This is a genomic window from Chromobacterium sp. Beijing, from assembly GCF_021496765.1.
Taxonomy (GTDB): Bacteria; Pseudomonadota; Gammaproteobacteria; order Burkholderiales; family Chromobacteriaceae; genus Chromobacterium.
Genome location: NZ_CP053750.1, coordinates 168121 through 225791, shown reverse-complemented (window position 1 = coordinate 225791; position 57671 = coordinate 168121). Strand labels below are relative to the sequence as shown.

48 protein-coding genes, 5 tRNA genes, 3 rRNA genes and 1 pseudogene (2 of these 57 only partly in view) are annotated in these 57671 nt (G+C 63.3%); 18 read left to right on the top strand and 39 right to left on the bottom strand.

Annotated elements, in window-relative coordinates:
- The 3 genes from HQN78_RS01060 to HQN78_RS01050 form a co-directional block, all read left to right on the top strand.
- Positions 1-119, top strand: the 3' end of a protein-coding gene (locus tag HQN78_RS01060; RefSeq protein ID WP_107798589.1) for an ABC transporter permease. Its footprint begins 613 nt before the window's first position; only the last 119 of its 732 coding nucleotides appear in the window; its start codon lies beyond the left edge, outside the window; its stop codon occupies positions 117-119.
- Positions 120-146: 27 nt separating this feature from the next.
- Positions 147-935, top strand: a complete 789-nt coding sequence (locus HQN78_RS01055) for an ABC transporter ATP-binding protein (RefSeq protein ID WP_107798588.1) — start codon at positions 147-149, stop codon at positions 933-935.
- 90 nt (positions 936-1025) lie between these two features.
- Positions 1026-2030, top strand: coding sequence for a GlxA family transcriptional regulator (locus HQN78_RS01050; RefSeq protein WP_107798587.1), 1005 nt, complete (start codon positions 1026-1028; stop codon positions 2028-2030).
- A gap of 5 nt (positions 2031-2035) precedes the next feature.
- Here the strand turns inward: HQN78_RS01050 and HQN78_RS01045 are convergent, their stop codons facing one another.
- The 8 genes from HQN78_RS01045 to rnr all read right to left on the bottom strand — a co-directional run bounded on the left by HQN78_RS01045 (position 2036) and on the right by rnr (position 12877).
- On the bottom strand, positions 2036-2884 hold the full coding sequence (locus HQN78_RS01045) for a sensor histidine kinase (protein WP_235087386.1): 849 nt from the start codon (positions 2882-2884) through the stop codon (positions 2036-2038).
- 5 nt (positions 2885-2889) lie between these two features.
- On the bottom strand, positions 2890-4389 hold the full coding sequence (locus tag HQN78_RS01040; RefSeq protein WP_235087384.1) for a CHASE domain-containing protein: 1500 nt from the start codon (positions 4387-4389) through the stop codon (positions 2890-2892).
- A gap of 110 nt (positions 4390-4499) precedes the next feature.
- Positions 4500-4614: ribosomal RNA gene (rrf, locus tag HQN78_RS01035) — 5S ribosomal RNA — on the bottom strand.
- Positions 4615-4737: 123 nt separating this feature from the next.
- Positions 4738-7623 (bottom strand): 23S ribosomal RNA (locus HQN78_RS01030).
- A 258-nt stretch (positions 7624-7881) separates the two neighbouring features.
- Positions 7882-7957 (bottom strand) — tRNA-Ala (locus tag HQN78_RS01025).
- 117 nt (positions 7958-8074) lie between these two features.
- A tRNA-Ile gene (locus HQN78_RS01020) sits at positions 8075-8151 on the bottom strand.
- A gap of 85 nt (positions 8152-8236) precedes the next feature.
- Positions 8237-9772: ribosomal RNA gene (locus HQN78_RS01015) — 16S ribosomal RNA — on the bottom strand.
- The 16S, 23S and 5S rRNA genes sit together here with 2 tRNA genes alongside, the layout of an rRNA operon.
- Positions 9773-10171: 399 nt before the next feature.
- On the bottom strand, positions 10172-12877 hold the full coding sequence (rnr, locus tag HQN78_RS01010) for a ribonuclease R (protein WP_235087381.1): 2706 nt from the start codon (positions 12875-12877) through the stop codon (positions 10172-10174).
- Positions 12878-12950: 73 nt separating this feature from the next.
- Here rnr and HQN78_RS01005 point away from each other — a divergent pair.
- From HQN78_RS01005 to HQN78_RS00995, 3 genes are all read left to right on the top strand, one after another.
- Positions 12951-13037: transfer RNA gene (locus tag HQN78_RS01005), tRNA-Leu, on the top strand.
- 55 nt (positions 13038-13092) lie between these two features.
- A tRNA-Leu gene (locus HQN78_RS01000) sits at positions 13093-13179 on the top strand.
- Positions 13180-13243: 64 nt separating this feature from the next.
- Positions 13244-13330, top strand: a tRNA-Leu gene (locus tag HQN78_RS00995).
- 52 nt (positions 13331-13382) lie between these two features.
- Here the strand turns inward: HQN78_RS00995 and HQN78_RS00990 are convergent.
- The 17 genes from HQN78_RS00990 to ndk form a co-directional block, all read right to left on the bottom strand.
- Positions 13383-14774: an MFS transporter gene (locus HQN78_RS00990; protein WP_235087379.1), complete on the bottom strand. Its 1392-nt coding sequence runs from the start codon at positions 14772-14774 to the stop codon at positions 13383-13385.
- Between the two features lie 104 nt (positions 14775-14878).
- Positions 14879-15928 carry an oxidoreductase gene (locus HQN78_RS00985; RefSeq protein ID WP_235087376.1) on the bottom strand — a complete coding sequence of 350 codons (1050 nt, stop codon included), beginning with the start codon at positions 15926-15928 and terminating at the stop codon, positions 14879-14881.
- Between the two features lie 99 nt (positions 15929-16027).
- Entirely contained in the window at positions 16028-17323 is a 1296-nt protein-coding gene (locus HQN78_RS00980) for an adenylosuccinate synthase (protein ID WP_107798564.1), read from the bottom strand.
- Between the two features lie 34 nt (positions 17324-17357).
- Entirely contained in the window at positions 17358-18509 is a 1152-nt protein-coding gene (locus HQN78_RS00975; RefSeq protein ID WP_235087374.1) for an ATP phosphoribosyltransferase regulatory subunit, read from the bottom strand.
- Positions 18510-18635: 126 nt separating this feature from the next.
- Positions 18636-19517, bottom strand: coding sequence for a protease modulator HflC (hflC, locus tag HQN78_RS00970; RefSeq protein WP_081547400.1), 882 nt, complete (start codon positions 19515-19517; stop codon positions 18636-18638).
- 3 nt (positions 19518-19520) lie between these two features.
- Complete coding sequence (gene hflK, locus HQN78_RS00965; protein WP_235087372.1) at positions 19521-20735, bottom strand: FtsH protease activity modulator HflK; 1215 nt, start codon at positions 20733-20735, stop codon at positions 19521-19523.
- Positions 20722-21852, bottom strand: coding sequence for a ribosome rescue GTPase HflX (gene hflX, locus HQN78_RS00960; RefSeq protein WP_107798561.1), 1131 nt, complete (start codon positions 21850-21852; stop codon positions 20722-20724). The genes hflK and hflX overlap by 14 nt, the downstream gene beginning before the upstream one ends.
- 97 nt (positions 21853-21949) lie before the next feature.
- Positions 21950-22207, bottom strand: coding sequence for an RNA chaperone Hfq (hfq, locus tag HQN78_RS00955; protein ID WP_039756760.1), 258 nt, complete (start codon positions 22205-22207; stop codon positions 21950-21952).
- 89 nt (positions 22208-22296) lie between these two features.
- A complete protein-coding gene (gene der / locus HQN78_RS00950; protein WP_107798560.1) occupies positions 22297-23724 on the bottom strand; it encodes a ribosome biogenesis GTPase Der in 1428 nt (475 codons plus the stop codon).
- 13 nt (positions 23725-23737) lie between these two features.
- Positions 23738-24877, bottom strand: coding sequence for an outer membrane protein assembly factor BamB (gene bamB, locus HQN78_RS00945; RefSeq protein WP_235087370.1), 1140 nt, complete (start codon positions 24875-24877; stop codon positions 23738-23740).
- A 4-nt stretch (positions 24878-24881) separates the two neighbouring features.
- The gene (locus HQN78_RS00940; RefSeq protein ID WP_107798558.1) at positions 24882-25511 is read right to left on the bottom strand and encodes a tetratricopeptide repeat protein; all 630 of its coding nucleotides are present in this window, start codon (positions 25509-25511) and stop codon (positions 24882-24884) included.
- 14 nt (positions 25512-25525) lie between these two features.
- Positions 25526-26797 carry a histidine--tRNA ligase gene (gene hisS, locus HQN78_RS00935; RefSeq protein ID WP_235087368.1) on the bottom strand — a complete coding sequence of 424 codons (1272 nt, stop codon included), beginning with the start codon at positions 26795-26797 and terminating at the stop codon, positions 25526-25528.
- A gap of 56 nt (positions 26798-26853) precedes the next feature.
- A complete protein-coding gene (ispG, locus tag HQN78_RS00930) occupies positions 26854-28137 on the bottom strand; it encodes a flavodoxin-dependent (E)-4-hydroxy-3-methylbut-2-enyl-diphosphate synthase (RefSeq protein WP_235087366.1) in 1284 nt (427 codons plus the stop codon).
- A gap of 13 nt (positions 28138-28150) precedes the next feature.
- Positions 28151-29098: a helix-turn-helix domain-containing protein gene (locus tag HQN78_RS00925; protein ID WP_235087364.1), complete on the bottom strand. Its 948-nt coding sequence runs from the start codon at positions 29096-29098 to the stop codon at positions 28151-28153.
- 2 nt (positions 29099-29100) lie between these two features.
- Complete coding sequence (gene pilW / locus HQN78_RS00920) at positions 29101-29844, bottom strand: type IV pilus biogenesis/stability protein PilW (protein ID WP_235087362.1); 744 nt, start codon at positions 29842-29844, stop codon at positions 29101-29103.
- Positions 29841-30935 carry a 23S rRNA (adenine(2503)-C(2))-methyltransferase RlmN gene (gene rlmN, locus HQN78_RS00915; protein WP_019104100.1) on the bottom strand — a complete coding sequence of 365 codons (1095 nt, stop codon included), beginning with the start codon at positions 30933-30935 and terminating at the stop codon, positions 29841-29843. Before rlmN ends, pilW begins: the two co-directional genes overlap by 4 nt.
- A gap of 101 nt (positions 30936-31036) precedes the next feature.
- On the bottom strand, positions 31037-31462 hold the full coding sequence (gene ndk / locus HQN78_RS00910) for a nucleoside-diphosphate kinase (protein ID WP_107798554.1): 426 nt from the start codon (positions 31460-31462) through the stop codon (positions 31037-31039).
- Positions 31463-31599: 137 nt separating this feature from the next.
- On the opposite strand from ndk, the gene HQN78_RS00905 reads away from it, so the two are divergent.
- Complete coding sequence (locus tag HQN78_RS00905) at positions 31600-32397, top strand: SPOR domain-containing protein (protein WP_235087360.1); 798 nt, start codon at positions 31600-31602, stop codon at positions 32395-32397.
- 270 nt (positions 32398-32667) lie between these two features.
- Here the strand turns inward: HQN78_RS00905 and tdh are convergent, their stop codons facing one another.
- From tdh to HQN78_RS00890, 3 genes are all read right to left on the bottom strand, one after another.
- Complete coding sequence (gene tdh, locus HQN78_RS00900; RefSeq protein ID WP_107798552.1) at positions 32668-33693, bottom strand: L-threonine 3-dehydrogenase; 1026 nt, start codon at positions 33691-33693, stop codon at positions 32668-32670.
- Between the two features lie 49 nt (positions 33694-33742).
- Complete coding sequence (locus HQN78_RS00895) at positions 33743-34942, bottom strand: glycine C-acetyltransferase (protein ID WP_235087358.1); 1200 nt, start codon at positions 34940-34942, stop codon at positions 33743-33745.
- 198 nt (positions 34943-35140) lie between these two features.
- Complete coding sequence (locus HQN78_RS00890; RefSeq protein ID WP_235087355.1) at positions 35141-35863, bottom strand: ABC transporter substrate-binding protein; 723 nt, start codon at positions 35861-35863, stop codon at positions 35141-35143.
- A gap of 119 nt (positions 35864-35982) precedes the next feature.
- On the opposite strand from HQN78_RS00890, the gene HQN78_RS00885 reads away from it, so the two are divergent.
- From HQN78_RS00885 to HQN78_RS00870, 4 genes are all read left to right on the top strand, one after another.
- Positions 35983-36690 (top strand): peptidoglycan DD-metalloendopeptidase family protein, encoded by a 708-nt coding sequence (locus HQN78_RS00885; protein WP_235087353.1) that lies wholly within the window; start codon positions 35983-35985, stop codon positions 36688-36690.
- Positions 36691-36829: 139 nt separating this feature from the next.
- Positions 36830-37480 carry a transporter substrate-binding domain-containing protein gene (locus HQN78_RS00880; protein ID WP_235087351.1) on the top strand — a complete coding sequence of 217 codons (651 nt, stop codon included), beginning with the start codon at positions 36830-36832 and terminating at the stop codon, positions 37478-37480.
- 314 nt (positions 37481-37794) lie between these two features.
- Positions 37795-38841 carry a DUF1615 domain-containing protein gene (locus HQN78_RS00875; RefSeq protein ID WP_235087348.1) on the top strand — a complete coding sequence of 349 codons (1047 nt, stop codon included), beginning with the start codon at positions 37795-37797 and terminating at the stop codon, positions 38839-38841.
- 108 nt (positions 38842-38949) lie between these two features.
- Positions 38950-39984, top strand: a complete 1035-nt coding sequence (locus tag HQN78_RS00870; protein ID WP_235087346.1) for a DUF475 domain-containing protein — start codon at positions 38950-38952, stop codon at positions 39982-39984.
- 125 nt (positions 39985-40109) lie between these two features.
- Here HQN78_RS00870 and coq7 read toward each other — a convergent pair whose 3' ends face one another.
- Positions 40110-40730, bottom strand: coding sequence for a 2-polyprenyl-3-methyl-6-methoxy-1,4-benzoquinone monooxygenase (coq7, locus tag HQN78_RS00865; protein ID WP_235087344.1), 621 nt, complete (start codon positions 40728-40730; stop codon positions 40110-40112).
- Positions 40731-40860: 130 nt separating this feature from the next.
- Between coq7 and ppa the strand changes: the two genes are divergently transcribed.
- Both ppa and HQN78_RS00855 read left to right on the top strand, forming a co-directional pair.
- Positions 40861-41388, top strand: a complete 528-nt coding sequence (ppa, locus tag HQN78_RS00860; protein WP_107798544.1) for an inorganic diphosphatase — start codon at positions 40861-40863, stop codon at positions 41386-41388.
- Between the two features lie 472 nt (positions 41389-41860).
- Entirely contained in the window at positions 41861-42589 is a 729-nt protein-coding gene (locus HQN78_RS00855; RefSeq protein ID WP_107798543.1) for a hypothetical protein, read from the top strand.
- A 44-nt stretch (positions 42590-42633) separates the two neighbouring features.
- Here the strand turns inward: HQN78_RS00855 and HQN78_RS00850 are convergent, their stop codons facing one another.
- Positions 42634-43200: a phasin family protein gene (locus tag HQN78_RS00850; protein WP_107798542.1), complete on the bottom strand. Its 567-nt coding sequence runs from the start codon at positions 43198-43200 to the stop codon at positions 42634-42636.
- A gap of 8 nt (positions 43201-43208) precedes the next feature.
- Positions 43209-43550, bottom strand: a complete 342-nt coding sequence (locus HQN78_RS00845) for a hypothetical protein (protein WP_227104382.1) — start codon at positions 43548-43550, stop codon at positions 43209-43211.
- Positions 43551-43582: 32 nt separating this feature from the next.
- On the opposite strand from HQN78_RS00845, the gene minC reads away from it, so the two are divergent.
- The 5 genes from minC to HQN78_RS00820 all read left to right on the top strand — a co-directional run bounded on the left by minC (position 43583) and on the right by HQN78_RS00820 (position 46793).
- Positions 43583-44299: a septum site-determining protein MinC gene (minC, locus tag HQN78_RS00840; protein ID WP_107798541.1), complete on the top strand. Its 717-nt coding sequence runs from the start codon at positions 43583-43585 to the stop codon at positions 44297-44299.
- A 26-nt stretch (positions 44300-44325) separates the two neighbouring features.
- Positions 44326-45138, top strand: a complete 813-nt coding sequence (gene minD / locus HQN78_RS00835) for a septum site-determining protein MinD (RefSeq protein ID WP_048409059.1) — start codon at positions 44326-44328, stop codon at positions 45136-45138.
- A 3-nt stretch (positions 45139-45141) separates the two neighbouring features.
- On the top strand, positions 45142-45399 hold the full coding sequence (gene minE, locus HQN78_RS00830) for a cell division topological specificity factor MinE (RefSeq protein WP_019104116.1): 258 nt from the start codon (positions 45142-45144) through the stop codon (positions 45397-45399).
- A 3-nt stretch (positions 45400-45402) separates the two neighbouring features.
- The gene (locus HQN78_RS00825; protein ID WP_107798540.1) at positions 45403-46341 is read left to right on the top strand and encodes a LysR substrate-binding domain-containing protein; all 939 of its coding nucleotides are present in this window, start codon (positions 45403-45405) and stop codon (positions 46339-46341) included.
- Positions 46342-46427: 86 nt separating this feature from the next.
- Complete coding sequence (locus HQN78_RS00820) at positions 46428-46793, top strand: VOC family protein (protein ID WP_227104384.1); 366 nt, start codon at positions 46428-46430, stop codon at positions 46791-46793.
- 19 nt (positions 46794-46812) lie between these two features.
- Here HQN78_RS00820 and HQN78_RS00815 read toward each other — a convergent pair whose 3' ends face one another.
- The 8 genes and pseudogenes from HQN78_RS00815 to HQN78_RS00780 all read right to left on the bottom strand — a co-directional run.
- A complete protein-coding gene (locus HQN78_RS00815) occupies positions 46813-47553 on the bottom strand; it encodes a thioesterase II family protein (protein ID WP_227104386.1) in 741 nt (246 codons plus the stop codon).
- Positions 47550-48464: an alpha/beta hydrolase gene (locus tag HQN78_RS00810; RefSeq protein ID WP_235087341.1), complete on the bottom strand. Its 915-nt coding sequence runs from the start codon at positions 48462-48464 to the stop codon at positions 47550-47552. The genes HQN78_RS00815 and HQN78_RS00810 overlap by 4 nt, the downstream gene beginning before the upstream one ends.
- Before the next feature lie 49 nt (positions 48465-48513).
- Complete coding sequence (locus HQN78_RS00805; protein ID WP_235087339.1) at positions 48514-49419, bottom strand: NAD(P)/FAD-dependent oxidoreductase; 906 nt, start codon at positions 49417-49419, stop codon at positions 48514-48516.
- 47 nt (positions 49420-49466) lie between these two features.
- The gene (locus tag HQN78_RS00800; RefSeq protein WP_235089930.1) at positions 49467-50009 is read right to left on the bottom strand and encodes a phosphotransferase; all 543 of its coding nucleotides are present in this window, start codon (positions 50007-50009) and stop codon (positions 49467-49469) included.
- On the bottom strand, positions 50006-50431 hold the full coding sequence (locus tag HQN78_RS00795; RefSeq protein ID WP_235087336.1) for a phosphotransferase: 426 nt from the start codon (positions 50429-50431) through the stop codon (positions 50006-50008). Before HQN78_RS00795 ends, HQN78_RS00800 begins: the two co-directional genes overlap by 4 nt.
- Positions 50428-51600 (bottom strand): acyl-CoA dehydrogenase family protein, encoded by a 1173-nt coding sequence (locus tag HQN78_RS00790; protein WP_107798537.1) that lies wholly within the window; start codon positions 51598-51600, stop codon positions 50428-50430. Before HQN78_RS00790 ends, HQN78_RS00795 begins: the two co-directional genes overlap by 4 nt.
- A 106-nt stretch (positions 51601-51706) precedes the next feature.
- A pseudogene (locus HQN78_RS00785) lies at positions 51707-57265 on the bottom strand (amino acid adenylation domain-containing protein); the annotation flags it as partial.
- Positions 57266-57315: 50 nt separating this feature from the next.
- A protein-coding gene (locus HQN78_RS00780; RefSeq protein ID WP_235087334.1) for a non-ribosomal peptide synthetase crosses the window boundary here: on the bottom strand, positions 57316-57671 show its 3' end. 8794 nt of this gene lie beyond the right edge of the window; 356 of the gene's 9150 nt are visible here — the last part of the coding sequence; its start codon lies off the right edge, out of view — the gene reads right to left on this strand; it ends in the stop codon at positions 57316-57318.

The window sequence follows — 57671 nt, the reverse complement described above, 5'->3', positions numbered from 1 at the left end:
CTTTCGAGCCCTTCCTCACCGCAGGCGCCATTTACCTTGCGCTCACCTTCCTGCTGGTCTGGTTGATGAAGCAGGCGGAAAAACGCTGGCTGGCCTATTTGGCGCCACGCAAGCACTAATGCGGATAGCGATACAGGAACACCATCATGCACACCCCCACCGATAAGAATCTGAAGCTGCAAGTCAGCGATCTGCATAAGAGCTACGGCTCGCACGAAGTGCTGAAGGGCGTGTCGCTGACCGCTCACGCCGGCGACGTCATCAGCATTATCGGCTCCTCCGGCTCAGGCAAAAGCACCTTTCTGCGCTGCATCAACATGCTGGAGCAGCCCAATAGCGGCCGCATTCTCGCCGCCGGCGAAGAACTCAAGCTGGTATCCGATCGCAAGACCGGCGCGCTCAAGGCCGCCGACGCCAATCAGCTGGCGCGCATCCGAACCAAGCTGGCCATGGTGTTCCAGCACTTCAATCTATGGGCGCACATGACGGTGCTGGAAAACATCGTCGAAGCGCCCATTCACGTGCTGGGGCTCAGCCGGGACGAAGCCTGCGCCCGCGCCCGCAAATACCTGGACAAGGTCGGCCTGCGCGGCGTCGAAGACAAGTATCCGGCCCATATGTCCGGCGGCCAGCAGCAGCGGGTCGCCATCGCCCGCGCGCTGGCGATGGAACCGGAAGTGATGCTGTTCGACGAGCCCACCTCGGCGCTGGACCCGGAACTGGTCGGCGAAGTGCTGCGCGTGATGAAAGACTTGGCCGGCGAAGGCCGCACCATGGTGGTGGTCACCCACGAGATGGGCTTCGCCCGCGAAGTGTCCAATCACGTCATCTTCCTGCACCAGGGCCGGATAGAGGAGCAAGGTCACCCCAAGGAAGTGCTGATCCGCCCGCAAAGCGAGCGATTGGTACAATTCCTCTCCGGCAGCCTGAAATAAATCGTACAATAGGAAAATGTCGCACACCATGCCAGCCTCATGCCCGGCATGGTGTGTTTTTGTAATCTCCACCCTTCGCCGCGAAAACCAATGGGTCAGCATCCGTCCCACCCCGCCAAGCCTCTGCGCTACGGCTTCCTGCTCTTGCCCCATGCCTCGATGGCGGATTACGCCATCGCCTCCGAGGTTCTGCTGCACGCCAATTGGCTGGCGGAGAAAAAACTCTACGAAACCCTGCTGCTTTCCCTGGACGGACAAGCGGTGCCGCTTTCCAACGGCACGCGGCTGGCGGTGGATCTGCCGCTGGACGGCGCCCCCAAGCTGGATTGCCTGCTGATCCTGGCCGACGACATCAATCCCGACTTCAGCCTGGACGTCCTGAGCAAGGGGCTCACCGCCTGCGGCCCGGATAAAATCCAACTGGGCGGCATCGGCTGCGGCAGCTATTGGCTGGCCCGCACCGGACACTTCAACGGCCTGCGCGCAACGATACACTGGCGCGAGATCAGCCGTTTCACCGAAGAGTTTCCGGACATCATCACCTCGTCCAATCTATTTGAAATCGACGGCAAACGCCTCAGCTGCGCAGGCGGAGCGGCCACTTTCGATTTCATGCTGACCCAGGTTGGCAATCAGCACGGCCACGAATTTGTCGCTCAGCTGTCGGAACTGTTCAGCATGGAACGCATCCGTCCCGGCAATGAACGCCAACGCATCCCCCTGGCCACCCGCATCGGCGGCAGCCAGCCCAAGTTGACGGAAGCGGTCAGCCTGATGGAGGCCAATATCGAAGAGCCGCTGAGCACCGACGACATCGCCTACTATGTCGGCGTCTCCCGACGCCAGCTGGAACGGCTGTTCAAGCAATACCTGAGCACGGTGCCGTCCAAATACTATCTGGAGTTGCGCCTGAGCCGAGCGCGCCAGCTATTGCAGCAAACCAGCAAATCCATCGTCCAGATCGGCCTGGCCTGCGGCTTCTCCAGCGGCCCCCATTTCTCCAGCACCTACCGCAACCATTTCGGCATCACCCCGCGCGAAGAACGCTCGCATCGCACGCAAACCGCGTCGCCGGCTCCGGCCCCCAAGAGCTAGCACCGTCAAACACCGGCGCCGCAACCGTCAGGCGAAGGCACCGGAGCACGCTCCGGCTCGCCTTGGCGCGACAAAGGCAACTCGATCCGGAAGCAAGCCCCGCTGGCCGGGATGTTTTCCGCCGAGATCAGGCCACCGTACTGCTCCACAATCGTCTGGCAGATGGACAAGCCCAGCCCCATTCCGTTTGGCTTGGTTGAAAAGAATGGATGGAACAGCACCTCCAATGAACTCGGCGTAATGCCGCGACCGGTGTCTCGCACCTCCAGAATCGCTTTCTTGCCTTCTCGCCGGGTATGCACGATCACATGGCGCTTCATCATCGGCTCGTCGCGCAAAGCGTCCATCGCGTTTGACAGCAGATTCAGCACCACCTGCTCCAGCTGAATGCTGTCGGCCAACACCGCCACCGGGTAACCCGACAACAGCTGAACCACCTCGATGCCGCGCTCCTTCAGATCGTACTCGGCCAGGAACATGCAATTGCCCACCACCTGGTTCAAATCGATCAGCCGCGTCTCGATCGCGCGCTTGCTGACCAAGGCGCGCAAGCGCTTGATGATCTCCCCCGCCCGCTCAGCCTGCGCCACCGCCAAACGCAGCGCCGCGTTCACCTGGGCCGGCGCCTCCTCAACCCCCTCCAGCAACTGAATGCTAGCCTGGCAATAATTAGCGATCGCCGTCAGAGGCTGATTCAGCTCATGCGCGATGCCGGACGCCATTTCGCCCATCGTATGCAGCCGGGCCACATGGGACAATTTCTCCAAATGCTCTTTGACTTTGCTCTCGCTGGCCTCCAACGCCGCCACCGTGCGTTGCCGCAAAGGCCCCAGGTCGCGCAAGGCGCACACCACGCCGATCAGCCCCCTTCCCGCGAGAACAACGGCGATACCCCGCCCTCCACCGAACGAATCTGACCTCGCGCCGACGTCAGCTGCATCCTCTCCGCCAATACCACCGGCTGCGCGGTCCGGAAACACTCTCGGATCGGATCCTCCGCCAGCTCCGCGGCCAACTCGGCCTGCAAGTGGAACACCTCGTGGCAGACGCGGCCAACCACCTCCTCCGCCGCCATGCCCATCAACTCCAAGGCCATCGGGTTTGCCAGCTCGATCGCATGGTCCTGGCGCAGAATGATCACCCCGTCATGAATCGCGCTCAGCGTGACGGATGCCCGTTCGCTCTGCAGGAAGATCGCCTCGTCCGATTGCTGACGTTCATGCCGCAAAGCCATTCTTTGCAAGTGAACCAGGCCGGCGAACACGAAGAAAGCGAGCAACAAAGACTGCTGCCACAGCCAAGGCAACAACGCCAAGTCCGTCACTCTGACATCCCGAGCCACGCCCAGCACAAAAGGCTGGGCCACGCTGGACAGCGGAAGCCGAGCCTCCAGCCTACGCAACACCGGCCACCAATCACGCTCGGACGAAGTATGCAGGCGCTGAAACAAGGGCGCGCCCGGCGCAAGGACGCCGTCCTGGTACAGGGTCAAGTCCAATCCAGGCAACAAGCGCTCCAGAGCCGGCGCCTGCAATAGGCGATCGCAAAACACCACCAGGCCCACCACGCCAACCAATTTGCCCGGCGCCTTCTCCCTATCTTCGAACAAGGGCTGGAACAAGAAATAAGCGCGTCCACCGCCCTCGTGCAACTCGAACGCGCCGCTGGCCACTCGCTGCCCAGTCTCCAAGGCCCTGCTCAAGGCCGGCCGGAAATAAGCATCGCCCAAAATATCGTAGCCAAACATCGGACCGGCTTCCGGCCGATCCGGCTCCAGCATGGAAATCACCAATGACTGCGGACGCACGGCGGCCGGCCGCCATGCCCGATTGCCCGCCACGTCGAAATCGCGAATGTAAAAGGTCGCACCAAACTTGCCGCTCATCTGGCGCAAGAAGAGCGGCCTCTCCGCCAAGGGCACGCTTTGAAAAAAGATAAAGGAATGAAGCTGCGGATAATGGGGCAATAGCTCGCGCGCAAAGGTGGATAGCTCAGATGCCTCAAATGGCCGGCTTGCCGCCATCAGCGCATCCACGGAAGACAGCACCGACTCATTCTGGTCCAGCTTGCGCGCCACCATTGCATGCGCCCGTTGCGCCACTGATTCGAACTCGTCCCTCAAACGCTGCAGCTCCCCCATCCCCCACAGCACCGTCACCAACAAGGCGCAGAGAGCCCAGGCCAATACAAATAAATGCACACCATCCCGCCTGAAATTTCTCAAAATTCCCGCCTCGATTCCCGATCTTGATGCTGGAATTCTATTCATAACCAATAGGTTCTGCTGAGTAATTAGACGAAATTTCAGTAAAAATAAGTGAAAATACAGCCACAAAAAGAACAATGGCTTAATAATCAAGGAGAAAGCCAAAGAGGAGGAAAGACAGGGAGGAGAGTTCGATCGCGCCGTCTGGCGGTCAGCACAATGCATAAAGCCCAGCTCGATTGAGCTGGGCTTTGCAATGGGGCGTCTGGCGGTGTCCTACTTTCACATGGCGAATGCCACACTATCATCGGCGCTAAGGCGTTTCACGGTCCTGTTCGGGATGGGAAGGCGTGGGACCACCTCGCTATGGCCACCAGACATAAACTGGTACAAACTTGAAGAAGCCTAGGTCGATCCTGGATCAACCCACATATATTCGGTATTCAATTGTGTCGCACAACCACTATCTCGTCACTCGGTTTCCCAAGCCACTCAAATGATAGGATCAAGCCTCACGAGCAATTAGTATCGGTTAGCTTAACGCCTCACAGCGCTTCCACACCCGACCTATCAACGTCCTGGTCTCGAACGACTCTTCAGGAGGGTCAAGCCCTCAGGGAAGTCTCATCTTCAGGCGAGTTTCCCGCTTAGATGCTTTCAGCGGTTATCTCTTCCGCACTTAGCTACCCGGCAATGCGACTGGCGTCACAACCGGTACACCAGAGGTGCGTCCACTCCGGTCCTCTCGTACTAGGAGCAGCCCCCGTCAAACTTCCAACGCCCACTGCAGATAGGGACCAAACTGTCTCACGACGTTTTGAACCCAGCTCACGTACCACTTTAAATGGCGAACAGCCATACCCTTGGACCGGCTACAGCCCCAGGATGTGATGAGCCGACATCGAGGTGCCAAACACCGCCGTCGATGTGAACTCTTGGGCGGTATCAGCCTGTTATCCCCGGAGTACCTTTTATCCGTTGAGCGATGGCCCTTCCATTCAGAACCACCGGATCACTATGTCCTGCTTTCGCACCTGCTCGACTTGTCGGTCTCGCAGTTAAGCTACCTTTTGCCATTGCACTATCAGCACGATTTCCGACCGTACCTAGGTAACCTTCGAACTCCTCCGTTACACTTTGGGAGGAGACCGCCCCAGTCAAACTGCCTACCATGCACTGTCCCCAATCCGGATCACGGACCAAGGTTAGAACCTCAAACACACCAGGGTGGTATTTCAAGGACGGCTCCATGAGAACTAGCGTTCCCACTTCATAGCCTCCCACCTATCCTACACAAGTCTGTTCAAAGTCCAATGCAAAGCTACAGTAAAGGTTCACGGGGTCTTTCCGTCTAGCAGCGGGGAGATTGCATCTTCACAAACACTTCAACTTCGCTGAGTCTCAGGAGGAGACAGTGTGGCCATCGTTACGCCATTCGTGCGGGTCGGAACTTACCCGACAAGGAATTTCGCTACCTTAGGACCGTTATAGTTACGGCCGCCGTTTACTGGGGCTTCGATCAAGAGCTTGCACCCCATCACTTAACCTTCCAGCACCGGGCAGGCGTCACACCGTATACGTCCACTTTCGTGTTGGCACAGTGCTGTGTTTTTGTTAAACAGTCGCAGCCACCGATTCTCTGCGACCTCTCAAAGCTCCTCCCGCAGGGATTCACTCTAAGAGGCATACCTTCTCCCGAAGTTACGGTATCAATTTGCCGAGTTCCTTCTCCTGAGTTCTCTCAAGCGCCTTAGAATTCTCATCCTGCCCACCTGTGTCGGTTTGCGGTACGGTTCTTATGCAGCTGAAGCTTAGTGGCTTTTCCTGGAAGCGTGGTATCAGTCACTTCAGGTCCGTAGACCCTCGTCATCACGTCTCGGCCTTAAGGGAAGGCGGATTTGCCTACCTCCCCAGCCTACCGGCTTAAACAGACTATTCCAACAGTCTGATGACCTAACCTTCTCCGTCCCCACATCGCACTGCATAAAAGTACGGGAATTTTAACCCGTTTCCCATCGACTACGCTTTTCAGCCTCGCCTTAGGGGCCGACTCACCCTACGCCGATGAACGTTGCGTAGGAAACCTTGGGCTTTCGGCGAGCGGGCTTTTCACCCGCTTTATCGCTACTCATGTCAGCATTCGCACTTCTGATATCTCCAGCATCCCTTACGAGACACCTTCACAGACCTACAGAACGCTCCCCTACCATCTGCACTTACGTGCAAATCCGCAGCTTCGGTTATCAGTTTGAGCCCCGTTACATCTTCCGCGCAGGACGACTCGACCAGTGAGCTATTACGCTTTCTTTAAATGATGGCTGCTTCTAAGCCAACATCCTGGCTGTCTATGCCTTCCCACCTCGTTTACCACTTAACTGATCATTTGGGACCTTAGCTGGCGGTCTGGGTTGTTTCCCTCTTGACGATGGACGTTAGCACCCACCGTCTGTCTCCCATGCTCGCACTTTCCGGTATTCAGAGTTTGCCATGGTTTGGTAAATCGCAATGACCCCCTAGCCATAACAGTGCTTTACCCCCGGAAGTGATACATGAGGCACTACCTAAATAGTTTTCGGGGAGAACCAGCTATCTCCGAGTTTGTTTAGCCTTTCACCCCTATCCACAGCTCATCCCCTAGTTTTGCAACACTAGTGGGTTCGGACCTCCAGTGCGTGTTACCGCACCTTCATCCTGGCCATGGATAGATCACTCGGTTTCGGGTCTACGCCCAGCAACTAAATCGCCCTATTCGGACTCGGTTTCCCTACGCCTCCCCTATTCGGTTAAGCTCGCTACTGAACGTAAGTCGCTGACCCATTATACAAAAGGTACGCAGTCACGGAACAAGTCCGCTCCCACTGTTTGTATGCATCCGGTTTCAGGTTCTATTTCACTCCCCTCCCGGGGTTCTTTTCGCCTTTCCCTCACGGTACTGGTTCACTATCGGTCGATCATGAGTATTTAGCCTTGGAGGATGGTCCCCCCATCTTCAGACAGGATTTCTCGTGTCCCGCCCTACTTATCGTACGCCTAGTCCTTGGAATGCGTTTTCGTGTACGGGCTATCACCCACTATGGCGGTCCTTTCCATGAACCTTCCACTAACACAATCCATAACACGTACAGGCTCTTCCGCGTTCGCTCGCCACTACTAACGGAATCTCGGTTGATTTCTTTTCCTGCAGCTACTTAGATGTTTCAGTTCGCTGCGTTCGCCTCCTCAGACCTATGGATTCAGTCTGGGATCTCCTTGCGGAGGGGTTTCCCCATTCGGACATCGCGGGATCAAAGCTCTATTGCCAGCTCCCCCGCGCTTTTCGCAGGCTTACACGTCCTTCTTCGCCTATGATCGCCAAGGCATCCACCAGATGCACTTAGTCGCTTGACCCTATCATTTCAGTAACCTAGATCACCAAAACAACAAGTGTGTTTGTGCGACGACTACACCGCCCCTTTTGATATGGCGACGTAGCCTAGATACAATCAAATACCCAAGATGACGATCCGTCCGCGTAAAGAGTTAACTCTACGCTTCCTTCTCGCCGTCTTTATATATTCGGCTTCTTCAGTTTGTTAAAGATCGGGCGTTAAAAATACAACGCAAACACAATCAAGCTATCTTGCAAACTCGCTTGTGTTTGAGTTGTGGTGGAGGATGACGGGATCGAACCGACGACCCCCTGCTTGCAAAGCAGGTGCTCTCCCAACTGAGCTAATCCCCCTCTAAACCTGAAATGCCGCATTGAAACGCGCCTCGTGTGCATCAGCACACTTCGCCGCCTTTCGCCTTGCCTTTCAGCTTTATTTGTGCGGCCGGATTACTCCGACAACAGAAATTCTGGTGGGTCTGGTTGGACTCGAACCAACGACCCCCGCCTTATCAAGACGGTGCTCTAACCAGCTGAGCTACAAACCCATTTCTTGTTCAGCCATCGCTGGCTGACGCCCTTAACTACAAATAACCGATAGGCTGTAAGTACTCGATCAACAACCTTCTCTAGAAAGGAGGTGATCCAGCCGCAGGTTCCCCTACGGCTACCTTGTTACGACTTCACCCCAGTCATGAATCCCACCGTGGTAAGCGGCCTCCTTACGGTTAGCCTACCCACTTCTGGTGAAACTCACTCCCATGGTGTGACGGGCGGTGTGTACAAGACCCGGGAACGTATTCACCGCAGCATGCTGATCTGCGATTACTAGCGATTCCGACTTCACGCACTCGAGTTGCAGAGTGCGATCCGGACTACGATCGGTTTTATGAGATTGGCTCCACCTCGCGGCTTCGCGACCCTCTGTACCGACCATTGTATGACGTGTGAAGCCCTGGTCATAAGGGCCATGAGGACTTGACGTCATCCCCACCTTCCTCCGGTTTGTCACCGGCAGTCCCATTAGAGTGCCCAACTTAATGATGGCAACTAATGGCAAGGGTTGCGCTCGTTGCGGGACTTAACCCAACATCTCACGACACGAGCTGACGACAGCCATGCAGCACCTGTGTTAACGCTCCCTTTCGGGCACCACCACATCTCTGCGGCGTTCGTTACATGTCAAGACCAGGTAAGGTTTTTCGCGTTGCATCGAATTAATCCACATCATCCACCGCTTGTGCGGGTCCCCGTCAATTCCTTTGAGTTTTAACCTTGCGGCCGTACTCCCCAGGCGGTCAACTTCTCGCGTTAGCTACGCTACCAAGGATTCAAACCCCCAACAGCTAGTTGACATCGTTTAGGGCGTGGACTACCAGGGTATCTAATCCTGTTTGCTCCCCACGCTTTCGTGCATGAGCGTCAGTGTCATCCCAGGGGGCTGCCTTCGCCATCGGTATTCCTCCGCATCTCTACGCATTTCACTGCTACACGCGGAATTCTACCCCCCTCTGACGCACTCTAGTCGTGCAGTCTCCAATGCCGTTCCCAGGTTAAGCCCGGGGCTTTCACATCAGACTTGCACAACCGCCTGCGCACGCTTTACGCCCAGTAATTCCGATTAACGCTTGCACCCTACGTATTACCGCGGCTGCTGGCACGTAGTTAGCCGGTGCTTATTCTTCCGGTACTCTCAGACCCAGCGGTTATTAACCACTAGGATTTGCTCCCGGACAAAAGTCCTTTACAACCCGAAGGCCTTCTTCAGACACGCGGCATGGCTGGATCAGGCTTGCGCCCATTGTCCAAAATTCCCCACTGCTGCCTCCCGTAGGAGTCTGGGCCGTGTCTCAGTCCCAGTGTGGCGGATCATCCTCTCAGACCCGCTACTGATCGACGCCTTGGTGAGCCTTTACCTCACCAACTAGCTAATCAGACATCGGCTGCTCGTATAACGTGAGGCCTTTCGGTCCCCCACTTTCCCCCTCAGGGCGTATGCGGTATTAATCCGGCTTTCGCCGAGCTATCCCCCATTACACGGTACATTCCGATGCATTACTCACCCGTTCGCCACTCGTCAGCGGTGCAAGCACCCTGTTACCGTTCGACTTGCATGTGTAAAGCATGCCGCCAGCGTTCAATCTGAGCCAGGATCAAACTCTTCAGTTCAATTCCAAGCAAATTTTCTGGCACGCAAGATCAAAGAAACATCGAGACATTTCTCGTCTTGCAGTGCAAGTGTTTGGTCATCGACCGAGCACTTACACCTATCGGTTATTCGTTCTGTTAAAGATCAGTGCAGGTCGCTGCGTTTCGTTTCCGGCGCTGCGTTGTCTGCTGAGGAGGCGAACTATACGTCAGCCCCCTAAACCCGTCAACACCTTTTGCGAGAAAAACCTCAACAAAAGTGGGCCTCGCAGGGCAAACCCTTGATGCGGCAAGCAATATCCGAAAGGGGTATTTGCCGACACGTCTCAACCGCCCCGCCGAACCATGAAAAACGGGCCGGCGAAACGCCGGCCCGTCATGGCTTGCTATACCTCTTTATATAGAAGCGCTCCGGAGAGGTCAGTCCTCGCTACGGCGCTTGCTATTACTCCTGCGCGCCGCCGGCCTGCGTTGACGCGAGGCGGGAGACGCCTCTCCCACCGGCGACTTGCCGGCAAGCGATTGACCCGCTGGAGGCGTTGCAGCCTCGGACGCAGGCGTCGCTGTCGTAGGCGCCGGCTTGGCCGCCGCAGGCGCAGCACTAACAGTTTTGGGAGCCGCCGGTTTGCTTGCTACTGGCTTGCTTGCTGCTGGCTTGCTTGCTGCTGGCTTGCTTGCTACTGGCTTGCTTGCTACTGGCTTGCTTGCTACTGGCTTGCTTGCTACTGGCTTGCTCTCCGCCGGCGTGCTCGCGGCGGACGGACTCGCCACAGGTTTGTTGACCGCAGGCTTCGACACCGGCGATTGAGCCCCCCCTCTGCTTCGCCCCTTGGGCGCCGCCGGCAATGCCGGCGGCTTTGCCTCTACAGGCTTAGGCTCGGCAGCCCGGCGCGAACCACCCTGGCGCGCGCCGGCGCTGCGCGCGGGCACTGGCCTGGCGGTTTGCAGGTCGCCTTCCTTGACCAGAGCGAAGTCGACTTGAGCGCTTTCCAGATTTGCGCTCATCACCTTCACGGTCAGCGTATCGCCCAAGCGGTATTGCATGCCGCTCTTCTCTCCGACAATCGCCTGGACGTCCTTTTTGAAGTGGAAGTAGTCCTTGCCCAGTTCGGAGATATGCACCAGGCCTTCGACATACACCTCATCCAGCAATACGAATACGCCGAAGCTGGTCACCGCGCAGATCTTGCCCTTGAAGATCTCACCTACCTTGTCCCGCATATAGTAGGTTTTCAGCCAGGACTCGACGTCGCGGCTGGCGTCGTCCGCCCGGCGCTCGGTCATGGAGCAGTGCACGCCCAGTTGCGCCCATTTGCCCGGCTTGTATTTGCCGCCTTTGAGCACCGCCTTGATCGAACGGTGCACCAACAAGTCCGGGTAACGGCGAATCGGCGAAGTGAAGTGCGCGTAAGCCTCGTAAGCCAAGCCAAAGTGGCCGTTATTGTCCGGGGTATAAACCGCTTGCTGCATGGAACGCAGCAACATGGTCTGCAACACCGGCGCATCGGGCCGCCCATGAATCTGTTCCGCCAGTTTGGCGTAGTCCTTGGCCGTGGGCTTTTCCCCGCCGCCCAGACTCAAGCCGACCAGGCGCAGGTAGTTGCGCAGATTCTCCAGCTTCTCCTCGGTCGGGCCTTCATGCACCCGATACAAAGCCTTGTGCCCGTTCTGCTCCAGGAAATCTGCCGCGCAGACGTTGGCCGCCAGCATGCATTCCTCAATCAGGCGATGGGCATCGTTGCGCACCACCGGCACGATGCGCTCGATCTTGCCCGCGTCGTTGAAGATCATCTGAGTCTCCACCGAGTCGAACTCGATCGCCCCGCGCTGACTACGCGCGGCCAGCAGCACTTTGAACAAGGAATACAGGGTATGGATCTGCGGCAACAGCGGGCTGTCGCTGCCTTTCTGGATCCAGTCCCAAACCTGGGTATAGGTCAGCCTGGCCTTGGACAGCATCACCGCCGGATAGAACTGATAGCGCTTGACCACGCCTTTGGCGTTGATCTGCATATCGCAGACCATGCACATACGCTCCACATCAGGGTTCAAAGAGCAGATGCCGTTGGACAAGGCTTCCGGCAGCATGGGAATGACACGGCGCGGGAAGTAGACCGAAGTGCCCCGATTGAGCGCCTCCTGATCCAAGGCGTCGCCCGGCTCCACATAGAAGCTGACGTCGGCAATCGCCACCACCAGACGGAAGCCCTTGCCCTGCTTCTCCGCATACACGGCGTCATCGAAGTCGCGCGCGGTTTCGCCGTCTATCGTCACCAAGGGCAAATCGCGCAGGTCGACGCGATCCTTGGTCCAGTCTTTCTTGCGAACCTTCTTCGGCGTCGCCTTGGCCTGAGCCAGCACCGCCTCCGGGAATTGGTGAGGCAGGTCGTGCTTGCGCAGCGCGATCTCGATCTCCATGCCGGGGTCGGCATAGTTGCCCAGCACTTCCACCACCTGGCCGACAGGCTGACGATAGGCGTCCGGGTGTTGGAGGATTTCCACCATCACCACCTGACCGTCCTTGGCCCCCGCCTCGCCGCCCGGCTCAATCAGTATGTCGTGATTGATGCGACGGTCTTCCGCCGTCACCACCCACACGCCCCGAACCCGGTTGATGCGGCCAACCAGCCGCGTCACCACATGGTCCAGCACCTCAACGATCTTGCCTTCCTGGCGGCCTCGACGATCGACGCCGGACGGACGGACCATCACCCGATCGCCATGCATCGCTTTTTTCATTTCCCGCTCAGGCAGGAAAATATCGCCGCCCTGGCCTTCGCCTTCATCCGGGATGGCAAAACCGTAGCCATCGCGATGACCGGATACTTTGCACTTGATCAGATCCAGCTTTTGGGCAACGCAAACCGCGCCTTTGCGATTGATGATGATTTCGCCGTCACGTTCCATTGCCCGCAATCGACGCTCGAAATAAATAGATTCGGCCCGCGCAATCGACAACATGCGCGCTAATTCGTCAGGAAACAGCGGCACCCCCTGCTCGGCCAGAATTTTTAAAACGAACTCTCGGCTCGGCAAGGGATTGGAATATTTAAGTTTTTCCCGTTCCAGGAAGGGGTCCTGTTCGCGGAGGGACAGGGTCTTTTGTTTTTTTTGTGTTCTAGCCATTGACACCCTCAAGAATATGTCTATAATTCGCATCTCGTTGCAGAGATGCAGCGAAATAATACAGCAAAGCGAAGCCCAGGTGGCGGAATTGGTAGACGCACTAGGTTCAGGTCCTAGCGCCCGCAAGGGTGTGGAAGTTCGAGTCTTCTCTTGGGCACCACTGATTTACTCTATTGTAATCGTGTTGTTCGCTCTGTATAGTAACAATCTGGTTGGCCCAGGTGGCGGAATTGGTAGACGCACTAGGTTCAGGTCCTAGCGCCCGCAAGGGTGTGGAAGTTCGAGTCTTCTCTTGGGCACCAACAGTTTCAACGGTTCCGATGATGTTTATATCGTAGTCGAGCAGCAAAACAATTTAAGTTTTATGCCCAGGTGGCGGAATTGGTAGACGCACTAGGTTCAGGTCCTAGCGCCCGCAAGGGTGTGGAAGTTCGAGTCTTCTCTTGGGCACCAATAAACCCCCGTTGATTTATGATCAACGGGGGTTTTGCATTTCCTCCCCTTCTCAGCGCGAAGCCATCTCTTCGCCAGCGCGCGGATCCAGCGAGGCGAACATCAGGCTGGACAACATGGTCAAGGCGCCCATGATGGCAAAAGCCCAGGCGAAGTCGACCACGGTCAAGCGCGCATGTCCCTGCAACAGACTCACCCCCTGCACGACGAAGGCCCCAACCGTCACCCCCAAACCCGCCGCCAGTTGCTGCGCCACCCCGGAAAGACTGGTGGCATGACTCATGCCGGCCGGCTCGACCTCGGCAAAAGAGATCGCGTTCAGGCTGGTGAACTGCAAGGAGCGAAGACAGCCGCCCAGCACGAAGACCAGCAACATCCAGACATAGCTCGGCGCCTCGTAGAACAACGCGTATGCGGTGATGGAAAGACCCGCGAGCACGCTATTGGCCATCAAGACCCGGCGAAAACCGTAGCGCCGCAAGATGCGCATCACCAAGGTCTTCATGAAGATGGCGCCCACCGCGGTGGAACAGGTCAACAAGCCGGAGACAAAGGGATTGAGGCCCAGACCCAATTGCAGCATCAGCGGCAGCAAAAAAGGCGTGGCGCCAATGCCGACGCGGAACACGAAGCCGCCCACCACGCCGGCATGAAAGGTCGACAGCCGCAGCAAGGACAAATCCAGCAAGGGATGAGCCGTGCGACGGTAATGCAGCAGATAAAGCCACAGCAAGCCCACGCCTGTCGCCGCCAGCACGACGGACCATTGCGCCGAGACCAAATGCTTGCCCTCGGAGGCCAGGCCAAGCATCAGCAAGGACAGGCCCACGCCGCTCAGGGCAAAGCCCAGCCAGTCCAGCGGCGGCACTTGTTCGTCTTTCAAGTCTTCGATATTACGCCTTGCCAGCACCCAGCCGAGCACACCGATCGGGATATTGATCAAGAATATCCAGCGCCAATGCAGATAGGTGCTGATGAAACCGCCCAAGGGCGGTCCAATCACCGGCCCCAACAAGGCGGGCACCGTCAGATAGCTGAGCGCCCGCACCAAGTCCGCTTTCGCGGTGGTGCGCAGAATCACCAAGCGCCCCACCGGCACCATCATCGCTCCGCCTATGCCCTGCACAAAGCGCGCCAACACAAAGCCGCCCAATGTATTGCCGAGCGCGCACAATACGGAACCCGCGACGAAAACGGCGATGGCGGCGCGAAAAATACGCCGCGAGCCGAAACGGTCCGCCATCCAACCGCTGATAGGAATGAACACGGCCAGACTGACCAGATAAGACGTCAGCGCCAATTTCAAGCCAATTGGATCCACCAATAGATCGCGCGCGATTTCCGGCAAAGAGGTGGAAATCACGGTGGCGTCCATGTTCTCCATGAACAAGGCGGTGGCCACGATCAACGGGGTCACCATGCCGGCGGCGAGCTTGAGCTGCATGACGATCAAACTTCTGGAAATGGAAACAGCAGTGTAGCACCCGCCGCCGCCGGAACGACGGACCCGGGCCGCGCAAATGATGTCGAAAGGTGAAGCGGGCTCGCTCAAGCCTCCGGCAGGCAAAACAGGCGCCGTCCCTCCCGCGCGCTCCTCTCCCCCAACTCCAGCAAGGCCATCACCTGACACGCCTCCCGCGCCGTCACCGGGTTGGCGCCCAAGCCCCGCGCGGCAAGCGCCACCGCCCGGTAATAATCTCGATAATCGCCCGAAGGGGACGGCCGAGCTTCGCTGAGGGCTTCATCGTCCCGCTGGCGGTACAAGACGCCGGGCGCAAGGTCCGCGCCCCAGCCCGCCTCGCCGGGACGGCCGCCCCGCTTCAAGCACTCCTCCTGGCCGTCCAGGCCGAACTTGACGTAGCTGGCGAGCCCGCCGTGCAGACTAAAGCGCGGAGCGCCGCCGCTAACCAGGCAAGAGGCATGCAAGACCGCCTGACACTCCCCATATCCCAGCTGAACGTGAAAGTAATCCGTCGCCTGCGCGCCGACCCTTTGTTTGGACAAGCTCGCATAAATCGTCTGCGGCCAGCCCAGCAACTGCAGAACCTGATCCAGCAGATGCGGCCCCAGGTCGTACCACAGCCCCGCGCCCGGCTGGTCCTGTTCGCGCCAGCGCGCGCGCACCTGCGGCCGGTAACGATCGAAGTGGGACTCGAAATGGCTGAGCGGCCCCAACTCGCCGCTGACCAGCAAGGCCTTGAGCGCCAGAAAGTCCGCGTCCCAGCGCCGATTGTGGAATACCGACAACAGCGGGCCGCCCGGCCGCTCCGCCATCAGGCACAACTCCCTCGCCTCCGCCTGCGTCACCGTGAACGGCTTGTCCACCACCACGTGCTTGCCGGCCTTCAAGCTCGCGCGCGCCTGCGGATAATGCAGTTGGTTGGGACTGGCGATAACGAGCATATCGATAGCCGGATCGGCCAAAGCCCGCTCCAAATCGGCCAGTACCGGCACTTGCGGCCAATCCGCCCGCACCGCGTCCGGCCGGCTGCTGACCACGGCCGCCAGCCGCAACTCGGGCACCGCGGCGATCAAGGGCGCGTGAAAAGTCTTGCCGGCGTAGCCGTAGCCCACCAAGGCGACATTCAATGGCTGCATGTTTTGCCTTCGGAAACCAGAATCCAACAGTCTACGCCCGCCGCGGGCATGAAAAAACCCGCCTTGCAGGCGGGTTTCCGTCGATGGGTCGAATCGGGCTTACAGACCGAAAGGATGACGCATCACGATGGTTTCTTCGCGGTCCGGACCCGTGGAGATAATGTCCACCGGCGCGCCGCACACTTCGGCGATGCGAGTCAGATAAGCCTGAGCGTTGGCCGGCAAGTCTTCCCAGCGCTTGGCGCCGAACGTGCTTTCGGTCCAGCCCGGCATGGTTTCATAAACCGGCACGCACTGGCTGACCGCGTCGGAACCAAACGGCAGGATGTCCACTTTCTCGCCGTCCAGAGTGTAGCCCACGCACAGCTTGATCTCTTCCAGGCCGTCCATCACGTCCAGCTTGGTCACGCACAGACCGGACACGCCGTTGATCTGGATAGAGCGCTTGAGCGCGGCAGCGTCGAACCAGCCACAGCGACGCGGACGGCCAGTCACCGAACCGAACTCGTTGCCGCGCTTGGCCAGGAACATGCCGATCTCGTTTTCCTGCTCGGTCGGGAACGGACCAGAACCCACGCGGGTGGTGTAGCCCTTAACGATGCCCAGCACGTAGTTGAGCATTTGCGGAGCCACGCCGGCGCCCGGCGCCGCGGCGCCGGCCACGCAGTTGGACGACGTCACGTACGGATAAGTGCCGTGGTCGATGTCCAGCAGCGTGCCTTGCGCGCCTTCGAACAGCAGCGGAATGCCCGCCTGGTTCATGTCGTACAGGGTGCGGGACACATCGGCCACCATGGGCTTGATGCGCTCGGCCAGTTTCAGGGTGTCGGCCAGAATGACGTCGAAACTCACCGGCTCGGCCTGGAACAGCTGGGTCAGCATGAAGTTGTAGTATTCGACGTTTTCCTTCAGCTTCTCGGCAAAGCGGGCGGTATCGAACAGGTCGATCACCTTCAAGGCGCGGCGCGCCACCTTGTCTTCATAGCAGGGGCCGATGCCGCGGCCGGTGGTGCCGATCTTGCCTGCGCCCTTGGCGGCTTCGCGCGCCTGGTCCAGAGCGACGTGGTAAGGCAGGATCAGCGGGCAGCCTTCGGAAATCTTCAGGCGGGCGGCGACATTCACGCCGGCGGTTTCCAGCTCGTCGATCTCTTTGAGCAAGGCTTCCGGAGACAACACCACGCCATTGCCGATGAAGCACTCGACATCGTCGCGCAGAATGCCGGACGGAATCAGGCGCAGCACGGTTTTCTTGCCGCCCACCACCAGAGTGTGGCCCGCGTTGTGGCCGCCCTGGAAGCGAACCACGGCACGCGCGTGGTCGGTCAGCCAGTCAACGATCTTGCCCTTGCCTTCATCACCCCACTGGGTACCGATCACGACAACGTTCTTGGACATTGGAAAAAACCTCTTCTTCAGTCAGATTCAAAAATCAGTTAAATGAAACCACATGCCAATCCGAGCCGTCCGAAGTCAGCTCGCGATCGCAATTCAAGGCCTGGGCGGACTCGCCCAGGTAATCAATCACCACCATTTCGCCCGCTGCGCGCAGACGGGCCACTTCAGCCCGCGCCTGCGGCCAGTGCCTGGCGGCCAGGCGGATGCCCCTGACCGAGCCTTGCTCCGGCAGGATGCGGATCAGGTCGCGCAAATCCAGGCTGAAGCCGGTGGCCGGCCGGGCGCGGCCGAAACGACGACCCACATTGTCGTAGCGGCCGCCGCGCGCCAGCTCTTCGGCCCAGCCCTCAGCATAGGCGGCGAACAGCAGGCCATTGTGATACTGCGTGCCGCGCAGTTCGGTCAGGTCGAAGCTCAGTGCCACCCTGCCCTCCAGCGCCTTGGCCACAGCGGACAGCTGCATCAGGCCAAGCTCCACCTCGGGCAAGGACGGCAGACGGGAACGCGCCCGGTCCAGCTCCTCGATCGGACCATAGAGCTCCGGCAAAGCCAGAAAAGCGCTGCGGTACGGTTCGGCCACATCGCGGACCAACTCGCGGATGCTGGCCACGTCCTTGCTCTGCAGCTTGGCGAACAACGCCCGGCTGGCCTCCGCAGACAAACCGGCGGCGGAAGCGATGCCGCGATAAATCGCCATATGGCCGATGTCCAGCCGCAGACCGAACACGCCGGCGCGTTCCAAGGCGCCCAGCATCAACTCAATGATTTCCAGGTCGGCCTCGATGCCGGCGTAGCCGTACAGCTCCGCCCCAACTTGCAGCGGCTCGCGGGAGCCGGCCAGGCCGTCCGGCCGGGTATGCACCACGCTGCCGGCGTAGCATAGCCGGGTCACTCCGGTGCGCTCGCCGAGCAAGTGCGCGTCTATGCGCGACACTTGGGGCGTGATGTCGGCGCGCAAGCCCATTTGCCGGCCGGACAACTGATCGTCCAACTTGAAGGTCTTGAGCTCGAGCGAAGCGTCTTCCTCGCTGACCAGCGAATCGATGTACTCGATCAGCGGCGGCAGCACCAACTCGTAGCCCGCCACGCGAAAGCCTTCCAGCATCGCCGCCTTGGCGGACTCCACCTGGCGCGCGGTGGCGGGCAGAATATCCGCGATGTATTCCGGTAACAGCCAATTACGCATGATTCTTTTCAACAGAATAAAAGGCGGGAAGCGTCCCGCCTTGTTATCAGCAAACTGGCCAGGTCGCCCCGGCCAGTGTTCCATACTCGATTGTCTTGCGCGGCGTCTTCCGCCTGCCTTGGCCGCTTACTTGGCCTTGGCCGCTCCCGACTGCGGGTTCTTGAAGTACTTGAAGAACTCGCTGCTCGGCTCCAGCACCAGGACGTCGCTCTTGTTCTTGAACGACTCCTTGTACGCGTCCATGCTGCGCCAGAAAGCGTAGAAGTCCGGGTTCTTGCCGTAAGCCTCGGCGTAAATCGCCGCCGCCTTCGCATCGCCCTTGCCCTTCAGCTCCTGAGCCTGACGATACGCTTCGGCCAGCACCACTTCGCGCTGCTTGTCCGCTTCGGCGCGGATGCGTTCCGCGTCCGCGGCGCCCTCGCTGCGCAACTGGCTGGCGACGGTGCGGCGCTCGGACTGCATGCGATCGAAGACCGAACTGCTTATTTTATCCGGAAAATCGACTCGTTTTAAGCGCACGTCGAGAATTTGTACGCCTATTTTACGCGCATCCGCGTCCGCGCGCTTGCGAACCGTATCCATCACCTGATCGCGCTTGCCGGAAATGACGTCGGCAACCATCTTTTGGCCGAATTCCGCGCGCAACCCGTCATTGATGGTCTGTTTCAAACGCGCCACAGCGGCGGCCTCGGAACCCACGCTCTTGTAAAACTGCTCAACGTCCACCACGCGCCATTTGACGAAGCTGTCCACCAACACGTTCTTTTTCTCGCGGGTGTTGAACAGTTCCGGCGCCTCGGCGTCGATGGTCTGCACGCGGCGATCGAAATAACGCACGTTCTGCAGCAGCGGCACTTTGAACTGGATGCCCGGCTCCTTGATGATGCGCACCACTTCGCCAAACTGGAAAACCAGCGCGTATTGGCGCTGATCCACGGTGAACAGCGACAGGCTGGCAACAAATAGCACACCGGCTATGGCAACTACAGTCGGAATCAGTCTATCCATTGCTTATCGCTCCGCCCCAAAAAAATCACGCCCGCGGGTCACGTCCCGCCCCCCTTTGGCATTGCCGGCCTGAGCGGCCGGCGCAGCCGGCTCCGCCTGCTGCGGAACCGCGCTGGCGGCGGGCGCCGCCGCGCCGGAAGCACCCGGATTGCTCTGCTGGATCAGCTTGTCCAAAGGCAGGTACAAGAGATTGTTGCCGCCCTTCTGGTCCACCACCACCTTGGTGGTGCTGCTCATGATCTGCTGCATCATGTCCAGATACAGACGATCGCGCATGACCTTGGGCGCTTTGTTGTATTCAGACAACACTTGCTTGAAGCGCGAAGCGTCGCCTTCCGCGCGGGAAACGACTTTCTGCTCGTAGGCTTCGGCCTCCTGCTGCAGGCGCGCGGCCAGGCCCTGGGCCTTGGGCAGCACCTCGTTGGCGTAAGCCAGGCCTTCGTTGCGCAGCTTGTCCTTGTCCTGACCGGCCTTCACCGCGTCGTCGAAGGCCGCCAGCACCTGCTCGGGCGGCTGCACCGCGTTGATGTTGACCTTGGCGATGCGCACGCCCAGCGAATAACGATCCAGCACTTCCTGAATCAGTTTCTGGGTTTCCACCGCGATCTGCGTCCGCCCTTCGTTCAACACGAAGTCGACCTTGTTGCGGCCCACCACTTCGCGAATCGCGGTTTCGGTCGCCTGCTTGACGATGTCCTTGGCGTCCCGCTCGCGCGAGGCGTTGTTGAACAGGAAGGCGCGCGCGTCCTTGATGTCGTACTGCACCGACAATTGGACGTCGATGATGTTCTGGTCCGAAGTCAGCATCAGCGACTCTTCCGCCACTCGCGTCTGGGCGGTGTTGCGGTAGCCCACTTCCACGCTGCGCACTTCGGTCAGGTTGACGATCTCCACCTTTTCAATCGGGAACGGCGCGTGCCATTGCAGGCCCGGCTCGGTCACCCGGTTGAAGCTGCCCAGGCGCAGCACCACGCCTTGCTCGCGCGCGTCCACCACGTAGAAACCGCTGGCCAGCCACAAGGCCGCCAATACGCCCACCACGGCGATGGCGCCGCCCTTGAACGGCGGTTTGACGCCGGACGCGGGACTGCCGCCGGCGCCGCTGCCTTTGGCGCCCAGCAGCCGCGACAGCTTCTGATTTAGGTTGCGGAATACTTCATCGAGGTCCGGCGGCCCTTCATTGCCTCGGCGGCCTCGGTTAGGGTCATTCTGCGACATGCTCGTAATAGTCTTTATGGTTGTTTTGGGAAGGATGCACGCATTCGGCAATCGCCGCGCGCAAGAGTTCCAGGCCGGCCCCGGTCAGGGCCGAAACCCGCACCGAAACCGGACGGCCCGCCGCATCGCGCTCGATCTCCGGCTCCATCTCGCGCAGATCGCATTTGTTCCAGACCAGCAGCTGCGGAATGCCGTCCGCGCCGATCTCGGCCAACACCTTGTTGACCTCCTCGATCTGCACATCACGCATATCGCTGGAGCCATCCACCACGTGCAGCAGGAGATCCGCACGCACGGTTTCCTCCAGTGTGGCGCGGAACGCCGCCACCAGGGTGTGCGGCAGATCGCGGATAAAGCCCACAGTATCCGAAATCACGATGGATGTCTGGTGATTGAGGAACAGCTTGCGGCTGGTGGTGTCCAGCGTGGCAAACAATTGGTCCGCCGCGTAGATGCGCGCCTTGGTCAGCGCGTTGAACAAGGTGGACTTGCCCGCGTTGGTGTAACCGACGATGGACACCGAGGCGATGCCGGCCCGGCCGCGCCCCTTGCGCTGGGTATTGCGCTGCTTTTGCACCTGGGCCAGCCGCTCTTTCAGCGCCTTGACGCGGATGCCGAGCAGCCGGCGGTCGGTTTCGAGCTGGGTTTCGCCGGGGCCGCGCAAGCCTATGCCGCCCTTCTGGCGCTCCAAGTGGGTCCAGCCCCGCACCAGGCGGGTGGACATGTGCGACAGCTGGGCCAGTTCGACTTGCAGCTTGCCTTCGTGACTGCGCGCGCGCTGGGCGAAGATGTCCAGGATCAGGCTGTTGCGGTCGATGACGCGACACTGCAGCGCCCGCTCCAGATTACGCTCCTGGCCAGGCGCCAAAGCATGGTTGAATATCACTACATTGGCATCGGTGGCGCGCACCAGCAGGCCGATTTCCTCGACCTTGCCCTTGCCCGCGAACAGCGCGGCGTCCGGGCGCTGCCGCTTGCCCTGCACCACGCCCATCACCTCTACGCCGGCGCTCTTGACCAGCTCGGCACACTCGGCGATGTTTTCCTGGTAATCGGCATCTCCAAAATCCAGGCAGACCAGAACCGCCTGGTCGCCTAAGTCGGGACGATCAAACACTATTCGGAAACCATAGTTGGGGCGCAAAAGATAAAAGGCCGACAAGCCGCGCCGGTTTGGCGCGGCCGATCGGCCCGGTCACAAGCACAGCAACGCTTTAAGCGTCTTGCTGCTCCTGCTTTTGCACCGGGTGTTCATGGGGAAGATTGACCGGACGGGCGGGCACGACGGTGGAAATGGCGTGTTTGTACACCATCTGTGTCACCGTGTTTTTCAACAGCACCACGTACTGGTCAAAGGATTCTACCTGACCCTGAAGTTTAATACCGTTGACCAGGTAGATGGACACCGGCACATGTTCCTTACGCAGGATGTTCAGGAACGGGTCTTGTAACATTTGCCCTTTAGAGCTCATTCGTTATTCTCCGAATCGTTGATTGTTGTATTAACTGAACCTTACAGCCCGGTTGTCTGCTTATTATTAGCAGAAAACATCCCGGCGTACTATTTTTTACTGCTGCTGCCCTTGCCGCTCTTGCCGTAACGCACTTCTTTTTCGCGTCCGCGCATCTTGGACATCGGCTTGGGCTTGGCTCGGGACTTCTCCTTGCCGTCGTCGGTGTCGAACGGATTCTCCGAAGACTTGTACTGCACGCGCAGCGGCGTGCCCTGCAGCTTGAACACTTTCCGGAAGGTATGTTCCAGATAGCGGGTATAACTGTTCGGCACCGCATCCAGCGCATTGCCGTGCACCACGATGATGGGCGGGTTCTGGCCGCCTTGGTGCGCATAGCGCATTTTCGGGCGGATCAAACCGGAGCGCGGCGGCTGCTGGCGCTCCAGCGCCACTTGCAGCACCCGGGTCAGCTTGGGCGTGGCCAGCTTGGCCATGGCCGCCCGGTAGGCCTCGTCGATGGACTTGAACAAGTCTGCCACGCCGCGGCCTTCAATGGCGGAGATGTAATGGAACTTTGCAAAATCCAGGAAGTTCAGCTTGCGCGCGATCTCGCGGCGCACCGTTTCCTTTTGCTCCCCGTCCAGGTTGTCCCACTTGTTCACCGCCACCACCAGCGCCCGGCCCGCTTCCAACGCGAAACCCGCGATGGTGGCGTCTTGCTCGGAAATGTCCAGTTGAGCGTCCAGCACCAGCACCGCCACGTTGGCGTCTTCGATCGCCTTCATGGTCTTGATCACCGAGAACTTCTCAAGCATCTCGCTGACCTTGGCCCGGCGACGCACGCCCGCGGTGTCAATGATGGTGTAGGTATGGCCATCTCGCTCAAAATCAATATATATGCTGTCGCGAGTGGTGCCGGCCTGGTCGAAGGCGATGACGCGCTCCTCGCCCAGGATGGCGTTGACCAGGGTGGACTTGCCGACGTTGGGCCGGCCGATCACCGCGAACTTGGGATGGCGCGAGGCTTCTTCTTCCACTTCTTCCGGGAAGTCCGCCAGCACCAGTTCCATCAATTCGCGCACGCCGTCGCCATGGGCGGCGGAGATCACCAGCGGCTCGCCCAGCGCGAGTTCGTGGAACTCGGCGCCGGCGATGGCGTGCCGCATGCCTTCCGCCTTGTTGACGGCGAGGAAGACCGGACGCTGCAGCTGGCGCAGACGGTTGGCGATGATTTTGTCTTGCGGCGTCAGGCCGTTGCGGCCGTCCACCAGGAACACCACGGCATCGGCTTCGTCCACGGCCTGCAGCGTCTGCTTGGCCATTTCGAACAGAATGCCTTCGTCCACCACCGGCTCGAAACCGCCGGTATCGACCACAAGATACGGCTTTTCGCCCACGCGGCCATGGCCATAGTGGCGATCGCGCGTCAGGCCGGGCTGGTCGGCGACCAGGGCGTCGCGGCTGCGGGTCAGCCGGTTGAATAAGGTCGACTTGCCCACATTGGGGCGGCCGACCAGAGCTACGGTAGGTTTCATGAGTACTGCTTTATTATCCCAAAGTCAGCATCGCCAGACGGCCGTCCTTGCCTTGCATCAAGGCGGACGAACCCAGCGACACCGGTTGATTGGTCAGGGCGGGCCCGACCTTGACTCGGCCCACGATGCTGCCGCTCTCATTGGATAGCAGATGGGCGTAACCTTCGCCATCTCCCACCAGCACAAAGCGGCCCAACAGAGCGGGGCCGGTGACGTCCCGATATTTCAGGTCGTCGGTTTTCCAAATATTGCGGCCGGTGCCGCGATCAAACGCCCAGACCGAACCGTCTTCCGCGCTGACGTAGACATTGCGGCCGTCCACGGCCAGGCCGCGGCTGGACGAGATTTCGCGCGCCCACAACAGATTGCCGGAACGCGCTTCGAAGCAGGCCACGCGCCCCTGATAGGCGACCGCGCACACCTGACCGGCGTCGAAGACCGGCCGCGAAGTCACGTCGGTCATCCGTTCCAGCTCGGTGGCGCCGCGAGGGTTGGCCACCGCGCCCTGCCACAAAGCGTTGCCGGTTTGCGGGTTGACGATGTCCAGCCGGCCGCCGGCCTGCCCCACCATCACCGCCTCCTTGCCCACCGCCTGCATCGAGCCATTGTTGCGCACGGTCAGCTGCGGCAGCACATTGCCGCTGGACCACAGCTGCTTGCCGCCTTCGCTCAGAGAGAAGCCGGTCAGACGCGCGTCGTTGGTGCGCACCAGCACCATATCGCCGGCCACTTGCGGCGCCTCCAGCATCAGGCTGGTCAGCGGCTGCTGCCACAGCACTTTGCCGCTGGCGCGTTCCACCGCCAGCAACTTGGCGTCCTGGGTGCCCACCAGCACCATGTCGCCGGCCACGGCGACGCCGGCGCTCAGCTTGCGCTTCAGATCCACGTCCGCGCTGACGCGGCCGCTGAGGGCGTCGATGCTGCGCACGTGGCCGTCGGCGTCGGCGCTCACCACTAAGCCGTTGGCGTAAACCGGCAGGAAGCCGGCGGCCGGCGCGGCCTGTCCCGTCGTCCATTTGACCTCCAGCCCTTGCAAGGACTTGATCGCGACGAGCGGGGTGGGCTTGAACTGGGTATTGCTTTCAAACCAGCTGGCGCAGCCGGCCAGCAAGGAGGAGGACAGCACAGCGGTCAGCAACAATTGGCGGCGCATGCGATCAGCCTCCCAGCGCGTCGAGTTTGGTCTGGATGAACTGGCGATTCGGTGAATCACCCACCAGTTTGGCCAAAGCGGATTTATAGGCGTCGCGCGCGGCGGCGGCGTCGCCCTTGGCGACCAACACGTCGCCCTTCAAATCCAGGAACAGCGCGTCGAAGCCGGCCGGATGCGCCTTGTTCAGTTCGGCGATCGCCGCATCGTAGGTTTTCTGGTCCAGCAACAGGGAGGCCAGACGCAGTCGGGCGATGGCGCTTACCGATTCGTCCTTGCTATTGGCCAGCACCCATTCCAGCTGGCTCTTGGCCAGCGCGAGCTCGTTCTTGTCGAAGGCGGCCTTGGCCAGAATCAGCGAGCCGCGGGTGGCGTAGGCCGAAGAGCCGAAGTCGTTCTGCAACAGCGTCACCGCGGACTTCAGCTTGGCGATGTCCTTGGACGCCACCGCCGCGTCGATGTTCTCGTAAGCGGCCGCGGCTTTCTGCGCCTGCTGCTCCTGGTAATAGCGGTAGCCCTTGAAGCCCAGATAGGCAATGGCGGACGCCGCCAGCACGCCGGCGATCAGCTTGCCCCACTGCTGCCAGAAGGCCTTGATCGAATCAATCTGTTCCTGTTCCTGCAAGTCGAACGCCATTGCGCCCCTCTCCCTTAAGCTTTCAGTGAGATCAGCGTGGCGGCCACCGCTTCCGCCGCCACAGTGTGTTGGTCCATCTCGGCGCGCAGCGCCTTGATCACCGCCTGACCCGTTTTTATTTCATCTTCGCCGACGATCACGGCGAACTGCGCGCCGCAGCCGTCGGCTTTTTTCATTTGCGACTTGAAGCTGCCTTCGCCCAAGTGCTGCACCACCGACAGGCCGGCGGCGCGCAAAGTCTGCGCCAGCTTCATCGCGTACAGCCCTGCGCCCTCGCCCTGGTTCACCAGGTAGACGTCGACGCTGCGTTGCGCCGGCAAGAGCTGCTTGTCCTGCAACAGCAGCACCACGCGCTCCAGGCCCATGCCGAAGCCGATGCCGGCCGCGGGCTTGCCGCCCAGTTGCTCGATCAGGCCGTCATAGCGGCCGCCGGCGCAAATCGTGCCTTGGGCGCCCAGCTCGCTGGTCACCCATTCGAACACCGACTGGTTGTAATAGTCGAGCCCGCGCACCAGACGCGGATTCTCCACGAAGTCGACGCCCAGCTCGCGAATCATCGCCTTCCAGCCTTCGTAATGCGCGCGGGACGCCTCGCCCAGGTAGTCGGACAGCTTGGGCGCTTCGTCGGCCATCTGCTGCAGCGCCGGGTTCTTGGTGTCCAGCACCCGCAGCGGATTGCTGTACATCCGGCGCTTGCCGTCTTCGTCCAGGATGTCCACATGCCGTTCCAGATAGGCGATCAGCGCCTGACGGTGCGCGGCGCGCTCTTCCTGGTTGCCCAAAGAATTGATTTCCAGGCGCACATACTGGGACAGGCCCAGGCGACGCCACAGATCGGCGGTCATCGCGATGATTTCGGCGTCGATATCCGGACCGGAGAAGCCCAGCGCCTCCACGCCCATCTGGTGGAACTGACGATAACGGCCCTTCTGCGGACGCTCATGGCGGAACATCGGCCCCATGTACCACAGTTTCTGGGTGGCATTGTACAGAAGGTTGTGCTCGACCACCGCGCGCAGGGTGCCGGCGGTGCCTTCGGGCCGCAGCGTCAGGCTGTCGCCGTTCAGGCTGTCGATGAAGGTGTACATCTCCTTCTCCACCACGTCGGTGACTTCGCCGATGGCGCGGACGAACAACGGCGTGGTTTCGACGATGGGGGTGCGGATATTCTGATAGCCGTAGTCGGCCAGCAGTTCGCGCAGCTTGCCTTCAAAGAACTCCCACTGATAGGACTCGGCCGGCAGCACGTCATTCATGCCTTTGACCGCTTGATATTTTTGAGCCATTGCTTGTTTTCTTGTGTATCGCTTGAATCAGTGCCCGGTCATTGCGCCAAACGCGCTCAAACGCCTACCGGACGAATCGGAATGGTGCGGCTTCCGCCCTCGCGACGCTTGGCGCCGCCTTCGCCGTAACGGCTTTGCACATAGCGATCAACCAAGGCCGTGAACTCGGAGGCGATGTTGTCGCCCTTGAGGGTAACATCCTTTTGACCGTCGACGTAAACCGGCGCCACCGGCACTTCGCCGGTGCCGGGCAGCGAGATGCCGATATCGGCCAGCTTGCTCTCCCCCGGGCCGTTGACCACACAGCCCATCACCGCCACCTTCATGTCTTCCACGCCCGGGTATTGCAAACGCCATACCGGCATCTGCGTGCGCAGATACGTCTGAATCTGATCCGCCAGCTCCTGGAAGAAGGTGCTGGTGGTGCGGCCGCAGCCCGGACAAGCGGTCACCAGCGGGGTAAAGCTGCGCAGGCCCATGGTCTGCAGCAACTCCTGCGCCACCACCACTTCCTTGGTGCGCGCCTCGCCCGGCTGCGGCGTCAGCGAGATGCGGATGGTGTCGCCTATGCCTTGCTGCAGCAAGATCGCCAACGCGGCGCTGGAGGCGACGATGCCCTTGGAGCCCATGCCGGCCTCGGTCAGGCCCAGGTGCAGCGGGAAATCGCAGCGGCTGCCCAGATCGCGGTACACGGTGATCAGGTCCTGCACATTGCTGACTTTGCAGGACAGCAGGATCTGCTCGGCCGGCAGCCCCAGTTCCATCGCCTTGTCGGCGGACTCCAGCGCGGAAACGATCAAGGCTTCGCGCATCAGCCGCTCCAAGGGCAGCGGCTGGGCGACGCGGTTGTTGGCGTCCATCATTCTGGCCAGCAAAGCCTGATCCAGGCTGCCCCAGTTGACGCCGATGCGCACCGGCTTGCCGTATTCGATGGCGGTGCGGATCATGAAGGCGAATTTGTCGTCGCCCTTGGCGCCCTTGCCCACATTGCCCGGATTGATCCGGTATTTGGCCAGCGTGCGCGCGCAATCGGGATATTCCTTCAGCAGGCGATCGCCGTTGAAATGGAAATCGCCGACCAAGGGAACGGCACAGCCGGCATCGTCCAGCCGTTGGCGGATTTCCGCCACCTTGGCCGCCGCCTCCGGCGAGTTGACGGTGATGCGCACCAGTTCCGAGCCGGCTTCCGCCAGCTCCAGCACTTGCCGCACCGTGGCCGCCGCGTCCGCGGTGTCGGTGTTGGTCATGGACTGCACCACCACCGGAGCGTCCGATCCTACAATGACATGCCCCACCCTAGCCTGCAGGGTGGGGCGTCGCGCGATGTTCACGCTATCCATTCGCTACCTTGAATTACTTGAGTTCCAGCTTTGCCGTGGTGCCGCGGATCTTGTCCGTGAGGTCCACCGCTTGGCCATTGAAATTCACCGCCACTTGCGAGGCGTTGCCGATCACCAGTTTGAACGGCGGCGTACCGACCGCTTCCTGGGTGCTGCCCGGCTGCAAGGTCTGGAACACCAGCTTCTTGCCGGTGGCGTCCACCACCGACACCCAGGCTTCCGCCTCCTTGACCGTCAACACCAGCTTGCCGCTGGCTGCCGCCACGCCGGCGCTGGCCTGCGGTTTGGCGAGCGGCGGCGCCGACAGGACCGGGGCGCTGGCCACGCTGGCCACGCTGGCCACGCTGGCCGCCTTGACCGGCTGCGGCGCGGAGGCCGGAGCGGGCGCAGGAGCGACAGCCGGCGCCGAGGCGGGCGTCTCCGCGACGAAGGCGGCGGGAACGGAAGCCTCGCCCGTCGGCGCCGAAGACAGTTCGGTCGCCATGGCTGCGGACGCGTCCGCGGCCGCCCGGCCTTCGCCGCCACGGCTGCTGGCCAGCCACGCCACGCCGCCGCCCAGCGCCGCCACCACCAGCAAGCCTACGATCCATTTGCCGGAAGATCCGCCCTCGTCCGACGCAGGCGTCTCGCCGGAATGCCCGGGCGCCTCGTGCGCGCCGTCGCGCACCAGATTGGCCACGTCGTTGACCGCGGAAGGAAACTGCCTGTCCAGCGCATGCATCAACGGTTCGGGGTCAATCTGCAAAAAGCGGGCGTAATTACGGACAAAGCCGCGCACGAAGGTCGCGCCCGGCAAGATTGTGAAATCGTCGCGTTCTATCGCCTCCAGCTGCCGCATCGACAGTTTCAGCCTATCCGCGACTTCCCCCAAACCCATGCCTGCCGCCTCTCGGGCGGCTTTCAGCCGGGCGCCGACGCTGGAACCCGTCGGTTGTCCCTGTTGTTCGAATTGTTGCTCCATCCTCAGCTTCCACTCAACAGCAGTTGTGTTTCTTTGGAATCCGGATAGCGGTTCTTGAGCGCGACGGAACATTCGCTCTCCAACGTCCTGTTGCCGCTTTTGCGCCCGATCTGCACGCCAAGCCACAGGTCGTCGGCTTGCAGCGCCGCGCCCTTGCCCATCCGTTCGAAATAGAAAGCAGCCAATTTGGCATTACCCAGCCCAAGATGCAACTGTGCTAATTCCCGCAACGCGGGCGCGAAATTGGGCGCGGCGCGCAGCGCCGCCAGCAAGTAATCATTGGCCTGCTCTTGATTGCCGGCCTTGGCGCTGCAATGCCCCAGGTTCAAATAAGCCGTCTGAGGCGAATCATACAGCGGGTTGGCCAGCGCTTTCTGAAAATAGGACAAAGAATCCTGCAGCCGGTTTCGGTCGCACAGAAACAAACCGTAATTATTGTTCGCTTCCGGGTTGTTTGGATCCAGTTGCAGGGCTTTGCGGTAATTGGCTTCGGCGGGCCCTTCTTCGCGCAGCTGGGTCAAAACATAGGCGCGGGACACATAGGCCGGGACATAGGCCGGGTCCGCGGCGACGGCCAGATCCGCCGTTTCCAGCGCCACTTTGTAGTTGCCGATCTTGGCGTATTCGATCGCCAGCTGGCTGCGTATCGTCGCCAGCTCGCGCGACGTTTCAGGATCGGCGGCAAATGCGGTTGAACTCACAGCCATCCATAAGCAGGCCATCAACCCCATTTGCCGTATCGTCATTGCTTATTGTCCTCTACGAGCTGCATCCATTTGGCTTGACGGCGGGTTTTGTCCATCACCTGGCCGGCCAGCTGGCCACAGGCGGCGTCGATGTCGTCGCCGCGCGTTTTCCGCACCGTCACCACATAACCGCGCTCCTGCAGAATTTCGCGGAACGCTCGAATCGCATTATTGCTGGAACGCTCGTAACCCGAGTTCGGGAACGGATTGAACGGTATCAGATTGAACTTGCACGGCACGTCCCGCACCAGTTCCAGCAGTTGGCGAGCATGTTCCGGCCTATCGTTGACACCGTCAAGCATCACGTACTCGAAAGTGATGAAGTCGCGCGGCGCCTTTTCCAGATAGCGCTGACAGGCCGCCATCAGCTGCGCCAGCGGGTATTTCTTGTTTATAGGCACAATCACGTCGCGAATGGCGTCATTGGGCGCGTGCAGCGACACCGCCAGCGCCACCGGGCATTCTTCGCGCAGCCTGTCCATCTGCGGCACCAGGCCGGAAGTGGACAGGGTCACGCGTCTGCGGGACAAGCCGTAGCCGTGGTCATCCAGCATGATCTGCATCGCGCTGACCACATTGTCGAAGTTGGCCAGCGGCTCGCCCATGCCCATCATTACCACATTGGACACCACGCGTTCGTTCTTGGGCGTAACGCCCATCGCCTTATTGGCCCACCACAGCTGACCGATGATTTCCGCGGTGGACAGATTGCGGTTGAAGCCTTGGCGGCCGGTGGAGCAGAACGTGCACTCCAGCGCACAGCCTACCTGGGATGACACGCACAAGGTGCCGCGCTCATCCTCGGGGATGAAGACGGTTTCGACGCCGTTGCCGGTGCCTACGTCGAGCAGCCACTTGCGGGTGCCATCACTGGACGCCTGCCCGGTCATCAGCGAGGGGACCTTTACTTCGGCGCGCTCATGCAGCTTGGCGCGCAGGCTCTTGGCCAGATCGGTCATCGCGTCGAAGTCGGCTTCCGCCATCTGGTGCATCCAGCGCATCACTTGCTTGGCGCGAAACGGTTTCTCGCCCATTTCGGCGAAATGCCGGGTCAGCTGGTCCAGATTGAAGTCGAGCAGGTTGGTTTTCATGCATTCCTCGGGATAAAGCAAAGGCGGTGTGGACGACCGCCTTTTAGACGGAGCCCGTCCATGACGACGGGCTCCGCAAACAACGGAGTACTCTTTAGAGATTAGCGGGCGCTGATCTCGGATGCAGCAAAGAAATAAGCCACTTCGATCGCGGCGTTTTCCGCGCTGTCGGAACCATGAACGGCGTTGGCGTCGATGGAGTCGGCGAAATCGGCGCGGATGGTGCCGGCTTCAGCCTTCTTCGGATCGGTCGCGCCCATCAGTTCGCGGTTTTTCAGCACGGCGTTCTCGCCTTCCAGCGCCTGGATCATCACCGGGCCGGACACCATGAAGTCAACCAGGTCCTTGAAGAACGGACGTTCTTTGTGCACGGCGTAGAAGCCTTCGGCTTCGGCGCGGGACAGTTGCTTCATCTTGGCGGCCACGATTTTCAGGCCGGCGGATTCGAAACGATCGTAGATTTTGCCGATGACGTTTTTACCAACGGCGTCCGGCTTAACGATGGACAAGGTGCGTTCAATTGCCATATAAATTCTCCCAAACATCAAGACAAGTGGCTAAACTTGAGTATTATGCAGCCACTCGGGTTACCCAATTTTGACGAACCCGATATTTTAGCAGTGTTTTCAACCATGTGCTGCACATTTCTCAAGTCTCACGGACCATGCGCGAACAAAATCAACAAGACCCCGACAAGACCGGCGGCGAGGCCGAACTCAACAGCAAACTGAAAAAGCGTTTGCTGATCGCCGGCGGCCTGGTCGCCGTGGCGCTGGCCGCCATTCCGCTGACCGACAGTTTCAACAAACCCAAGGTGGAAATGACCGCCAGCAGCCAGAGCCCCAGCTCCGGCAAGATCATCAAGCCCGCCTCCGCCCCGGCGGAAGCGCCGCCGGCGCCCGCGCCCGCCAGCGCGCCGACGGCGGAAAGCAGCGCGCCCGCGACGGAGCCCGCCGGCGCGCCGCAAGCGCCCAGCGTAGCCAGCCCGGCCAGCCCGGACCTGGACAAGACTCCGGCCGTGGTCAACAACCGCCCGCCGGTCCATGCCGCCGCGCCGGCACCGGCGCACGAGCGCGCGGCGGCGAAAGCGCCTCCCGCGCCAAGCGCCGCAGCGGCTCCGCCGCAGACGGCAGCCGCCAAAGCCGCGCCGGCCGAAGCCGTCAAGGCCGCCCCGCCCGCCGCCGCCATCGCGGCGGACAAGCCCGTCGCGCCGGTCAAGGAAGCCCCAGTCAAGGCCAAGCCGGCCGGCAGCTCCATCGGTTATCAAGTCCAGCTGGGCCTGTTCTCCAGCATCGGCAATGCCGAAAAGCTGGTGAAGGAGCTGAAACAGCACGGCATCCCGGCCCACACCGTCACCCGCGTGCAGGTCGGTCCGTTCAAGAGCCGCGCCGAAGCCGACGAAACCATGGAGAAGTTGCGCGGCCTGGGTTATGCGCCCTTGCTGGCGCCCGCCGGACAATAAGACGAAATAAAAAAAGCCCTCTCCGCAATGCGGAGAGGGCAAGCTCTGAACTCACTCAAACAATCGGAACGGAACGCACCGCCGCGCGCGGCGCGGCCCAAGCCGCGAAGACCGGCCAGCGGCCCTCCGCCCCATCCCTTTTGTCAGCGCATTCTCGCCGGCCGGCCCCCAAGACTCAAACAATCTCAAAGCAGGCTCAAGCCGCACCCCCCATGTGAAAAACCCTCTTCGCCGGCGAAGAGGGTTGATGCGTCCAATCCTTTCCGGCCGTCAACTCCAGTCCAGAATCACCTTGCCGCTCTGGCCGGACAACATGGCGTCAAAGCCCTGCTGGAACTCCGCCACCGGGAAGTGGTGGGTGATGATGGGGGTGATGTCCAGACCGGACTGGATCAGGGCCACCATCTTGTACCAGGTCTCAAACATTTCGCGACCGTAGATGCCCTTGATTTCCAGGCCCTTGAAGATGACGTGGTTCCAGTCGATGGCGGTGTCGGCCGGGGGAATCCCCAGCAAGGCCACTTTGCCGCCGTGGTTCATGGTGTCCAGCATCTGACGGAAGGCCTGCGGGTTGCCGGACATTTCCAGGCCGACGTCGAAGCCCTCGCTCATGTGCAATTCGGCCATCACTTGCTTGAGGTCCTGCTTGGCCACGTTCACCGCGCGGGTCGCGCCCATTTTGCGCGCCAGTTCCAAGCGGTATTCGTTGACGTCGGTGATCACCACGTGGCGCGCGCCGACATGGCGCGCAATCGCCACCGCCATGATGCCGATCGGACCCGCGCCGGTGATCAACACGTCCTCGCCCACCAGGTTGAAGCTGAGCGCGGTGTGCACCGCATTGCCGAAGGGGTCGAAGATGGACGCCAGATCGTCGGAAATGTCGTCCGGAATCGGGAAGGCGTTGAAGGCCGGAATCACCAGATACTCGGCGAACGCGCCCTCGCGATTGACGCCCACGCCGAAGGTGTTGCGGCACAGGTGGCGGCGGCCGGCGCGACAGTTGCGGCAATGGCCACAGGTGATGTGTCCTTCGCCCGACACGCGCTGGCCAATGCTGAAGCCCTGCACTTCCGAGCCGATGTCCTCGATCACGCCGACGTATTCATGGCCGACGTGCATCGGCACCGGGATGGTTTTTTGCGCCCAATCGTCCCAGTTCCAGATATGAATGTCCGTTCCGCAGATCGCGGTCTTGCGAATACGGATCAATAGATCGTTGTGGCCGATTTCCGGCTTGGCCACATCGGTCATCCACAGGCCGCGCTCGGCCTTCAGTTTGGATAATGCTTTCATTGCTGTTCCTATCCGCCGCGGCGCCCTCTTGGGCGCGCGGCGCTACGCCTCAGATCACGCCGAGCTCGCGGCCCACTTTGATGAAAGCCGCCACCGCCAGCCTAACCTGTTCTTCGCTGTGGCGCGCCGACATCTGGGTGCGGATACGCGCCTTGCCCTTGGGCACCACCGGGAAGGAGAAGCCGATCACGTACACGCCCTCTTCCAACAGCTTGGCCGCCATCTCGCCCGCCAGCCGCGCATCGCCCAGCATCACCGGCACGATGGGATGCTGGCCCGGCACCAGGGTGAAGCCGGCCGCGCTCATTTCCTGGCGGAACACTTCGGCGTTGTGGCGCACCTTGGCGCGCAGCTCCGCGCCTTCCCCGCCCTTGAGGATGTTCAGCACTTCCAGGCTGGCGGCGGCGATGGCCGGGGCCAGGGTGTTGGAGAACAGATACGGACGCGAACGCTGACGCAGCAGATCGATGACGGCTTTGCGGCCGGACACATAGCCGCCGGACGCGCCGCCCAGGGCCTTGCCCAGGGTGCCGGTGTAGATGTCGATGCGATCGGCCACGCCGCACAGCTCCGGCGTGCCGGCGCCGCTGTCGCCGATGAAGCCGACGGCGTGGGAATCGTCCACCATCACCAGCGCGCCGTGGCGTTCGGCCACTTCGCACAGGGTTTTCAGATCGGCGATGATGCCGTCCATGGAGAACACGCCGTCGGTGACGATCAGCTTGAAGCGCGCGCCGGCCTGCTCGGCGGCGACCAGCTGCGCCTCCAGATCGGCCATGTCGTTGTTCTTGTAACGGAAGCGCTTGGCCTTGGACAGGCGCACGCCGTCGATGATGGACGCGTGATTGAGCTCATCGGAAATCACCGCGTCTTCTTCGCCCAGCAGGGTTTCGAACACGCCGCCGTTGGCGTCGAAGCAGCTGGAATACAGAATGGTGTCGTCGGTGCCCAGAAAGCCGGAAATCGCTTGCTCCAGGTCCTTGTGCACTTGCTGGGTGCCGCAGATGAAGCGGACCGAGGCGCAGCCGTAGCCGAAGTCGTCCATGCCCTTCTTCGCCGCCTCGATCAGGCGCGGGTCGTCGGCCAGGCCCAGGTAGTTGTTGGCGCAGAAATTCAGCACATTGCTGCCGTTGCTCAAGGCGATGTCCGCGCGCTGCGGCGTGGCGATCACGCGCTCGGGCTTTTCAAAACCGTCGGCGCGAATCTGCGCCAGCGTGGCTTCTAGGTGGGCTAAGTAGGTTCGGTTCATGACTGTCCTTGTCCAGGGATGACAAAAGAATCACCATTGCGCCGCCGGATCCGCGGCGACTCAAAAACTGGCACCATTCTAGCCCAGCCATTTCACAGCCATCAGTGACAGTTCAATGCGTTTTTCCAAGATACTGTAACCTTGAAAAATTAATACGAACCAACACTGTCACCATAAAATACCGCACGACAACTATCGTCACTTCAAATATTTGGCGATGATTTTTTCCAGCTTCCCGCTTTCGCGCAATTGCTGAAACGCCCTGCTCAGCCTCAGCGCGGTCGCATCCGACATTTTCGGACTGCAGGCCAGATAAATACTGGTGGTTTGCACCTGCAAGGCCTCGCGGATGCTGTCCGTCGGCGTGCCCACCTGTTTGATGGTGTAGTTGGCCACCACGTCATGCACCGCCCAGATGTCCGCCACGCCCGCCGCCAGTTCGCGCTCGGCCTCCTCCGGCGTAGGTCTGACCGAATACCCTATATTGTTTTTTTTCAGATACTCCGCCAACGAGGAGCCCAGCAGCACCACGACGCGCTTGCCCTTGGCGTCGTCCAGCGAGTTCAAGACCACGGGATGATGCGTATTGATGAACAGGGATTGCTTGCTTTCCATCACCAGCCCCACCCAGCGATACATTTTCTCTCTCTCCGGGGAGCGGGTAAAAGGCATCAGGCAGCTGTCCGCGTCTTGCTGCACCTGCATTTGGGCCCGCTTCCAGGGGATCTCCGGCATGCGCACGCCCAAACCAGTCAGTTGCAGCGCCTGGGCCACCGCCTCTGCGGCGATGCCGCTCAATTTGCCGCCCTCTCCTTTCAACACCAGCGGCGGATACTCCACGCTGTAGACGGAGAGCGTCGACGGCTCCGCCGCCAACGCCGCCATGCACCACAAGCCGCTTATCGCCCACCCCAGTTTCATCCCGCACCTCCGCCCGATGCCCATGCCCGTCACAGTCCTTAACATGATTTTTAGTCCAGCCGCCGGCGTTTGCGCACAGAAACCGCGCAGCCGCGGGCTGCGATGCTAAAATCGGCGCCATGTCCTTGCGCGTCCGCCTTATTTCCAGCTCCCTGTCCCTGCTGCTTGCCGCCTGCGCCAGCACCTCGCAACCCGCCGCGGTGGAGTCCGCCGGCTTTTACCGCGTCAAACCGGGAGACACCCTGTTTCGCATTGCCCAGAACCACCGGGTCAGCGTGGCGAACCTGGTGCGCTGGAACGGGCTGAAAGACCCGGGCAGCATCAATGCAGGGCAATTGCTGCGCGTATCGCCCCCCGGCGGCTCCGCGCAAGCCTCCGCCAAGCCCGGCCGTCCGCAGCCCAGCCGGCCCGCGGCCAAGCCTTCCGCCTCCGAGCCCAGCAAGCCCGCGCCTCGGCCGACGGCCAATATCAAGCTGATCTGGCCGGCCAAGGGCCCCGTCATCGCCAAGTTCAACGGCCAGGGCAGCAAGGGCATCGACATCGCCGGCGAGGCGGGCGCCCCCATCCGCGCGGCGGCCGGCGGCAAGGTCACCTACTCCGGCAAAGGCATCCGCAGTTACGGCAATCTATTGATCATCCAGCATGACAATGCCCACCTCACCGTCTATGCTCACAATCAGTCCTTGCTGGTCAAGGAAGGGCAAGCGGTCAAGGCCGGCGACACCATCGCCACCATGGGCAGTTCCGGCACCACCCGGGTCAAGCTGCACTTTGAACTGCGCGTCCGCTCTTCGGCGGTCGATCCCCTGCCCTATCTGACGGACTGAGCCGCACGGCGGCGGAGCGCTTGTCAGCGCCGGCGGCGTACGCGCAAAATACATTCCTTATCTGATGCGCAACCTATCGCCCGGACAGCACGGTTTCCACTGCGCGGGCCCGAAGCGAGGAAGTCGAGAAGGCAAGCCGATGGGGAGATTACTGTTACTTGGCAGCTTGCTGCTGGCCCTTGCCGCCAACGCCCACGCCGCCAAGATCGTCAAGGTGGCCTTTGGCGAATCGCTGGAGCCCTATGTGATGGAGGGCGGCAAGAGCGGGCTTGAAGTGGAGATCGTGCGCGCCGCCTTGCAAGAGCGCGGCTACCGGATAGAACCGGTTTTCTTTTCCCAACCCCGGCTGCCGATGGCGCTGAAGAACAAGGACATCGACGCGGTGGCCACCGTGGGCGAGCAAGCCGGATTGCAAGCCGAGTATTCCGACGTCTACATCAGCTACGAGGATGTGGCCATCACCCTCAGCAGCCGCCGCATCCAGCTGCACCAAGCCAAGGAGTTGGGCGCCTATCGGGTGCTGGCCTTTTCCCTGGCCAGGCAATACCTGGGCGAAGCCTTCAAGGACATGGCCCGAAGCAATCCCAACTACGCGGAAACCGCCAATCAGGTGGATCAAAACCGGCTGCTGTACCGCGGCTCCGTGGACGTGGTGGTGGCCGACCGCAACATCTTCGCCTGGATGAACCACAAGCTCGCCACCCAGTTCAAGGAAAAAACCGCGCCGGTGGACATTCACCGGCTGTTCGCCCCACCGTGTACCGGATGGCCTTCCGCAGCGCCCCCCTAAAGGACGAGTTCAACCTGGGCTTGCGCGCGATACAAAAAAGCGGCGCCTACAAGCAAATCGTGAATCGTTACCAGAACCTCTGAGCGCGATTGCCGATGACAGCAAGATAGCCTAACCTTCACGGTTTGATTCCGCACCGTCCCGCGTACCGTGAAACCGTCCCGTTTGCTGTTTGCCCTTTTGCCCGCGCTGCTGAGCGCCTGCGCCAACGTCAGTCCGCCGGCCCCGGTCGCCGCTCCCGTCGTCGTCGCGCCCGTCCCCCCGAGCCGGAGGCCCCTGCGCCGGCGGTCGAAACGCCGCCCTCGCCTCCGCCGGTGAGCGCGCCGCCGCTCAGGCCCGCCTACAACGATCCGCAGGCCGGCCGCCTGTTGCTCAACCGCCTGCTGCCGGCCAAGATCCGAGACCGCCAGGGCTGGAGCAACGACATGCTCTCGGCCTTCACCCACCTGAAGATCCCCTACACCGCGGAGAATTTCTGCGCGCTGGCGGCGGTGATCGAACAGGAGTCCAGCTGGCAGGCCGATCCCACCGTGCCCAATCTGCCCACCATCGTCTGGGACAAGATCGCCGAGCGGGCCCACGGCTATCTGATCCCGCTGCCGGTGGTCAAAGCCGCGCTGATGAAGACATCGCCCAACGGCAAAAGCTATAAGGCGCGCATCGACAGCCTGCGCACCGAAAGGGAAATGAACGATCTGTTCGAAGACATGGCGCGCGAGGCCAGCAAGCTGGGCCTGCCGATGAGCATGAAGAACCCGATCCGCACCGGCGGGCCGATGCAGGTCAGCGTCGAGTTCGCCGAAGGCCACGTCCGAGTCTGGCCCTATCCCTATCCGCGCAGCGGCAGCGTGCGCCAGGAAGTGTTCACCCGCCGCGGCGGCGTCTACTTCGGCGCGGCCATCCTGCTGCAATACCCTGCGCCTTACAGCCAGATGCTGTACCGCTTCGCCGACTTCAACGCCGGCCGCTACAGCAGCCGCAACGCGGCCTTCCAAGCCGTGATGGAGAAACTCAGCGGCAAGGACCTGACGCTGGACGGCGACCTGCTCAGCTACAAGGACGGCAAGGTCTACCCCAGCACCACCCAGAGCGCGGTCATCAGCCAGGGCGGCAAACTGGGCATGGGCCAGGGCGAGATTCTGCGCGACCTGAAACTGGAAAAAAGCGCCGCCTTCGGCCAAAGCGAGCTCTACCGCAAAACCTACGCGCTGGCGGACCAGCGCTTCGGCAAGCCCGCGGCGCGCGAACAACTGCCGCAGATCGATCTGAAAAGCCCCAAGATCACCCGCAAGCTGACCACAGAGTGGTTCGCCAAGCGCGTGGACGGCCGCTATCAGAGCTGCCTGGCCCGCGCGCGTTGACCTCAAAACCGCCGCGATTATAATCCCACGTCATCACCCGCCGGCGCCGCTCCCGACGCCGGCGCCGGGCGAGCCTGGCTCGTCCGGCACAACAAGGCGAATTCATTCATGCGCACCACGCTCTCCTACTTCACCGGCTCGCTGCTGTTCAGCGTCGTCGTGCTGGCCGCCGCCGGCTGGTACGGCTTCCAGCTGGGCGGCCCCACCATGGCCAGCTCTTTCCTGGTCACCGCCCTGGTGCTGGCGATTCTGGAAACCAGCGTTTCCTTCGACAACGCGGTCGTCAACGCCAGCGTGCTGCAGGCGATGAGCTCCTTGTGGCGCAAACTCTTCATGACGGTGGGCATCGCCGTCGCCGTGTTCGGCATGCGCATCCTATTTCCGCTGCTCATCGTCGCCGTCGCCGGCGACACGCCCTTGCTCGAGGCCTTCTCCATCGCCACCCGCGAACCGCTGCGCTACCAGCAGATCATGCACGACTCGCATCTGATGATCATGGGCTTCGGCGCCACCTTCCTGCTGATGGTGGTGGTGGAATACTTCGTCAAAAAGGAAAAGGACGAACACTGGCTGCCGGCCGTCGAGCCGCTGCTGGCCCGATTGGGCTCGGTTGAAAACGCGCAGTCGATGATCGCCATCCTGTTGATCGCGCTGGTGGCCGCCGCCATTCCCGCCGGGCAGAAGATGGAGTTTCTCAGCAGCTGTTTCTGGGGCTATGTGGTGTTCATGGCGCTGCATGTGTTCAAGCAGCTGTTCGGCGGCATGGACATTCAGACCGCCGCGGCCAAAAACGGCCTGATCGGCTTCGTCTATCTGGAAACGCTGGACGCCAGCTTCTCCATGGACGGCGTGATCGCCGCCTTCGCCATCACCAATAATTTCTGGCTGATCGCCGCCGGGCTCGGCATAGGCGCGATGTTCGTGCGCTCCATGACCATTCTGCTGGTGGAGCGCAACATCATCGGCCAGTTCAAATACCTGGAGACGTCCGCGTTCTGGGCCATCGGCGCCCTGGTCGCCATCATGTTCGCCGCCGCGCTCCACGTAGAGCTGGGCGAAGTGCTCACCGGCCTGATCAGCGTCGCCATCATCGGTCTGGGCATCGTCACCAGCCTGCCGGGGCGCAAGCGCCGGCGCGACTGAAACGCCCGCTCCGCCATGCAAACAGGCCTGGAATCCAGGCCTGTTCGTTATAGAGCGGCGACGGCCTTGCGCCGGCGCGCCTTGCTTCAGCCGTGAAACCGACTTTTGTTAGCCGCTCTTATCCGTCAAAGCCGATAACTGGCTCCCGTCATCAGCTTGGCGGACAGCTTCATCGCCCCCTTGACCGGAGCCGGCAATGGGGCCGCGCCCAGATCGTGGGCCATGTCCGCATGCTTCAATTCGTCGTCGCGCATCTGCTCGACGATGGCGCGGCTCTTGGCGTCCGCCTCCGGCAACAGCTTCAGATGGCTGTCCAGATGCGCGCCCACCTGTTGCTCGGTTTCCTCCAGAAAGCCCAGATTCCACTTATCGCCCAACACCCCGGCGGCCACGCCTATCGCCAGCGAACCGGTGTACCACAGCGGGTTGAACACGCTGGGCCGGCCGCCCAGCTCGCGAATGCGCCGCTCGGTCCAGGCCAGATGCTCCACCTCCTCCTGCGCCGCTTGGCACAAGGCTTCGCGCGCCTGCGGCGTGCGCGCCGTCAGCGCCTGCCCCTGGTATAAAGCCTGGGCGCACACCTCGCCGCAATGGTTCACCCGCATCAGGCCCAAAGCGTGCCGCTTCTCCTCCGCAGCCAGCTCCGCCTCGCCCAGCGCCGCGTCAGGATGCGGCCGCAGGCTTTGCGCGGAAGCAAACAGGGTGCGCAGCCCCTTGTCGAACTCGACGATCCATTTGTCCAGCATCAATCGCTCTTTCTCGCGCTCACTCAATCGCCGGCGATTATACCCGCCCGATACGCGACGCGGCAGCTACTGCTATAATTGCGCGGTTTATCGAAACATTGTGTTCAACACGCTCAACAAGGATTCCCTGATGGATCTCGCTAGCATCGGCCCGGGCAAAGACATGCCGGGCGACTTCAACGTCGTCATCGAAATCTCCGCCAACGCCGCCCCGATCAAGTACGAATTCGACAAAGACTGGAACGCGCTGGTGGTTGACCGCTTCATGGGCACCTCCATGATGTATCCGGCCAACTACGGTTTCGTGCCGCAAACCCTCGCCGGCGACGGCGATCCGGTTGACGTGCTGGTGGTGACCCCCTTCCCGCTGCCTCCGGGCGTGGTGGTGCGCTGTCGCGCGCTGGGTCTGATCAAGATGGAAGACGAGTCCGGCGTTGACGCCAAGCTGGTGGCCGTGCCGGTGGAAAAACTGTGCCCGATGTACAAGTCCATCCAGAAACTGGAAGACCTGCCGGAACTGCTGCGCAACCAGATGGTGCACTTCTTCGAACACTACAAAGACCTGGAAAAAGGCAAGTGGGTCAAAGTGCAAGGCTGGGGCACGCTGGACGACGCCAAGACCGAACTGGTCGACGGCATCGCCAACTTCGAAAAATAAGCGCTCGGCGCTTATCCCAAGACAACCGGCGCGCGTCGCCGGTTTTTTCATGCCCGGCGTTTGCCTCCGCACATTCGCCAACGCTGATATTGCAACGCAATATGCCATCATTATTTGCTACAATCGCTGAGGCTTGGACACCGCGGCCGCCCGCAGTTAGAAAAGCAAGTGATTGTTACTAAATACCATAAATAATTCTTTTACCCGTCGCCGCATTGCAGGTATCGTTCCATTAGAACCTGCGACGGCCCCGCGGGCTAAAGTAAAACAAGGCCTTGCGGCTGAAAAGCGGAATGCGCATACGGCAGATAGGCGCTTCGAAGGGGTTCTCAAAGACCGTACGCCGGCGCGCGGCGGATCGTGAACCGCTTCCGGGTGCCCGCCCGCGTCCAGGACCGCAATGCCCCGAACATGGCCCCATGCCCCGCCGCCTGTCGTCGCCATGGCGTCGGGCAGCCCAACCGGAACCATAGTGACCTATATCGCCCAAGGCTCAGCACCGCAACTCCACTGGCTCCAGCAGCGCCTGGCCAGCCGGGGTTTGCCCGCGTCCGCCGGCGCGAGCGGTCCGCCGTCCTGGCTGCCTGGCGATTGGCAAGGCTTTTACCTGTCTTCCGGCTGCTGGATCAATATCGACCCCCTGCATCAAGCTCCGCTGCCTCCCCGCCTGCGGCTCTGCCGCAAGCACGAGGTCCAGTTGCTGGAGCTGGACGGCGCCTGGCAGGCGCTGGGCTCGGACTTCGGCTTCATGCTGTTGCTGGGCGCCGACCGCGCGCCGACCGCCGACGCCTTGGCCTTGCTGGACGCGCTGGCGCCGCTGCCGGCCGCCTGGCTGCGCTGCGGCCCGACGGGCAGCGCGCGCTACACCCGCCAGGTCTGGGAAGCGCTGCTGTTCATGCTGAGACGGCAGACGCCGCCCAGCCCGGCCACGCAAACCGCGCCGGACTGGGAAACCGGGCTGCGCGGGCAATGGCGGCTGTGGGAACAACTGGTGCGCCTGTCGCAACGCTATCTGCGGGAACGCAAGCTGCCCGAGGACAATCCGACGGCGCGGCGGGACTTCGCCGAACCGCCGCGGGAGCAAGAACACTACGCCGCCAGCCTGGCCGGGCTGATCGTGCAGGCGGACGGCTGCCAGCAGGCCTGGCGGCAATTATGGGACGACTTCGCCGCCCAAGCTCCGCTGAGCCCCAAAAACTAAAAAGCCCGCGAGAACGCGGGCTTTTTTTCACGACAAGGCCGGAATCAGGCGGCGCTGGTCGCCTTCTTGCCGCGGGCGACGGCGGCGCTGGCGGCCTTGGCGGAGTTGGTGGCGGCTTCCACGCTGGCTTCGGCGATTTCCGCGCTGACTTTCTTGGCGGTCTTGGACACGCTTTCGAAAGCGGCGTTGGAGGTGTTCACCAGGCTTTTCAGAGCGGACACCGCGGCGTCGGAGCCGGCCGGCGCGTTCTTGGACAGACGGTCCAGATTGCTCAGCAGGGTCTGATTGCCTTCGGCGATCTGCTCTTCAACAAAAGCAGCCAGTTCATTCTGGGTGGTCAGCGCGGCGTCGTAGACATTGCGCGCCACGGAGAAAGCCTGATCGATGGACGGCTGAGCCAGGCTGCTCTGCACTTCGGCGAAGGCCTTGGGATCCTTGGCTTCGCTCAGCGCCTTGATCGCCTGGGCGTTGTCGGCCAACAGCTTGCGCGACAGGTCCAGTTGCAGCGCGGCCAGACGCTCGGCGCCGGCCAGCACGATGGAGGAGAAACGCACGGCCTTGTCGAACTGCGACTGGCCGAGAGCGGAGAATTCTTGAGTAGTGGTAAACATGACGACTCCTAAAAAATATCCAAAATTGACAGCTCAGCAACGACAGCGAACTTAACCTGCGCCCTTGATGTTGCATCGCAACAATTGCCATTCTGGCGGGTCGGCTCTCTCGAGTCAAGAAAATGTTGCAATGCACAAGCGGCTAAACCGCTATTTTTCATGAATTTTTGCAACACAAACATTCCAAAGACATTACGGAAACGCGCTTCCTTTCTTCTCCGCGCGACAATTCCCTCAATTGCAACACTTGCCTGCGTCCAAGCCCGCCGCCTCGGCCGATTTCGGCCTTTTGGCCCCAAGCCGAGCAACGCCATTGAAAGCCTGTCAGCAACCCAGTACACTCGCCCCATAGAATAAATCTATCTACATGAAGCCAAGTACAATGAGCCCTGCGGCCAACGCATTCGACATAAAATCCGCCAGCCTGGATCTGCTGGCGCTCTTGCTGCGCACCGACGACCTGGACGAACTGAGCCAGGCGCTGGACGCGCGTTTCGGCACCGGCCACGACGCGCCGGCGGAAGCCTTCGTCCTCGACGTGGAAGCCTTGCCCGCCCCGGCCGAGCTGGATTACGGCCGCCTGCTGCCCATGCTCAGCCGCCGCGGCATCCGCGCGGTGGCCCTGCGCCACCCCAGCACCGCGCTGGCCGGCGTCGCCAGCCAGTTCGGCCTGGCCTACACCAGCAGCGCCACGCCGGCGCGCTCGGCGCAAAGCGCGCCGGAACCCGCCGACAAGCCCGCCGCGCCGGAACCGGCTCCGGCCACCGGCGCCATGATCGTCGACCGTCCTGTGCGCGCCGGCCAGCAAATCTACGCCAAGGGCTGCGATCTGATCGTGCTGGCCATGGTCAGCGCCGGCGCGGAAGTGATCGCCGACGGCAATATCCATATCTACGCGCCCTTGCGCGGCCGCGCTCTCGCCGGCGCGCGCGGCAACGCCGGCGCCCGCATTTTCGCCCGCAGCATGGAGGCCGAACTGGTGTCCATCGCCGGAGTCTATCGAACTATCGAACAAGCCTTGCCCGACAGCATTCTGGGCAAGCCAACTCAAATCTATCTCGAGAACGAGCGCCTGGTCATGACCGCGCTCGGCGAGTAACAAGCCATTATTCAAAGGGATCGACTGTGGCAAAAATCATCGTTGTGACGTCCGGCAAGGGTGGCGTCGGTAAAACCACTACCAGTGCCAGCTTCTCCTCCGGCCTGGCGTTGCGCGGTCACAAAACCGTCGTCATCGACTTCGACGTCGGTTTGCGCAACCTGGACCTGATCATGGGTTGCGAACGCCGCGTGGTCTATGACCTGATCAATGTCGTCAACGGCGAAGCCAGCCTGAACCAAGCGCTGATCAAGGACAAGAACTGCGACAACCTCTACATCATCCCCGCCTCGCAAACCCGCGACAAAGACGCCTTGACGCTGGACGGCGTGGAGAAGGTGTTGAACGACCTGGCCGAAGCCGGCTTCGAATACATTGTCTGCGACTCGCCGGCCGGCATTGAAAAAGGCGCGCTGATGGCGCTGTACTTCGCCGACGAAGCGCTGATCGTCACCAATCCGGAAGTCTCCTCGGTGCGCGATTCCGACCGCATCCTGGGCATTCTGTCCTCCAAGTCCAAGCGCGCGGAAGAAAGCCGCGAGCCGGTCAAGGAACACCTGCTGATCACCCGCTACTCCGCCGGCCGCGTCGACAAGGGCGAAATGCTGTCGGTGGACGATGTGAAGGAGATTCTGCGCGTGCCGCTGCTGGGCGTGATTCCGGAGTCGCAGACCGTTCTGCAAGCCTCCAACTCCGGCACCCCGGCCATCCACCTGAAAGGCTCGGACGTCGCCGACGCCTATTCCGACGTGGTGGCCCGTTTCCTGGGCGAAGAGCGCCCGATGCGTTTCCTCGATGCCCCCAAAGTGGGCATTCTGAAGCGCCTCTTTGGAGGTTAAGTCATGTCCCTGATCGAAATGATCTTTGGCAAGCGCCAGAAAACCGCGGCCATTGCCAGAGAACGCCTGCAAATCATCCTGGCCCACGAACGCAACGGCCGCAGCGCGCCCGACTATCTGCCGGCGCTGCAGCGCGAATTGATGGAAGTGATCTCCAAATACGTCGCGGTCAATCTGGACGACATCAAGGTGCAAGTGGAGCGCCAGGACGACTTCGAAGTGCTGGAAGTCAATATCGTGCTGCCGGAGCACCAGCGCTGAGCCATGACGCTGACCGAACTTCGCTATATCGTCGCGGTGGCGCGGGAGCGCCACTTCGGCCGCGCCGCGCAAAGCTGCTTCGTCAGCCAGCCGACGCTGTCCATCGCCATCAAGAAGCTGGAGGACGAACTGGGCGTCACGCTGTTTGAGCGCGGCGGCCAGGAAGTCAGCGTCACCGAGATCGGCGAACGCATCATCGAGCAATCGCAACGCGTGCTGGAGGAGGCCGAAACCGTCAAACGCCTGGCCGGCGAACATCAGAACGAATTGGTGGGCCCGCTGAAGCTGGGGGTGATTTTCACCATCAGCCCCTATCTGCTGCCGCGGCTGATCCCGGCCTTGCGCATCCTGGCGCCGGACATGCCCTTGATCCTGGAGGAGAACTACACCTCCCGGCTTTCGGAAATGCTCAAGCGCGGCGAAGTGGACGCCATCATCGTGGCCGACCCCTTCGACGAGGCCGGTACCGTGGCGAGCCCGCTGTACGACGAGCCCTTCGTCGTCGCCACGCCCAAGGGCCATCCCTGGGAAAAGCTGGGCGCCATCGCCGCCAATCAGCTGGCCGACGAAAGCGTCCTGCTGCTGACCCAGGGCAATTGCTTCCGCGATCAGGTGCTGCAGGCCTGCAGCGATCTGGCCAGCCGGCAGAGCCACGGCGGCACACTGGCCGCCAATCTGCAGGGCAGCTCGCTCAACACCATCCGCCACATGGTGGCCAGCGGCATGGGCGTCACCGTGATGCCGTCCACCTCGATAGGCCCCACCGACGAATCCTTATTGTCGGTGGTGCCGTTCAAGACGCCGGCGCCGCAGCGCCGCGTGCTGTTGGTGACGCGCAAGCAGTTCTTCCGCAAGAAGGCGATAGACACCCTGCAACAGGCGGTCTTCCGCTCCGGGCTGGAAGGCGTCGCCATGCTGGAAGGCGAAGCGCCGGCACAATAAGCCGGCTCCCGCCCCCAAACGAGACAACCGCTGCGCGCCCTGCCGCAGCGGTTTTTTTCCGCCCCACCACCGCAAGGAGTTTCCCCGTGTCTCAATTGCGCAGCATTGAAATCAAAGCCTTCGTGCCCGCCCGCGACTACGCGCTGTCGCAGCGCTTTTACGCCGATCTGGGCTTCGAGCAAAAGTCGGACAGCCACGGCGTCAGCTATTTCGTCCATGGCCAGTGCAGCTTCCTGCTGCAGGACTTCTATCATCCGCAATTGGCGGAAAACCTGGTCTTGCACTTGCTGGTCGACGATGTCGACGCCTGGCACCGCCAATGGCTGGCCCAGGGCGTCACCGAGCGCTATCCGGCCAAGATAGGCCCGCTCGTGGACCAGCCCTGGGGCATGCGCGACTTCTGCCTGCACGATCCCTCCGGCGTGCTGTGGCGCGTCGGCCAGAACCTGTAAGCCGCCGCGGGCCGGGCCCTCACACAGCGCGGCCAAGCTCCTCCTTCAGTATCGCGAACAGGCTTTCCGGCCTCCCGTTCAGGAAGAAGTGATCGCCGGGCAGGATCTCGCTGCGAAAACCGCCGGTGGCATAGCCCTGCCAGGAAGCGGCCGCCTCGACGCCGCCCTCTTCTTCGCTGCCGCCCAGGGCGACGATGCGGCAGCTCAAAGGGGGACGCGGCGCGGGACGGTAAGTCTCTATCGCCTCGAAATCGGCGTGCAGCACCGGCAGGATGACCTGGACCAGTTCCGGATGGGCCAGCACTTCCGCCGGCGTGCCGTTCATGCGCATCACCTCGTCCAGAAACTCATCGTCCGGCAAGCCGTGTATCGGCCGCTCTCTCGGCGGCAGATGCGGCGCGGCGCGCCCGGACACGATCAGGCAGCAGGGCGCCGGCAGGCCGCGCGCCCGCGCCCGCTGGGCCACCTCAAAAGCCAGGCTCGCCCCCATGCTGTGCCCGAACAAGATGTAAGGCCGGTCCAGCAGCGGCGCGATCGCGTCCGTCGCCTCCTCGGCCTGCTGATCCAGCCGGTAGCGCAGCGGATCGTGAAAGCGCCGCCCCCGCCCCGGCGGATGCATGGGCAGCACATCGACCGCGGCCGGCAAGCGCTCCGCCCAGCCGCGGTACACCGCCGCGCTGCCGCCGGCGTAAGGGAAGCAGAACAGGCGCAAGGCCGCGGCTTGGCCGGCCGGCGCGGCGTCCACCCAGCCGCGGTTCACGGCGCCACCTTGCGGATGAAGCCGCCGGCTTCTTTGATCGCCGCCCTCGCTTCCGGCAGCATGGGCGTCAGGGTGGCCCAGGCGTGCGGCAGCCGCCGCCACACTTTGAAATCCACGCCGACGCCGGCCGCGCTCGCCTTGCTGGCCACGCGCGCGGCGTCGTCCAGCAGCACCTCGCTGTCGCTGGCCTGGATGAACAGGTCCGGCAGGCCCGCGTACTCGCCGTAGAGCGGCGAAGCGATGGGATGATCGGCGGCGGCGTCGCCAAGGTAGTAGCGCGAGAAATTCCTCACCGCCACCGCGCTCAGCATCACGTCGGACGCGTCGTTCGCTTCCAGCGAGGCCCCGGTCGCCGCCAGATCCGTCCACGGCGAGAACAAGACCGCGCCGGCCGGCATCGGCGCGCCCGCGTCGCGCAGCGACAGCAGCAGCGCCAGCGCCAGCCCGCCGCCGGAGGAATCGCCGGCGACCACGATGCGCTCAGGCGCCACGCCCTCGTCCAACAGCCCCCGATACGCCGCCAGCGCGTCGTCGACGGCGGCCGGGAACGGATGTTCCGGCGCCAGCCGGTAAGCCAGCGAAAACGCGCGCGCGTCCGCCTCCCGCGCCAGCGCGGCGGCCACGCCCCGGTGCGTCAGCGGCGAGCAGAAGCAATAGCCGCCGCCGTGCAAATACAGGATCACCCGCCCGCTCGCCTCGCGCCGCGCGGCGGTCTCAGGCTCTATCCACTCGCCGCGCAGCGCCTCCGCGTCCAGCTTGCGCACCCGCCAGCCGCGCGGCGGCTTGATTTCGCCGCGCGCCCATTTCGCGCTGCGCTCGCGCATTTCCTGGGCGGTCAGGCCGGGCTTGCGGGTCAGGGATTTGGCCGTTCTGCGCAACAGCCAGGAGAAACATAGGTTTTGCCAACTCATGAATCGCTTTCCAGTCATGAAGAGAAAGAAGTCTGCCGTCGCGCGCGGCTTATCCGAACACCAGTTTGCGATGCGCGGCGATGCCCGCCAGCGCGCCGTTGCCGATGGCCAGCGCCACGGTGCCGCCCCGCTGCGTGATGTCGCCGCAGGCGAATACGCCCGGCGCCGATGTCTCCATCGCGTCGTCGGTCCGCACATAAGGCCCCAGCGGCCCCTCCTCGATCGCGCAGCCCAGCTGCTCCGCCACCGGGCTGGACAGGCGGAAGCGGTTCATCATGAACAGCCCGTCAAAGGCCAGCCGGCGGCCATCGGCCAGCTCGACGGTGGCGCGCTCCACGATGCGCGCGATCCGTTCGCGCACGATGTCGACGCCCCGCTGCGCCAGCGCCTCGCGCTGCGCCGCGTCCGGCTCGAAGCCGCCGCCGCTCAGGAAGACGGTCGGGCCCCATTCCGGCATCAGCATCGCCGACAGATAGGACAGGGGGCCGCCGCCGAGCACGCCGATGCGGCCCTGCTTCAGTTCGTAGCCGTGGCAGTAAGGGCAGTGGAACACGCTTTCGCCCCAGCGCTCGCGCAGGCCCTCCAGCTCAGGCAATTCGTCCACCACGCCGAAGGCCAGCACCAGCTGGCGCGCCGCGTAGCTTTGGCCGGAGGCGCAGCGCAACGCGTAGCCGGCCTCGCCGCTCTCGGCCCGGACCACGGTGTCCGCGCGCCATTGCGCGTTGGGATAGGCCAGCAATTGCGCCTTGCCGTCCGCGGCGATCGCGTCGGGCGAGCGTCCGTCCAGGCCGATCACGCCGTGGGATTGGGCGGCGAAGCGATTGCGGCGCGCGCCGGCGTCGATCACCAGCACGCGGCGGCGCGCGCGCGCGATCTGCAAGGCGGCGGATTGTCCGGCGTGACTGCCGCCGATCACGATGACGTCGAATACAGTCGTGGAAGTTTCGGTATTCATGATGGGATGTCCTTATCGGGATGAATCGGAGGGCGCGCGGACGGCCGTCACAGCCGGCCGCCGCCGCAGGCTTCCGCCGCGCGGTCCAGCAGCCAGCGCACGATCAGCTTGGCGCGCGGCACGCGCTGCCCTTCGTCGCGGCGCCGCAGCGCCAGTTGTTGCGTGATCACCGCCAGCCGCAGCAGGCCGTAGGCGTACCAGTAGGCGGGTTCCGTCACCTCGCGTCCGGCCGCGGCGGCGTACAGATCCACCAGCGCCGCGCGCGTCGGCGCGCCCGGCGCGCAGCTCGGCCCGGGCGCGTCCAGCCGCAGCAGCGACGAATCCCGGCCCTCTATCCAGTAAGCGAGCGCGGCGCCGAGATCGGCCAGCGGATGGCCGACCGCGGCCAGCTCCCAATCGACGACGCCCACCAGCCGCGCCGGATCGCCCGGGTCGACGAGGATGTTGTCCAGCTTGTAGTCGTTGTGCAGCCAGGCGGAGGGCGCGGTCTGCGGCATCCGCTCGCTCAGCCAGTCGGCCACCGCCCGGAAGTCGGCGTCGGCCGCCGCGCCCGCCTCCTCCGCGTTCCAGCGTCGCCGCCATTCGCTCAGGATGCGGCGCAGATAGTCGGGGGCCGGTCGGCCGGCGCGACCTCCAGCGCATGCAGGCTCGCCAGCGTCTCGATGAAGTTTTCCGCGAGCCGGCGCACGGTGTCGGGGCCGAGCGCCCCGCAGGCGGCCGGCGCGACGCCGTCCAGCTTTTCAACCAGCAGCAGCGCGGCGTCGCCGTCCTCGTCCACCGCCAGCGGCCTGGGCGCCAGCCGGAACTGGCCGGACAGCCGCTCCAGCAGCGCGTAGCGGCGTCTCGCCTCGCGCGCGCCGCCCTCCGGCAGCCAGTAGGCGATGAGTTCGCTGTCGCCGCCCTGCACCAGGAACACCTCGCTGGCCCGGCCGCCGCCCACCCGCGTCGCGCGCGCGCCGACGCGGGGGCGGCCCAGCGCCGCCATCGCGCGCTCCGCGATCCGCGCGCTCATGCCAGCTCCCGCCGGAAGCCGGCCAGCGCATGGCGCGCCACCAGGCTCTTGTGCACTTCGTCCGGGCCGTCGTAAATCCGCCCCGCGCGTTCGTGCCGCCACAGCACATTGAGAATCGTGTCGCCGCTGACGCCCAACGCGCCCTGCACCTGCAGCGCGTGATCGAGCACGGTCTGCGTCACGCCGGCCACGAAGAACTTCGCGATCGAGATGTCGATCTGCGCGCGCTCGTGGCGGTTTTGCAGCCGCGTCGCAGCCTGGGTCACCAGCAGGCGCGCCGCGTCTATCGACGCGCGGCTCTCGGCGATCCAGTTCTGCACCGTCTGGCGCGAGGACAGCAGCTCGCCCGCGGCCAGTTCCCGGCGGCAGGCGCGCCGGCACATGATGGCGAAGGCGCGCTCGCACACGCCTATCCAGCGCGCGCAATGGTGCAGCCGCCCGGTGGCGAGCCTGGCCTGCAGCACGACGAAGCCCTCGCCGGGCTTGCCCAGCATCGCGTCCTCGCCCACCCGGCAATCGTCCAGCACCAGTTCGCCGTGGCTGGCCCAGCCGCAGCCCTCGTCCCCCATCACCCGCAGATTGCGGACGTGGCGGAAGCCGGGCGCGTCGGTGGGCACGATGAAGGTGCTGGTGCGCGCGTGCAGCGGCGCGGCCTCGTCGGTGACGGCCAGCACGATGGCGAAGCCCGCGCCGTCGGCGCCGGACGCGAACCACTTGCGGCCGTTTAGATGCCAGGCGCCGTCCCTGTATACCGCCGTCGTTTTCAGCGAGGAGGGATTCGATCCGGCGGACTCCGGCTCCGTCGCCGCGAAGCAGCTGCGCAGCTCGCCGCGCAATAGCGGCTCCAGCCAGCGCCGGCGCTGCGCGGGAGTCGCGTACTCCAGCAGCACGTCGATATTGCCGGCGTCGGGCGCCTGGTAGTTGACCGCGTAATGGCCCAGCGGCGAGGCGCCCAGCAGCTCGCCCACCTCCACCAGCTCAAGCAGGTTCAGGCCCAGGCCGCCGTCGGCTCGCGGCACCTGCGGCAGCCACAGGCCGTGCGCCCGGTTGGCCGCGCGGATGCCGCTCATCAACTGTTCCACGGTTTCGAAATCGCCGTTGGCGAGCGCCGCCTCCGGTTCCGCCAGCGCCGCCTCGACGGCGGCGAATGCCTTGACTCTGGTGTTCATTGTTCTTCCTCGGTTTCCATGTCTGAAACGGCCCGCCGCGCGGCGGCCTCCATGGCGCGCAAGGCGCCGGCCAGCCCGCTGACGAAGGGGGGCGCATGATGCCGACGTGATCGCCGGGCAGGCGCAGCGGCGTCGCCGCGGCCGGCGCCGCCGCGCGCCAGCCGTCGATGAGCGCGTCGTCGTCGGGCGCGTCCGCCTCGCCGTCCCTGTCCGCGGCCACAATCAAATGCAGCGCGCCGGCATAAGGCGTCGCCGGCGCGTAATCCGTCAGCGAATGCGCGATGAAGGCGCGCACGCGCGCCGCGAACTCGGGCAGGCCAAGCTCCTCCGGCAGCACGCCCGCCGCTATCAAGCGCTCGCGCAAACGTTCCACTCTCCGCGCATCGTCCAGCGCGTCGAATTCATCGGCGTCGAATAGCGGCTTGGCGTCGGCCAGACGCGCGAAGCTGTTGCCGATCTCCGCCATCCAGCGGCTGTCCCGCCAGTCCCGCTTGTGCGGCCGCGCCGCCGACCCCGGCGGCAGGCTGTCCACGATGGAGACCCAAGCCACCGCCTCGCCCTGGCCGGCCAGTTGCCGCGCAATCTCAAGCGCGACCCAGCCGCCGAAAGAATGGCCGCCCAGGCGATAAGGCCCGTAAGGCCGCACCCGCCGGATGTCGGCGATCAGCGCCGTCGCGATGGCTTCGACGCCGGCCGCGTCGGCCTCGCCGGACCCGGGCAGCGCCATGCCCCATACCGAGAAGTCCTTGGACAGCTCGGCCGCGAGCGCGCGCAGATACGGCACATGCCCGCCCGCGCCCGGCGCGAAGAACAGCGGCGGCGCGTCGCCCGGCGCGGACAGCGCGACGAGCGCGCCGACCCGGACGCCGTCCGCGTCCGCGCCCTCGGTCTCGATGATCCGGGCCTGCTCGGCCACGGTCTGCGCCGTCAACAGACGGGCCACCACCGCCGCGTCCAGGCCAAAGGCCCGGCCGGCGCGGGAGCAGATCCGCAGCATCAGCAAAGAATCTCCGCCCAGCGCGCTGAAATCGCTGTCCTCCGACGGCGGTTCGCGCTTGAGCACGGCCGTCCACAAGGCGCTCAGCTCGCGTCGCAACGCCGCGCCGCTGGGCCGCGCGGCGGCGGGCGCCTTGGCCGCCGCCGGCGTGGCGGCCGCCGAGGCCAGGCTCCGGCGCTCGCCGCCGTCCGCCCTGCTCGCGCCGCCTGCGTCCGCGTCCCGCGCCGTGGTTTCCCCGAGCAGCGCGCGCAAGGCCGCCGCGTACTCCGCGACGAAGCGGACCACGGTCTCCGTCGAGAAATGCCCGCGCGACGGCACCAGGGTGATCCGCAATACGCCTTGCCGGCCGTCGAAGCTGCTTTGCACCACCAGCGGCACATTGGTCGTGTCGCTCGCGTAGCCGTCGGACACCTCGATGTCGCGCACCGCGTCCTCCAGCGCGCGGAAGTGCGTGAAGTTGAACAGCGCGTCGAACACCGTGCCCACCTGCCGATGCAGTTCGATCAAGGGATAGCGCCGGCGGCTGAACACCTCCAGCTCGGCCGCCTGCACCGCGCGCACCAGCGCGACGGCGTCGAAGACGCCGGCCGGGAAGTCGAAGCCGAGCGGCAGACTGTTCAGGAACAGGCCCAGCACCCGGTCGCCGTCCGCGCCCTCGCTGCGGCCGTTGAACACCACGCCGCTCGTCACCGCCGGCCTGCCGCAGATGCGCGACAAGGCGAGCAGATGCGCCGTCAGCAGCACGCTCTTCACCGAGGCGCCCGCGCGCGCGGCGAGCGCTTCCAGGCCGGCGGACTCAGCGGCCGAAATCGGCACCTCCGCCGGCGCCGCGTCGCCGTCCGGCTCCCGCGCCAGCCGCGTGGCCGGCAAGGATTGCAGCCGCGCGCGCCACCAGTCGCGCAGCGCGTCCGAATGCGCCGCCTCGCGCTCGCGCTCGACGAAGTCGCGGTAGCGGCTGGCGGGCGCCGTCAGCGCCAGCGGCCGGCCGGCCAGCCGCGCCGAATAGTCCGAGATCAGCTCGGAGAGCAGCAGGTTGAAACTCCAGCCGTCCAGAATCGCGTGGTGCTTGGTCACGCCGATATGCATCTCCTCCTCGCTCAGGCGGTGCACGGCGAAGCGGATCAGCGGCGGATGCTCGACGTCGAAGCGCCGGCGCCGCTCGGCCTCGCGCCAATCCAGAATCCGCGCGTCCTGCCGCGCCGCGTCCAGGCCTCGCCAGTCGCTGACCGCCAGCGGCAAGGGCACTTGGCGGTGCACGTACTGCAACGGCTCCTCGTCGGCGGCCAGATCGAAGGCGGTGCGCAGCGCCGGATGGCGTTCGAAGGCGCCGCGCAACGCCGCCTCGAGCGCGGCCGCGTCGAAGGGCAGGGCCAGCCGCTGATCGTTGACGTTGTGATAGGCGGAGTCCTGGCCGTGCCGCATCTCGTTGGCCAGCATCGCCATCTGCATCGCGCTGAGCGGATACGCGTCCTCGTAGGCGGCGTCCAGCGGCGGAGGCGGCGGCGGCGCGCTCGCGGCCGGCGGCGGCGAATCCGTGCGCCGGACCCGCGGCGCCAGGCTTGCTATGGTCAGCGAGCGCATCAGCTCGTCCAGCGTGAAGTCGATGCCGACCTTGTGCGCGGCCGACAGGATCTGGATGCTCAGGATGGAGTCCCCGCCCAGCTCGAAGAAGTTGTCGGTGACGCCGACCGGCGAGCGCTTGAGCACGGATTCGAACACCCCGACCAGCGCCTGTTCCACCGCATCGCGCGGCGCGACGTGCGGACGCGCGGCGTCGCCGTCCGCCGCCAGCGCGTCGGCCAGCCGGCGGCGATCGAGCTTGCCGTTAGGGGTCAGCGGGATCGCGTCCACCTCGATCAGGCGCGCCGGAATCGCGTGCGGCGGCAGGCGCTGCGCCAGCCAGTCCCGCAGCGCGGCGGGAGAGAGCGACGCGCCCTCGCGCGGCGCCGCGAAACCCGCCAGCTGCGCGTGGCCGTCTATGCTCGCCTCGTCCACCATCACCGCCGCGGCGGCGACGTCCGGGTGCCGGGCCAGCGCCGCCTCCACCTCGCCCAGCTCGATGCGGAAGCCGCGGATCTTGACCTGCTCGTCGATGCGGCCCAGATAGTCCAGCTCGCCGTCCGCGTCCCAGCGCCCGAGGTCCCCGCTGCGGTAAAGCCGCTCGCCGGGCAGGAAGGGGTCGGCGATGAAGCGTTCGCGGTCGAGCTCGGGACGCTTGTGATAACCGCGCGCCACGCCCTCCCCGCCCACGTAGATTTCGCCCGGCACGCCCGGCGGCACCGGATGTCCGGCGGCGTCGAGCAGGTAGATACGGTAGCCGGGCAAGGGCCGGCCCACCGGGCTGCGCGAGGAGCGCGCGTCGCCCGCGCCCAGCACGCGCTCGGTCACGTGCACCGTGGTTTCTGTGATGCCGTAGAGATTGACCAGCGCGACGCCGCTCTCCTCGCCCAGGCAGGCGGCGAACTGGCTGGGAATCAGCGCCTCGCCGCCGAAGAACACATGGCGCAAGCCGGCCGGCAAGGGCCGCCGCGCGTCGCCCAGCGCGCGCAGCAGCTGCTTGAAGGCGCTGGGAGTCTGGCTCAGCATCGTGACGCCCTCGCGCTCCAGCAGCGCGAGAAATTCCTCCGGCGTGCGCGAGCAGCGGTAAGGCACGATTTCCAGCCGCCCGCCGTGCAGCAGGGCGCCCCAGATTTCCCATACCGAGAAGTCGAAGGCGTAGGAATGGAACAGGGTCCACACGTCCGACGGTCCGATGCCGTAGCTCCGGCGCGTCGCCGCGAACAGATGGTCCACATTGCGGTGCTCCACGCACACGCCCTTGGGCTGTCCGGTCGAGCCCGAGGTGTAGATCACATAGCACAGGTCGGCGGGCGAAGTGTCGCGCGGCGGCGGCGCGTCTTCGCGCTCGCCGGACTCCGCCGCATCCCCCATCCCGATCAGAACCCCGCCGAAGTCCCCGAAGCGCTCGCGCGCCTCCTCGCCGCAAATCAGCGCGCCGGCGCCGATATCCTCCAGTATCCAGGCGAGACGTTCCGGCGGATGGTCGAGATCGAGCGGCACATAGAAGGCGCCCGCCTTCAACACCGCCAGTATCGCGACGATGCTGTCCACGCCGCGCCCGAACGCCAGCGCAACCGGCGTGTCGCCGCGCACGCCGGCGGCGTCCAGCCGCCAGGCCAGCCGGTTGGCGCGGCGATCCAGTTCGGCGTAAGTCAGCGCCTCGTCCTCGCATTGCAGCGCGACGGCGTCGGGACGCGCGCGCGCCTGCGCCTCAAAACGGCGATGCAGGCACTGGCGCGCCGTCTCGTCCGCGCGCCGGGCCGCCGCGTTCCAGCCCGCGACCAGCGCGCCGCCCGCCTCCGCGCCCAGCAGCGACGCCGCGCCGATGCGCAGCGCGGCGCCGCCGCGTTCAAACTGCTCCAGCAGCCGCGCCAGCATCGCGACGATCCGCTCCGCCGACGCCTCCGACACGCGCTGGCGATCGTAATGCAGGCGCAAGCGCAGACGCTCGCCGGGAATCGCGACCACGGTCAGCGGATAGTTGGTCTGTTCCACCACCTCGATGTCTCCGACGCCCAGCCGTTCCCGATAGCGCGTCGCGTCCGCGCGCGCCGGATAGTTCTCGAACACCACCAGGCTCTCGAACAAGGGCGCGCCCGGGGCCACGCCGCTCCAGCCCGGAATCGCGTGCAGCGGCGTATAGGCGTAGGCTTCGGCGTCCACATGCCGGCGGTGCAGCTGTCTGAGCCAGTCGCCCAGCGTCTGCGCGGCGTCGACGGTCGCGCGCGTCGGCAGCGCGTTGACGAAGAGCCCCACCATCTGCTCGACCCCGCGCAGCTCGGCCGGCCGGCCGGACACGGTGGTGCCGAACACCACGTCGTCGCGGCCGCTCGCTCGCGCCAGCAGCAAGGCCCAGGCGGCCTGGATCACCGTGCTCTGCGTCAGCTCGCAGGCGCGCGCCAGCCGCTGCAGGCCCTCGCTCATCCGCGGGTCCAGCTCGCGTTCCAGCAGACCGTGGCCGGACGCGCGTTCCGGGCCCGCCTCCTCGGCCAGCGGCAAGGGCGTGGCCGCGCGCACATCGCCCAGCCGCTCGCGCCAGAAGGCTTCGGCCGCCGCGCCGTCCTGCTGGTCCAGCCAGCGCAGAAAAGCGCTGTAGGGCTGGGGCGGCGGCAAGGCCGGATCGGCCCCGCGCCGGTAGGCGTCGTAGCAGGCGAGCGCTTCGCCCAGCACGATCTGCACCGACCAGCCGTCCAGCAGCAGATGGTGATAGCTCCACACGAACTCATAGCGTTCTTCGCCGGTGCGGAACAAGGCGCAGCGCATCAGCGGCGCGCGGCTCAGGTGAAAGCCCGGACGCCGGTCCGCGTCCCGGTAGGCGGCGAGACGCCGCCGCTGTTCCTCGGGATCGAAAGCCCGCCAGTCCTCCTCCACCCACGGCAGTTCGACGTCGCGGAAGACCACCTGAACCGGCTTGGACGGCCCGTCCCACAGAAAGCCGGTGCGCAGCACGCCGTGGCGCGCGATCACCGCTTCCAGCGCGCGCCGGTAATCGGCCGCGTCTAGCGCGACCTGGAAGGCGCAAGCGACCTGTTCGTAATAGACGCCGGACTCCGGCGCTTTCAGCGTATGAAACAGCAGGCCCTGCTGCGTCGGCGTCAACGGCAGCATGGTCTCGACTTTCGAGCCGGCTTGCTGCGCGGCGTTTGATAATGTTTTGTTCATGGCTGTTCGTTCAGTAGCTGTAACACTTCGTCGATATCGTTCTGGTCAAGATGGGCGAGCGGCAGGTCCGACGGCGTCAGGCCGCCCGACTGCGGCGACAGGCAGTGCGCCAACACCGCGTCCAGTTCGGCGCGGAAGTGCTCCGCCAGCGCCGTCATCGCGTCCGCCGCTTGCAGCGCCGCGTTGTACAGCCAGTCCACCCGCAGCCGCCCTTCGTGCACCTGCGCCACCACGTCCAGCGCGTAGCGACGCCTCATCCCGCCCGAGCGCGCGCCGCCCGGCGGCTCGCCCAGCCAAGCCGCGCCCGGCGCGCCGCCTTCTTCCAGCCGCCATTGGCCCAGGTAGTTGAAGC

Coding starts and splice junctions, on each gene's coding strand:
- HQN78_RS01055 (WP_107798588.1), top strand. CDS start 147: ATGCACACCCCCACCGATAAGAATCTGAAGCTGCAAGTCAGCGATCTG.
- HQN78_RS01050 (WP_107798587.1), top strand. CDS start 1,026: ATGGGTCAGCATCCGTCCCACCCCGCCAAGCCTCTGCGCTACGGCTTC.
- rnr (WP_235087381.1), bottom strand. CDS start 12,877: ATGGCTAGAACACAAAAAAAACAAAAGACCCTGTCCCTCCGCGAACAG.
- HQN78_RS00990 (WP_235087379.1), bottom strand. CDS start 14,774: ATGCAGCTCAAGCTCGCCGCCGGCATGGTGACCCCGTTGATCGTGGCC.
- HQN78_RS00985 (WP_235087376.1), bottom strand. CDS start 15,928: ATGCAGCCATTGAATGTCGCCTTGGTGGGCTACGGCTACGCCGGCAAG.
- HQN78_RS00980 (WP_107798564.1), bottom strand. CDS start 17,323: ATGTCCAAGAACGTTGTCGTGATCGGTACCCAGTGGGGTGATGAAGGC.
- HQN78_RS00975 (WP_235087374.1), bottom strand. CDS start 18,509: ATGCGTAATTGGCTGTTACCGGAATACATCGCGGATATTCTGCCCGCC.
- hflC (WP_081547400.1), bottom strand. CDS start 19,517: ATGGATAGACTGATTCCGACTGTAGTTGCCATAGCCGGTGTGCTATTT.
- hflK (WP_235087372.1), bottom strand. CDS start 20,735: ATGTCGCAGAATGACCCTAACCGAGGCCGCCGAGGCAATGAAGGGCCG.
- hfq (WP_039756760.1), bottom strand. CDS start 22,207: ATGAGCTCTAAAGGGCAAATGTTACAAGACCCGTTCCTGAACATCCTG.
- der (WP_107798560.1), bottom strand. CDS start 23,724: ATGAAACCTACCGTAGCTCTGGTCGGCCGCCCCAATGTGGGCAAGTCG.
- bamB (WP_235087370.1), bottom strand. CDS start 24,877: ATGCGCCGCCAATTGTTGCTGACCGCTGTGCTGTCCTCCTCCTTGCTG.
- HQN78_RS00940 (WP_107798558.1), bottom strand. CDS start 25,511: ATGGCGTTCGACTTGCAGGAACAGGAACAGATTGATTCGATCAAGGCC.
- hisS (WP_235087368.1), bottom strand. CDS start 26,797: ATGGCTCAAAAATATCAAGCGGTCAAAGGCATGAATGACGTGCTGCCG.
- ispG (WP_235087366.1), bottom strand. CDS start 28,137: ATGGATAGCGTGAACATCGCGCGACGCCCCACCCTGCAGGCTAGGGTG.
- HQN78_RS00925 (WP_235087364.1), bottom strand. CDS start 29,098: ATGGAGCAACAATTCGAACAACAGGGACAACCGACGGGTTCCAGCGTC.
- pilW (WP_235087362.1), bottom strand. CDS start 29,844: ATGACGATACGGCAAATGGGGTTGATGGCCTGCTTATGGATGGCTGTG.
- rlmN (WP_019104100.1), bottom strand. CDS start 30,935: ATGAAAACCAACCTGCTCGACTTCAATCTGGACCAGCTGACCCGGCAT.
- ndk (WP_107798554.1), bottom strand. CDS start 31,462: ATGGCAATTGAACGCACCTTGTCCATCGTTAAGCCGGACGCCGTTGGT.
- HQN78_RS00905 (WP_235087360.1), top strand. CDS start 31,600: ATGCGCGAACAAAATCAACAAGACCCCGACAAGACCGGCGGCGAGGCC.
- tdh (WP_107798552.1), bottom strand. CDS start 33,693: ATGAAAGCATTATCCAAACTGAAGGCCGAGCGCGGCCTGTGGATGACC.
- HQN78_RS00895 (WP_235087358.1), bottom strand. CDS start 34,942: ATGAACCGAACCTACTTAGCCCACCTAGAAGCCACGCTGGCGCAGATT.
- HQN78_RS00890 (WP_235087355.1), bottom strand. CDS start 35,863: ATGAAACTGGGGTGGGCGATAAGCGGCTTGTGGTGCATGGCGGCGTTG.
- HQN78_RS00885 (WP_235087353.1), top strand. CDS start 35,983: ATGTCCTTGCGCGTCCGCCTTATTTCCAGCTCCCTGTCCCTGCTGCTT.
- HQN78_RS00880 (WP_235087351.1), top strand. CDS start 36,830: ATGGGGAGATTACTGTTACTTGGCAGCTTGCTGCTGGCCCTTGCCGCC.
- HQN78_RS00870 (WP_235087346.1), top strand. CDS start 38,950: ATGCGCACCACGCTCTCCTACTTCACCGGCTCGCTGCTGTTCAGCGTC.
- coq7 (WP_235087344.1), bottom strand. CDS start 40,730: ATGCTGGACAAATGGATCGTCGAGTTCGACAAGGGGCTGCGCACCCTG.
- ppa (WP_107798544.1), top strand. CDS start 40,861: ATGGATCTCGCTAGCATCGGCCCGGGCAAAGACATGCCGGGCGACTTC.
- HQN78_RS00850 (WP_107798542.1), bottom strand. CDS start 43,200: ATGTTTACCACTACTCAAGAATTCTCCGCTCTCGGCCAGTCGCAGTTC.
- HQN78_RS00845 (WP_227104382.1), bottom strand. CDS start 43,550: ATGGGGCGAGTGTACTGGGTTGCTGACAGGCTTTCAATGGCGTTGCTC.
- minC (WP_107798541.1), top strand. CDS start 43,583: ATGAGCCCTGCGGCCAACGCATTCGACATAAAATCCGCCAGCCTGGAT.
- minE (WP_019104116.1), top strand. CDS start 45,142: ATGTCCCTGATCGAAATGATCTTTGGCAAGCGCCAGAAAACCGCGGCC.
- HQN78_RS00825 (WP_107798540.1), top strand. CDS start 45,403: ATGACGCTGACCGAACTTCGCTATATCGTCGCGGTGGCGCGGGAGCGC.
- HQN78_RS00810 (WP_235087341.1), bottom strand. CDS start 48,464: ATGAGTTGGCAAAACCTATGTTTCTCCTGGCTGTTGCGCAGAACGGCC.
- HQN78_RS00805 (WP_235087339.1), bottom strand. CDS start 49,419: ATGAATACCGAAACTTCCACGACTGTATTCGACGTCATCGTGATCGGC.
- HQN78_RS00795 (WP_235087336.1), bottom strand. CDS start 50,431: ATGAGCGCGCGGATCGCGGAGCGCGCGATGGCGGCGCTGGGCCGCCCC.
- HQN78_RS00790 (WP_107798537.1), bottom strand. CDS start 51,600: ATGAACACCAGAGTCAAGGCATTCGCCGCCGTCGAGGCGGCGCTGGCG.